62 protein-coding genes (1 of these 62 cut by a window edge) are annotated in these 55,522 nt (G+C 60.4%); 36 read left to right on the top strand and 26 right to left on the bottom strand.

Translation table 11 applies throughout. The features are described from left to right. On the top strand, positions 1 to 498 hold the end of the coding sequence (locus KQ296_RS08835; protein WP_011934026.1) for a YifB family Mg chelatase-like AAA ATPase. It extends 1,080 nt beyond the left edge of the window; the window shows 498 of its 1,578 coding nt (coding positions 1,081-1,578); its start codon lies off the left edge, out of view; it ends in the stop codon at positions 496 to 498. 215 nt (positions 499 to 713) lie between these two features. Here the strand turns inward: KQ296_RS08835 and rpsU are convergent, their stop codons facing one another. Genes rpsU through def form a run of 4 tightly spaced genes read right to left on the bottom strand, consistent with a single transcriptional unit; the run spans position 714 to position 2,367 of the window. Next, on the bottom strand, positions 714 to 884 hold the full coding sequence (rpsU, locus tag KQ296_RS08830; RefSeq protein ID WP_006043142.1) for a 30S ribosomal protein S21: 171 nt from the start codon (positions 882 to 884) through the stop codon (positions 714 to 716). Positions 885 to 928: 44 nt separating this feature from the next. Next, the gene (locus KQ296_RS08825) at positions 929 to 1,501 is read right to left on the bottom strand and encodes a DUF3747 domain-containing protein (protein WP_011934027.1); all 573 of its coding nucleotides are present in this window, start codon (positions 1,499 to 1,501) and stop codon (positions 929 to 931) included. 58 nt (positions 1,502 to 1,559) lie between these two features. Further along, positions 1,560 to 1,757 carry a hypothetical protein gene (locus KQ296_RS08820; RefSeq protein ID WP_011934028.1) on the bottom strand — a complete coding sequence of 66 codons (198 nt, stop codon included), beginning with the start codon at positions 1,755 to 1,757 and terminating at the stop codon, positions 1,560 to 1,562. Positions 1,758 to 1,761: 4 nt separating this feature from the next. Next, a complete protein-coding gene (def, locus tag KQ296_RS08815; protein WP_011934029.1) occupies positions 1,762 to 2,367 on the bottom strand; it encodes a peptide deformylase in 606 nt (201 codons plus the stop codon). 63 nt (positions 2,368 to 2,430) lie between these two features. Here def and KQ296_RS08810 point away from each other — a divergent pair, with 63 nt between their 5' ends. Then, positions 2,431 to 4,359: a prolyl oligopeptidase family serine peptidase gene (locus tag KQ296_RS08810; RefSeq protein ID WP_011934030.1), complete on the top strand. Its 1,929-nt coding sequence runs from the start codon at positions 2,431 to 2,433 to the stop codon at positions 4,357 to 4,359. Here the strand turns inward: KQ296_RS08810 and KQ296_RS08805 are convergent. Together KQ296_RS08805 and mtnA are read right to left on the bottom strand one after the other, a co-directional pair. Continuing rightward, a complete protein-coding gene (locus KQ296_RS08805; protein WP_011934031.1) occupies positions 4,353 to 5,027 on the bottom strand; it encodes a class II aldolase/adducin family protein in 675 nt (224 codons plus the stop codon). The two genes, KQ296_RS08810 and KQ296_RS08805, sit on opposite strands and share 7 nt — an antisense overlap. After that, positions 5,014 to 6,126 carry an S-methyl-5-thioribose-1-phosphate isomerase gene (gene mtnA, locus KQ296_RS08800; protein ID WP_011934032.1) on the bottom strand — a complete coding sequence of 371 codons (1,113 nt, stop codon included), beginning with the start codon at positions 6,124 to 6,126 and terminating at the stop codon, positions 5,014 to 5,016. Before mtnA ends, KQ296_RS08805 begins: the two co-directional genes overlap by 14 nt. A gap of 14 nt (positions 6,127 to 6,140) precedes the next feature. Here mtnA and KQ296_RS08795 point away from each other — a divergent pair, with 14 nt between their 5' ends. After that, the gene (locus KQ296_RS08795; RefSeq protein ID WP_083833655.1) at positions 6,141 to 7,646 is read left to right on the top strand and encodes a sodium/glutamate symporter; all 1,506 of its coding nucleotides are present in this window, start codon (positions 6,141 to 6,143) and stop codon (positions 7,644 to 7,646) included. 65 nt (positions 7,647 to 7,711) lie between these two features. Next, positions 7,712 to 8,461: a class I SAM-dependent methyltransferase gene (locus KQ296_RS08790; protein WP_011934034.1), complete on the top strand. Its 750-nt coding sequence runs from the start codon at positions 7,712 to 7,714 to the stop codon at positions 8,459 to 8,461. On the opposite strand, the gene KQ296_RS08785 is transcribed toward KQ296_RS08790, so the two are convergent. From KQ296_RS08785 to KQ296_RS08765, 5 genes are read right to left on the bottom strand one after another with little or no spacing between them, the layout of a single operon-like run. Beyond that, positions 8,425 to 9,693 (bottom strand): SufS family cysteine desulfurase, encoded by a 1,269-nt coding sequence (locus KQ296_RS08785; RefSeq protein ID WP_011934035.1) that lies wholly within the window; start codon positions 9,691 to 9,693, stop codon positions 8,425 to 8,427. The genes KQ296_RS08790 and KQ296_RS08785 overlap by 37 nt on opposite strands. Continuing rightward, positions 9,690 to 10,886 (bottom strand): SufD family Fe-S cluster assembly protein, encoded by a 1,197-nt coding sequence (locus KQ296_RS08780; protein ID WP_011934036.1) that lies wholly within the window; start codon positions 10,884 to 10,886, stop codon positions 9,690 to 9,692. The genes KQ296_RS08785 and KQ296_RS08780 overlap by 4 nt, the downstream gene beginning before the upstream one ends. A 2-nt stretch (positions 10,887 to 10,888) precedes the next feature. After that, on the bottom strand, positions 10,889 to 11,677 hold the full coding sequence (gene sufC, locus KQ296_RS08775) for a Fe-S cluster assembly ATPase SufC (protein WP_011934037.1): 789 nt from the start codon (positions 11,675 to 11,677) through the stop codon (positions 10,889 to 10,891). A 52-nt stretch (positions 11,678 to 11,729) separates the two neighbouring features. Further along, positions 11,730 to 13,169 (bottom strand): Fe-S cluster assembly protein SufB, encoded by a 1,440-nt coding sequence (gene sufB, locus KQ296_RS08770; protein ID WP_011934038.1) that lies wholly within the window; start codon positions 13,167 to 13,169, stop codon positions 11,730 to 11,732. A gap of 5 nt (positions 13,170 to 13,174) precedes the next feature. Next, positions 13,175 to 13,534 (bottom strand): ferredoxin-thioredoxin reductase catalytic domain-containing protein, encoded by a 360-nt coding sequence (locus KQ296_RS08765; protein ID WP_011934039.1) that lies wholly within the window; start codon positions 13,532 to 13,534, stop codon positions 13,175 to 13,177. Between the two features lie 211 nt (positions 13,535 to 13,745). Here KQ296_RS08765 and KQ296_RS08760 point away from each other — a divergent pair, with 211 nt between their 5' ends. The 9 genes from KQ296_RS08760 to KQ296_RS08720 all read left to right on the top strand — a co-directional run bounded on the left by KQ296_RS08760 (position 13,746) and on the right by KQ296_RS08720 (position 20,881). Beyond that, a complete protein-coding gene (locus tag KQ296_RS08760; protein ID WP_011934040.1) occupies positions 13,746 to 14,819 on the top strand; it encodes a class I fructose-bisphosphate aldolase in 1,074 nt (357 codons plus the stop codon). Positions 14,820 to 14,860: 41 nt separating this feature from the next. Then, complete coding sequence (sufR, locus tag KQ296_RS08755) at positions 14,861 to 15,526, top strand: iron-sulfur cluster biosynthesis transcriptional regulator SufR (RefSeq protein WP_011934041.1); 666 nt, start codon at positions 14,861 to 14,863, stop codon at positions 15,524 to 15,526. Beyond that, on the top strand, positions 15,523 to 15,903 hold the full coding sequence (locus tag KQ296_RS08750; RefSeq protein ID WP_011934042.1) for a hypothetical protein: 381 nt from the start codon (positions 15,523 to 15,525) through the stop codon (positions 15,901 to 15,903). The genes sufR and KQ296_RS08750 overlap by 4 nt, the downstream gene beginning before the upstream one ends. A 60-nt stretch (positions 15,904 to 15,963) precedes the next feature. Next, positions 15,964 to 16,554: a phycobiliprotein lyase gene (locus tag KQ296_RS08745; protein ID WP_011934043.1), complete on the top strand. Its 591-nt coding sequence runs from the start codon at positions 15,964 to 15,966 to the stop codon at positions 16,552 to 16,554. 92 nt (positions 16,555 to 16,646) lie between these two features. Beyond that, positions 16,647 to 17,405 (top strand): phycobilisome rod-core linker polypeptide, encoded by a 759-nt coding sequence (locus tag KQ296_RS08740; RefSeq protein WP_011934044.1) that lies wholly within the window; start codon positions 16,647 to 16,649, stop codon positions 17,403 to 17,405. A 158-nt stretch (positions 17,406 to 17,563) separates the two neighbouring features. Continuing rightward, complete coding sequence (locus KQ296_RS08735; RefSeq protein ID WP_011934045.1) at positions 17,564 to 18,634, top strand: DUF4912 domain-containing protein; 1,071 nt, start codon at positions 17,564 to 17,566, stop codon at positions 18,632 to 18,634. Between the two features lie 10 nt (positions 18,635 to 18,644). Continuing rightward, positions 18,645 to 18,830, top strand: a complete 186-nt coding sequence (locus KQ296_RS08730) for a hypothetical protein (RefSeq protein ID WP_011934046.1) — start codon at positions 18,645 to 18,647, stop codon at positions 18,828 to 18,830. 39 nt (positions 18,831 to 18,869) lie between these two features. Next, positions 18,870 to 20,273, top strand: a complete 1,404-nt coding sequence (locus KQ296_RS08725) for a phosphatidylserine/phosphatidylglycerophosphate/cardiolipin synthase family protein (protein ID WP_011934047.1) — start codon at positions 18,870 to 18,872, stop codon at positions 20,271 to 20,273. Between the two features lie 128 nt (positions 20,274 to 20,401). Continuing rightward, a complete protein-coding gene (locus KQ296_RS08720) occupies positions 20,402 to 20,881 on the top strand; it encodes a hypothetical protein (protein WP_011934048.1) in 480 nt (159 codons plus the stop codon). A 19-nt stretch (positions 20,882 to 20,900) separates the two neighbouring features. Here KQ296_RS08720 and KQ296_RS08715 read toward each other — a convergent pair whose 3' ends face one another. Beyond that, positions 20,901 to 21,116 (bottom strand): hypothetical protein, encoded by a 216-nt coding sequence (locus tag KQ296_RS08715; protein ID WP_041428683.1) that lies wholly within the window; start codon positions 21,114 to 21,116, stop codon positions 20,901 to 20,903. On the opposite strand from KQ296_RS08715, the gene KQ296_RS08710 reads away from it, so the two are divergent. Both KQ296_RS08710 and KQ296_RS08705 read left to right on the top strand, forming a co-directional pair. Further along, the gene (locus tag KQ296_RS08710; RefSeq protein ID WP_259726450.1) at positions 21,106 to 21,843 is read left to right on the top strand and encodes an alpha/beta family hydrolase; all 738 of its coding nucleotides are present in this window, start codon (positions 21,106 to 21,108) and stop codon (positions 21,841 to 21,843) included. The genes KQ296_RS08715 and KQ296_RS08710 overlap by 11 nt on opposite strands. Then, positions 21,818 to 22,243 (top strand): hypothetical protein, encoded by a 426-nt coding sequence (locus tag KQ296_RS08705; RefSeq protein WP_011934050.1) that lies wholly within the window; start codon positions 21,818 to 21,820, stop codon positions 22,241 to 22,243. The genes KQ296_RS08710 and KQ296_RS08705 overlap by 26 nt, the downstream gene beginning before the upstream one ends. Before the next feature lie 6 nt (positions 22,244 to 22,249). On the opposite strand, the gene KQ296_RS08700 is transcribed toward KQ296_RS08705, so the two are convergent. Further along, positions 22,250 to 22,489 (bottom strand): hypothetical protein, encoded by a 240-nt coding sequence (locus tag KQ296_RS08700; RefSeq protein WP_011934051.1) that lies wholly within the window; start codon positions 22,487 to 22,489, stop codon positions 22,250 to 22,252. A gap of 111 nt (positions 22,490 to 22,600) precedes the next feature. Here KQ296_RS08700 and KQ296_RS08695 point away from each other — a divergent pair, with 111 nt between their 5' ends. Next, positions 22,601 to 24,259 (top strand): alpha-D-glucose phosphate-specific phosphoglucomutase, encoded by a 1,659-nt coding sequence (locus KQ296_RS08695; RefSeq protein WP_011934052.1) that lies wholly within the window; start codon positions 22,601 to 22,603, stop codon positions 24,257 to 24,259. Between the two features lie 51 nt (positions 24,260 to 24,310). Here KQ296_RS08695 and KQ296_RS08690 read toward each other — a convergent pair whose 3' ends face one another. Genes KQ296_RS08690 through KQ296_RS08680 form a run of 3 tightly spaced genes read right to left on the bottom strand, consistent with a single transcriptional unit; the run spans position 24,311 to position 29,126 of the window. Next, entirely contained in the window at positions 24,311 to 24,604 is a 294-nt protein-coding gene (locus KQ296_RS08690) for a hypothetical protein (protein WP_011934053.1), read from the bottom strand. Then, positions 24,601 to 28,008, bottom strand: a complete 3,408-nt coding sequence (locus KQ296_RS08685; RefSeq protein WP_011934054.1) for an efflux RND transporter permease subunit — start codon at positions 28,006 to 28,008, stop codon at positions 24,601 to 24,603. The genes KQ296_RS08690 and KQ296_RS08685 overlap by 4 nt, the downstream gene beginning before the upstream one ends. A gap of 11 nt (positions 28,009 to 28,019) precedes the next feature. After that, complete coding sequence (locus tag KQ296_RS08680) at positions 28,020 to 29,126, bottom strand: efflux RND transporter periplasmic adaptor subunit (RefSeq protein ID WP_041428684.1); 1,107 nt, start codon at positions 29,124 to 29,126, stop codon at positions 28,020 to 28,022. 91 nt (positions 29,127 to 29,217) lie between these two features. On the opposite strand from KQ296_RS08680, the gene KQ296_RS08675 reads away from it, so the two are divergent. Next, positions 29,218 to 31,431 (top strand): AAA family ATPase, encoded by a 2,214-nt coding sequence (locus KQ296_RS08675; RefSeq protein ID WP_011934056.1) that lies wholly within the window; start codon positions 29,218 to 29,220, stop codon positions 31,429 to 31,431. Between the two features lie 70 nt (positions 31,432 to 31,501). Here KQ296_RS08675 and KQ296_RS08670 read toward each other — a convergent pair whose 3' ends face one another. The 3 genes from KQ296_RS08670 to KQ296_RS08660 form a co-directional block, all read right to left on the bottom strand. After that, complete coding sequence (locus tag KQ296_RS08670) at positions 31,502 to 32,131, bottom strand: alpha/beta hydrolase (protein WP_011934057.1); 630 nt, start codon at positions 32,129 to 32,131, stop codon at positions 31,502 to 31,504. Between the two features lie 164 nt (positions 32,132 to 32,295). Continuing rightward, positions 32,296 to 32,790, bottom strand: a complete 495-nt coding sequence (locus tag KQ296_RS08665; RefSeq protein WP_011934058.1) for a hypothetical protein — start codon at positions 32,788 to 32,790, stop codon at positions 32,296 to 32,298. Between the two features lie 26 nt (positions 32,791 to 32,816). Further along, entirely contained in the window at positions 32,817 to 33,431 is a 615-nt protein-coding gene (locus KQ296_RS08660) for a 4'-phosphopantetheinyl transferase superfamily protein (RefSeq protein ID WP_259726449.1), read from the bottom strand. A gap of 49 nt (positions 33,432 to 33,480) precedes the next feature. Here KQ296_RS08660 and bcp point away from each other — a divergent pair, with 49 nt between their 5' ends. After that, complete coding sequence (gene bcp, locus KQ296_RS08655; protein ID WP_011934060.1) at positions 33,481 to 33,954, top strand: thioredoxin-dependent thiol peroxidase; 474 nt, start codon at positions 33,481 to 33,483, stop codon at positions 33,952 to 33,954. Here the strand turns inward: bcp and KQ296_RS08650 are convergent. Beyond that, complete coding sequence (locus tag KQ296_RS08650; RefSeq protein WP_050815897.1) at positions 33,947 to 34,645, bottom strand: type III pantothenate kinase; 699 nt, start codon at positions 34,643 to 34,645, stop codon at positions 33,947 to 33,949. The two genes, bcp and KQ296_RS08650, sit on opposite strands and share 8 nt — an antisense overlap. Next, on the bottom strand, positions 34,632 to 35,384 hold the full coding sequence (locus KQ296_RS08645; RefSeq protein WP_041428685.1) for a phosphoadenylyl-sulfate reductase: 753 nt from the start codon (positions 35,382 to 35,384) through the stop codon (positions 34,632 to 34,634). Before KQ296_RS08645 ends, KQ296_RS08650 begins: the two co-directional genes overlap by 14 nt. Positions 35,385 to 35,474: 90 nt before the next feature. Between KQ296_RS08645 and KQ296_RS08640 the strand changes: the two genes are divergently transcribed. From KQ296_RS08640 to KQ296_RS08615, 6 genes are read left to right on the top strand one after another with little or no spacing between them, the layout of a single operon-like run. Further along, on the top strand, positions 35,475 to 36,650 hold the full coding sequence (locus tag KQ296_RS08640) for an NAD(P)/FAD-dependent oxidoreductase (protein ID WP_011934063.1): 1,176 nt from the start codon (positions 35,475 to 35,477) through the stop codon (positions 36,648 to 36,650). Further along, a complete protein-coding gene (hflX, locus tag KQ296_RS08635; protein WP_011934064.1) occupies positions 36,647 to 38,353 on the top strand; it encodes a GTPase HflX in 1,707 nt (568 codons plus the stop codon). Before KQ296_RS08640 ends, hflX begins: the two co-directional genes overlap by 4 nt. Beyond that, positions 38,346 to 40,148, top strand: coding sequence for an SLC13 family permease (locus KQ296_RS08630; protein ID WP_011934065.1), 1,803 nt, complete (start codon positions 38,346 to 38,348; stop codon positions 40,146 to 40,148). Before hflX ends, KQ296_RS08630 begins: the two co-directional genes overlap by 8 nt. A gap of 5 nt (positions 40,149 to 40,153) precedes the next feature. Next, on the top strand, positions 40,154 to 41,557 hold the full coding sequence (locus KQ296_RS08625; protein ID WP_041428955.1) for a TrkH family potassium uptake protein: 1,404 nt from the start codon (positions 40,154 to 40,156) through the stop codon (positions 41,555 to 41,557). A 24-nt stretch (positions 41,558 to 41,581) separates the two neighbouring features. Beyond that, on the top strand, positions 41,582 to 42,286 hold the full coding sequence (locus KQ296_RS08620; protein WP_011934067.1) for a TrkA family potassium uptake protein: 705 nt from the start codon (positions 41,582 to 41,584) through the stop codon (positions 42,284 to 42,286). A 13-nt stretch (positions 42,287 to 42,299) separates the two neighbouring features. Beyond that, a complete protein-coding gene (locus KQ296_RS08615; protein WP_011934068.1) occupies positions 42,300 to 43,463 on the top strand; it encodes an anhydro-N-acetylmuramic acid kinase in 1,164 nt (387 codons plus the stop codon). On the opposite strand, the gene KQ296_RS08610 is transcribed toward KQ296_RS08615, so the two are convergent. Continuing rightward, on the bottom strand, positions 43,464 to 43,784 hold the full coding sequence (locus tag KQ296_RS08610) for a ribbon-helix-helix domain-containing protein (protein WP_011934069.1): 321 nt from the start codon (positions 43,782 to 43,784) through the stop codon (positions 43,464 to 43,466). Between the two features lie 166 nt (positions 43,785 to 43,950). Between KQ296_RS08610 and KQ296_RS08605 the strand changes: the two genes are divergently transcribed. Both KQ296_RS08605 and KQ296_RS08600 read left to right on the top strand, forming a co-directional pair. After that, positions 43,951 to 44,265, top strand: a complete 315-nt coding sequence (locus tag KQ296_RS08605; RefSeq protein WP_011934070.1) for a hypothetical protein — start codon at positions 43,951 to 43,953, stop codon at positions 44,263 to 44,265. Positions 44,266 to 44,363: 98 nt separating this feature from the next. Further along, a complete protein-coding gene (locus tag KQ296_RS08600) occupies positions 44,364 to 44,591 on the top strand; it encodes a hypothetical protein (protein WP_011934071.1) in 228 nt (75 codons plus the stop codon). Here KQ296_RS08600 and KQ296_RS08595 read toward each other — a convergent pair. Beyond that, the gene (locus KQ296_RS08595) at positions 44,569 to 44,760 is read right to left on the bottom strand and encodes a hypothetical protein (RefSeq protein WP_011934072.1); all 192 of its coding nucleotides are present in this window, start codon (positions 44,758 to 44,760) and stop codon (positions 44,569 to 44,571) included. The genes KQ296_RS08600 and KQ296_RS08595 overlap by 23 nt on opposite strands. A 52-nt stretch (positions 44,761 to 44,812) precedes the next feature. Here KQ296_RS08595 and KQ296_RS08590 point away from each other — a divergent pair, with 52 nt between their 5' ends. Continuing rightward, complete coding sequence (locus KQ296_RS08590) at positions 44,813 to 46,537, top strand: ATP-binding cassette domain-containing protein (protein WP_041428956.1); 1,725 nt, start codon at positions 44,813 to 44,815, stop codon at positions 46,535 to 46,537. 115 nt (positions 46,538 to 46,652) lie between these two features. Beyond that, the gene (locus KQ296_RS08585) at positions 46,653 to 46,832 is read left to right on the top strand and encodes a hypothetical protein (RefSeq protein WP_011934074.1); all 180 of its coding nucleotides are present in this window, start codon (positions 46,653 to 46,655) and stop codon (positions 46,830 to 46,832) included. Here KQ296_RS08585 and KQ296_RS08580 read toward each other — a convergent pair whose 3' ends face one another. Beyond that, positions 46,833 to 48,020, bottom strand: coding sequence for a trypsin-like peptidase domain-containing protein (locus tag KQ296_RS08580; protein ID WP_011934075.1), 1,188 nt, complete (start codon positions 48,018 to 48,020; stop codon positions 46,833 to 46,835). A 181-nt stretch (positions 48,021 to 48,201) separates the two neighbouring features. On the opposite strand from KQ296_RS08580, the gene KQ296_RS08575 reads away from it, so the two are divergent. The 8 genes from KQ296_RS08575 (at position 48,202) to KQ296_RS08540 (ending at position 53,990) form a co-directional block, all read left to right on the top strand. Next, entirely contained in the window at positions 48,202 to 48,462 is a 261-nt protein-coding gene (locus KQ296_RS08575; RefSeq protein ID WP_011934076.1) for a DUF2973 domain-containing protein, read from the top strand. Between the two features lie 56 nt (positions 48,463 to 48,518). Then, a complete protein-coding gene (locus tag KQ296_RS08570) occupies positions 48,519 to 48,902 on the top strand; it encodes a hypothetical protein (RefSeq protein WP_041428686.1) in 384 nt (127 codons plus the stop codon). A 230-nt stretch (positions 48,903 to 49,132) separates the two neighbouring features. Then, on the top strand, positions 49,133 to 51,655 hold the full coding sequence (gene hrpB, locus KQ296_RS08565; protein ID WP_041428687.1) for an ATP-dependent helicase HrpB: 2,523 nt from the start codon (positions 49,133 to 49,135) through the stop codon (positions 51,653 to 51,655). A gap of 68 nt (positions 51,656 to 51,723) precedes the next feature. Then, entirely contained in the window at positions 51,724 to 51,870 is a 147-nt protein-coding gene (locus KQ296_RS08560) for a high light inducible protein (RefSeq protein ID WP_011934079.1), read from the top strand. A 96-nt stretch (positions 51,871 to 51,966) separates the two neighbouring features. Continuing rightward, a complete protein-coding gene (locus tag KQ296_RS08555; protein WP_186473503.1) occupies positions 51,967 to 52,152 on the top strand; it encodes a hypothetical protein in 186 nt (61 codons plus the stop codon). After that, positions 52,142 to 53,293, top strand: a complete 1,152-nt coding sequence (xseA, locus tag KQ296_RS08550; protein WP_011934081.1) for an exodeoxyribonuclease VII large subunit — start codon at positions 52,142 to 52,144, stop codon at positions 53,291 to 53,293. Before KQ296_RS08555 ends, xseA begins: the two co-directional genes overlap by 11 nt. Positions 53,294 to 53,338: 45 nt before the next feature. Beyond that, positions 53,339 to 53,620: an exodeoxyribonuclease VII small subunit gene (gene xseB, locus KQ296_RS08545; protein ID WP_011934082.1), complete on the top strand. Its 282-nt coding sequence runs from the start codon at positions 53,339 to 53,341 to the stop codon at positions 53,618 to 53,620. Beyond that, entirely contained in the window at positions 53,613 to 53,990 is a 378-nt protein-coding gene (locus tag KQ296_RS08540) for a DUF2834 domain-containing protein (protein ID WP_011934083.1), read from the top strand. The genes xseB and KQ296_RS08540 overlap by 8 nt, the downstream gene beginning before the upstream one ends. Positions 53,991 to 54,006: 16 nt before the next feature. Here the strand turns inward: KQ296_RS08540 and KQ296_RS08535 are convergent, their stop codons facing one another. Both KQ296_RS08535 and KQ296_RS08530 read right to left on the bottom strand, forming a co-directional pair. Next, positions 54,007 to 54,354, bottom strand: coding sequence for a hypothetical protein (locus tag KQ296_RS08535; protein ID WP_011934084.1), 348 nt, complete (start codon positions 54,352 to 54,354; stop codon positions 54,007 to 54,009). A 50-nt stretch (positions 54,355 to 54,404) separates the two neighbouring features. After that, complete coding sequence (locus KQ296_RS08530; protein WP_011934085.1) at positions 54,405 to 55,337, bottom strand: YihY/virulence factor BrkB family protein; 933 nt, start codon at positions 55,335 to 55,337, stop codon at positions 54,405 to 54,407. Positions 55,338 to 55,522: the final 185 nt, after the last annotated feature.

Raw genomic sequence — 55,522 nt, 5'->3', positions numbered from 1 at the left:
TGGAATGGGGATTCCCGCTGCCGCTGCAGCGAATCCCAAGTGAAGCGCTATTGGCGCCGGATGTCGGGTCCGTTGCTCGATCGGATCGATCTGCAGCTGCGTCTGGAAGCTCCGGCAGCGGACTCCCTGCGCCAAATGATCGAAGAACGCCGCGGTGCGATTGCAAGGGAGACGATGCACACCACGATCGAGATGGCACGCCGACAGATGCAGCAACGCAATCCAGAGGGATGCAGCAATCGCGACCTCTCCCCAGCAGATCTCAGACGCCATGGAGCGTTTCAGTCAGACACGCTCACCTCCTGGGAGCAGGTGATGAGCGTGCGACGCCTCAGCCTGCGCAGCGGCCTGAAGCTGTTGAAGGTGTCACGCACGATTGCCGATCTTGCCGGTGAAAGGGATGTAACCGTGGAGCACCTTGCAACAGCCCTCTGTTTTCGAAGTTTCGACGAACAGATCCAAGAGGGATCTGCACCTGTCTCTCACCGCGCAGCGTGAGGACGATCTCGATAAGGCTGCGTTCCAATGGCAGGAGGTTGCGTCAGCCTCTCTTCGCTGGGGTTCCCCATGGCATGGACAAGGGTTTCAGCGACCCAGCAACGGAATTGTTCAAGCTTCTGGCCCATGGTGTTGACCTCACGTTCTCCCTTCAGTTTCAACGGAACGTGAGGTGGTGCCAACAGGTTGAAGTACCGGTTTTCCGGACAGCGAACTCAGCGACGGCGGCGGCGCTGCTGAGCCTTGCGCTTGTACTTCTCGATGGGCGTTTCGTGGTGACGCAGACGCTTGAGATCAGCGAAGATGCCGGCCTTGGAGACCTGGCGCTTAAAGCGACGCAGGGCTGATTCGATGCCTTCGTTTTCTCCGACCGTGACCTGAGTCATGCAATCTGCAGGGATATCCAGCTGATCAACTTAGCAAGCCATGGTCAGGGTGTTTCTGCGTCCGCTGCCGGAGCCGCATCCCTGTACACGTACAGATGACCCAGGGTGCGCTTCCCGTACTGACGACGCATAAGGCGCCAGCCAGGCTCGAGAACCAACTGAATGAAGTCATTGCCTGGTCCCCCTGCCTTCGCGATCAGATAGGTGGGCTGGGAAGGATTCCGGGTTGGAACGGCCATCAGCTGCACATCGTCCGCCGACTTGATCACCGACAGCCGGTAACGGGTGCCCAGGTCATCGCCTCCGATGCGCAAGGAATAACCATTGCCATCGATGTACCGATTGCAGATCCCCGTGAAGTCAAAGGTGGCCAGCATCGGATTCACCACAGCCGGTGCGCTCCCCGACATCTCGAAACAGGGCCTGGCATTGGTGCGTTGCTCATAGATATTGAGCTGAGCACTGGATCCACTGCCGATCGGTGCCGACACCATCACAAACTTCGTTTGATCCACCTCAGCCGCGGTGAACAAGGACCCTTGAGCCCTGACCGGGGAAGTCAGGCCGGTCGCCACCGTGGCAGTGAGAACGGCAGTAACGATCCGCAAACGGGCCATTCGGAACAAGGTGATGTGTCTGGATGGTAAAAGTCCTGCGCTGGATCAGCCGCCTGGTTCAGGCCGGTTTGTTGATCCGAATCGCAACAAGAAGTGACCCGATGGTGGCCGGGAGGCTCACCCCGAGAATCAAACGTGTGACACGCACGCCAAGGTCTGGATCGCCATAGGCCAGCTCAAACACGCAACCGGTAGCAGCAATTCCCAGCACGCAAGCCAGGGCCAGGAAGAGGCCGGCAAGAGGTTTCATCGGCATAGCGTCAGGCCAGAGAGCGAACGTCATTGGGCTGAAAGCCATGGTCTTTCAGTTCCTTGGTCAACCCTCCGGCATCGGTCACACGGTCAACAAACAGCACACCGGTGAGGTGGTCCATTTCATGCTGGATGCAGCGGGCCATCAGGCCATCAGCCTTCATGGTTCTCGGCCGCCCCATTTCATCGCGGAAACTCACCTGCACCGCGCTGGGGCGCACCACATCCAGATAAACCCCCGGGATGCTGAGGCAGCCTTCCTCATAGGTCTCGAGGCTTGCACTGGCCGAGGTGATCTCGGGATTGATGAGCACGAGCGGGGGCGAGCTGGCTGTTTCCGGATCCAGATCAATCACGAGCAGCTGCTGGTGCACACCCACCTGGGGAGCCGCAAGACCGATGCCACGGGCTGTATACATGCTGCGCAACATGTCGCGGGCCAGATCGCGCACGGTTTCATCCACCTTGCCGATGCGTCTGGCATCCAGCCGCAGAACATCATCTCCAAGGGTGTGAATCTGCAGAGGTGCGGTGTCCAGAGGCTCTTTGGGCACGGCCACCGGAGACCCTGCCTTCTCAGCTGATCGTGCTAATTGGGCAAAGCTCCTGGCCAAGACCTGTCCTGCAATCTGCTGTGCTGATCTTAGGCAGTCCCCTCAACCGTCGGATCGCGCGCCATGGCCACCCGCCAGCCCCTCTCCGCCCGTCAAGCCCTCGGAAAGCAACCCTCCCTCAAAGCACCCAGGGTTCTTGGCGACTGGCTGCTGTGGCTCGAACAGCGCCCCCAGGACAAGGGCCGCACCACTGCGCTGTTGCGGCCTTGGGGACGCCCTGAGCAAACGCCCAAGGAACTCACCCCAGCCCCCTGCAACCTGCGTTGCCGGGTCCACGAATACGGCGGTGGCGCCAGCGCGGCAGCCCTGGATGACCATGGCCTCCTGCTGACCTGGATCGATGACAGCGATGGCTGTCTCTGGGCCCGGTCCTGGGGCGGACTGGCTGACGGAGACCCACAAACCGTGGTGGCGAACGGACCTGCCCGGCGTCTGACGGCCCCTGGCGAGGGTCTGCTGGGCGGTGGTGTGATCGATGCGAAGCGAAACCGCTGGATCGGCGTGATGGAGCACGCCGGGCGGGACGTCCTCGTGCAGGTGGCGATCGACCGCTTGGATCAGACGCCGGTTGTGCTGCACACAGCGGCGGATTTCGCGGGATACCCCGCCATCAGCCCTGATGGCGACCAGCTGGCTTGGGTGGAGTGGCAACAACCCGCCATGCCCTGGGAAGCCGCCGCACTGCACTGGGCTCCCATCAACGCCCATGGTGATCTCGGCAGCGTTGGCACGCTGGCAGGCAGCACACCCGACGCTGAGCGTCCAACATCCATCTTCCAGCCGCTTTGGCTTCCTGACGGCCAGCTGATCGTTGCGGAGGACGCTGGTGGCTGGTGGAATCTGATGCAACACCAGGATCCCGGAGACCCGTCCCAGCGATGGGAACGGCTCTGGCCCATGCAGGCCGAGACGGCCATGCCGCAATGGGTGTTCGGCATGAGCACCACAGCCTGGGATGGGGAACAGCTGATTGCCGCTGTGTGCGCTGAAGGCCGTTGGCAATTGAAGCGGCTCAGCGCCGATGGCTCGATCCGCATGGTGGACCAACCCTTCGACGACCTTGCGGAGCTGCATGCCGACGCAGGCCGTGCTGTAGCGATCGCCAGCAACAGCACAACCGGGCAGGGGCTGCTGGAACTGCACATCGCCAGTGGACGCTGGAGCCATACGCCGGCTTCAGCCCCGGTGTTGGAGCCGGAGAGCATCAGCATCGCCGAACCCCTCTGGTTCGCGGGAGCAGCCGGTCGGCGCACCCACGCCTGGTACTACCCACCCCGCGGCGGCGCCTCACCGAACACGCCCCTGCTGGTGAAAAGCCACAGCGGTCCCACCGCGATGGCCCGCCGCGGCCTCAGCCTCGGCATTCAGTTCTGGACCAGCCGAGGCTGGGGCGTGGTGGATGTGAATTACGGGGGCTCTACTGGCTTTGGGCGGGCTTACCGCGAGCGGCTGAACGGTGAATGGGGCGTCGTGGATGTGCAGGACTGCGCCGCAGCAGCGAAGGCTGTGATCGCGAACGGAGATGCGCACCCGCAGCGGATCGCCATCGAAGGGGGAAGTGCCGGCGGCTTCACCACCCTGGCCTGCCTCTGCTTCACCGATGTGTTCCAGGTGGGAGCCTGCCGTTACGCGGTCAGCGACCTCTTGGCGCTGGCCTCCGAGACCCACCGCTTCGAAGCCCGCTATCTCGATGCTCTGGTGGGTGCATGGCCGCAGGACCGCCAGCGCTATGAGGAGCGTTCACCCCTGCACCACGCCGATCGCATCCGTTGCCCGGTGATCTTCTTTCAGGGTCTGCAGGACAAGGTGGTGGTGCCGGAGCAAACGGAACGGATGGCTGAGGCCCTGCGCCGCAACGGCATCCCTGTGGAGGTGCGCACCTACGCCGAGGAAGGGCATGGCTTCCGCGACAGTGCCGTGCAGGTGGATGTGCTCGAAGCAACGGAAGCCTTCTTCCGCCAACACCTCGGACTCGAGCCCCACCCTCACTGATCCTGCTGGCCGTAATGCAGACCTTTGAACTGGGCATGCACAGCCTCCATCTGCTCTGCATCGAGCAGGGGAGGCTCCCCCAATTGCAGGGCCTGCAGGTACATCTTCGCCAGGGTTTCCACCTCCACGGCAATGCGCAGGGCAGCCTCAAGATCCGAGCCCAGCGTGACCAGCCCGTGCCTGGCCATCAAACAGGCCTGCCGCTCGACAAGCGCTCTCACCACATGTGCCGACAAGGCTGCGGTGCCAAACGTGGCGTAGGGAGCGCAGCGGATGTCATCCCCACCGGCCACCGCCACCATGTAGTGAAACGCGGGAATCGGCCGGTCATGGCAAGCCAGGGCAGTGGCATGCACCGGATGGCAGTGGAGCACGGCTTGCGCCTCAGGACGGGAGGCGAGCACATCCGCATGCAACCGCCACTCGGAGGATGGACGGCGCTGCCCCGACTGCAGCGGCTGGCCGCTCAGATCCAGTGCCACCAGATCCCCGGTTGTCATCTGCTCGTAGGGCAATGAGCTGGGAGTCACCAGCAGTCCGCCGTCGATGCGGACAGACAGGTTTCCCGATGTGCCTTGGTTGAGACCAGAGCCATTCAGGCGACGCGCCACCGCAACGAGTTGCTGCCGCAGAACGTCATCGTTGCCGAGACACTCAGCTCGGGCCATAGAGCCCCCGCAAACCGTCCTCACTGGCCTCTGCCACACCCCGATCGGTAATCAGAGCCGTCACCAGCCGAGCCGGGGTGACATCAAAGGCGGGATTAAACCCCTCACTGCCATCGGGAGTGAGCTGCACCGGCACCAGTGAGCCAGCGGCGGCTCCCTCCACCACCCGCCCCTGGATGTGGGTCACCTCCTCGGCCGACCGCGCTTCAATCGGGATCTCAGCCACACCGTCATCCAGGCTCCAGTCGATCGTGGATGCAGGCAGTGCCACGTAAAACGGCACGCCGTTGTCGTAAGCAGCCAGGGCCTTGAGATAGGTGCCGATCTTGTTGCAGACATCACCGCGGCGCGTGGTGCGGTCGGTGCCGACGATCACCGCATCCACCTCACCGTGCTGCATGAGGTGGCCGCCGGCGTTGTCGACGATCACCGTATGCGGCACCCCCTCCCGCCCCAGCTCATAGGCGGTGAGGGAAGCCCCTTGATTGCGGGGACGGGTTTCATCCACCCACACATGGATGTTGAGTCCAGCGCGATGGGCCTTGTAGATGGGAGCCAAAGCAGTTCCCCAGTCCACGGTGGCCAGCCAGCCAGCGTTGCAGTGGGTCAGCACTTGGAAGGGCATCCCCTGGCGTTCCTTGGGGCGAGCGGCCGCCAGCCGCTGGAAGATCTCGAGGCCATGGTCGCCGATGGCCGCACACATGGCCACGTCCTCCTCGGCGATCAAACCCGCTTCCTCCCTGGCGGCGGCAGCCCGTTGCTCCGGCGGCAGGGGCCGCACCCGGTCGCGCACGCGCTCCAAGGCCCAGCGCAGATTCACCGCCGTGGGTCTGGTGGCGTTGAGCTGGTCAAACGCTGCTGCCAGTGCCGCATCCGCGGGATCAACCTGCAAAGCCAACATCAACCCATAGGCGCCGGTCACCCCAATGAGCGGAGCGCCACGAACCACCATCGTGCGAATGGCCTCGGCCGCCTCTGCACAAGTGCTGAGGGTGAGGGTTTGAAACTGATGGGGGAGCTTGGTTTGGTCGATCACCCACACCGAGCGACCGCCTGGTTCAAGCCCGATGGTGCGCCAGGCCTGGCCATCAATGTTCATTTGATGCGCAATGGGTGACCCAGCCAATCTGCCTGGCCGGTCACTCCCATGAACCAACGGTGCCACCGGGATGGCAACCTGCCGGCACTCACGCAACCGTTATGGGGCTCAAGCTTTTTGACGTGCTGGTGGCCTTTGCCGGCCTGAGCCTGCTGCTGCTGGCGGGGATGGCCCTGCGCCAGAGGCTGCGCTGGCTGCGGGCACTGGGGATTCCCGAGGCCCTGGTCGCAGGCCTTCTGGGGTTGCTGGTTGGCCCTTTCGGACCCTGGTCGGTGTTCCCTGATGCGGTCTACAGGGTGTGGAGTCAAACCCCCGGCGTGCTGATCTCCCTGGTATTCGCCACCTTGTTCCTGGGACAACAACTGCCCAGCCCAAAGGTGATCTGGAACCGGGCCGCCGGGCAGACAGCGTTTGGCATGGTGCTGGGATTTGGCCAGTACCTGGTGGGAGCGCTGCTGGTGCTGGCGGTGCTCCAGCCCCTGTTTGGCACTGACCCGCTGATGGCCGCCTTGATTGAAGTGGGCTTCGAGGGGGGCCACGGCACCGCCGCCGGCATGGGCCCCACCTTCACAGAGCTAGGGCTGCCCTCTGGAGAAACCCTGGGTCTGGCCATGGCCACAGTGGGCGTTCTGACCGCCGTGCTGCTCGGCAGCACCCTGGTGGTAATCGGTCGCAGTCGCCACTGGCTGTCCCGAGGAGACAGCGAAGCCGGCAGCAGCGCCTCCGCCACCCCACTGATGCGAACAGGGGACGGCGACCCGATGTCGGCGGATGAACGACTCGCCCTGGAGACGGCTGCCGGAACCGTGGAGTCAGACCAAGCGGAGTCGATGACCATCGATGCGCTCACGGTGAACGTTGCGCTGGCCGGCGGCGCTGTCGGCCTGGGAATCCTGCTCAAAGCTGGACTCACCCAGCTTGGTGGATTGACTGGAGGCGAGGGCACAGCAAAGCTCTTGGCCGCGATTCCCGTCTTTCCCCTGGCGATGGTGGGGGGCTTGATCGTTCAGATTCTTCTGCAGCGCAGTCGCCAGACCCGCCTGGTGTCACCCGTGGCCCAGGCCAGCATCGGCTCCCTGGCGATGGATCTGCTGATCACCGCTGCCATGGCCAGCCTCAACCTGCCGCTTCTGGAGGAAAACTGGCTTCCCTTCGCGCTGCTCGCTGCAGCTGGTCTCACCTGGAATGTCTGTGCATTCCTCTGGTTGGCCCCTCGCATCTTCAGCGACCACTGGTTTGAGCGGGGCATTGCCGACTTCGGGCAGGGCACGGGGGTCACGGCCACGGGATTGCTGCTGCTGCGCATGGCCGACCCGTTCGGACGCAGCCGCGCCATGGAGGCGTTTTCCTTCAAACAGTTGCTGTTTGAGCCCTTTCTCGGTGGCGGGCTGGTGACGGCCCTCTCCCCCTTGCTGATCGTGAGTTGGGGGTTGCCCCGCTTCAGCGTGGTGGCTCTGCTGCTCACCCTGGCCGCGTTGCTGCTGGGTCTGCGCCTCGGGCGACAGCGCCAACGGAGCTGACGGTCGGGATCCCCTACCCCTGCCGATGGAGACCGCTGTCAGCCTGAAGGGAACGGGAGACAGGAATGAAGAGCCTGTTTGAACAACAGTGGCAGACCTACCGCACCGTGCTCGAGCACGACGCCATGGAGCACCGGGCGGTGGCTGCCGCCACAGGCAAGGAACTGCAGATATGGCTGGCACAACGCCCTGCGCACCGGCCCCTGCCAACACTCGTGGATCTTGGCTGCGGCGATCTGGCCCGCATGGCCGACCTCTTCAGGACCTTGCCCCTCGGCGCCTACACCGGCCTGGACCTGGCAGCGTCGGTGTTGCCCCTGGCCGCGCAGGCGATGGGTGAGGCGCCATTCCCTTGCCGATGGGAGCAGGGTGATCTCCTCGCCTGGGCTGAACGGCCCAACCCTCTGGCCGATGGCAACCAACCGGAGCGCGTGGATGTGATTCATTCCGCTTTCGCCATTCATCACCTCAGCGACAGCCAGAAAATTCAGTTTCTGCGAGGCGCCCGGCAACGGATCGAGACGGACGGTCTGCTGCTGTGGGTGGATGTGTTTCAGAACGAGGACGACACCCGAGAGACCTACCTCGACCGTTACATCGATCGGGTGCGCCACTGGCCCGCACTCAACACCCTGCAGATCCAGGCCATTGTTGAGCACATGCAGGCCTGCGACTGGCCTGCCCAGCGGGGCACGATTGAAACGATCGCCGCCCAAGAAGGATGGAGCTGGCGCTGGGCCTGGCGCGGCACCTCAGGGAGCGAGGCTCTCGCTGTGCTTCAGCCGTGCTCCCTGAAGAACGCAATCACGCCCTGAAGCTCGGCGGCAAAACGATCGATCTCTTCAAACGTCGTGGTGAAGCTGAGGCTGGCCCTGGCCGAACCCGTCACCTTGAAGTGACGATGCAGAGGCTGGCAGCAGTGGTGTCCGCTGCGGATGCAGATGCCGGCGAGATCGAGCATGGAGGCAATGTCGTTGGCGTGGACACCATCAACGAGAAACGTGGCAAGGGCTCCCCGTCCCGGCTGCTGCTCCGGTGTCGGACCAAGGATGCGCAGTCCCTCGATGCTGTCGAGCTGCTGGAAGAGATAGCGGGTGAGTTGCGCTTCCCAGGCAGCGATCTGCTCCAAGCCGAGCGCCTCGAGGTAGGTAATCGCCGCGCCCATGCCCACAGCTTCGCCGATGGCGGGGGTGCCGGCCTCGAACTTATGGGGCAAAGCAGCCCAGGTGCTGTGATCGAGGAATACATCCTGGATCATTTCGCCACCCCCCAGGAATGGAGGCATGGCGTCAAGCAGGTCTTTCCGTGCCCAAAGGAAGCCCATGCCCGTAGGCCCGCACAGCTTGTGGGAGGACCCCACAAGAAAATCAACACCCAGCTGATTCACATCGGTGGATTGGTGGGCCAAGCTCTGGCAGGCATCCACGAGCATCAGCGCACCAACCCCATGGGCCAAGGCCGCGATCTCCTCCACGGGATTGCGGCAACCCAGGGTGTTGCTGATGTGCACAAGGCTCACCAAACGGGTGCGCTTGTTGAGCTGCTGACGCAAATCATCGAGGTCGAGCTCTCCGCTCTCGGTGATGCCCACATGACGCAGAACGCAACCCGTGCGCTGGGCGAGCTGCTGCCAGGGCACGAGATTGCTGTGGTGCTCCATGACGCTGAGCAGCACCTCATCGCCGGCCTGAAGGTTGGCATCCCCCCAGGTGCGCGCCACCAGATTGATGGCCTCCGTGGCGTTGCGAGTAAACACCACTTCATCGGGCCCGGCAGCGCCCACGAATCGGGCCACGGCAGCGCGGGCTCCCTCGAAGGCCTCAGTGGCACGGGCGCTGAGCTGATGGGCCCCCCGATGCACATTGGCGTTGTCATTGCTGTAGTAACCGCGCAAGGCATCGAGCACCGCCTGGGGCTTCTGACTGGTGGCCGCATGGTCGAGATAGACCAAGGGACCACCCTGAGAATCCAACTGATCCAGGATCGGAAAATCGGAACGAGTCCGTTCCGCAAGCGTTACGCCAACGTCACGAGAAAGTGTGGTCATAGGGGGCGGGCGGGATCGTTGATGGCAGCGGATGCCAGCCAGGAGGGCGCCATTGAAGGAAGGCGATCCACCACATCGCAGCAGTAGCCCTTTAGCAGCAGCGCTGCAGCCTCATCGGCAGCCACGCCGCGGCTGCGCAGGTAAAAAAGCTGATCCTGCTGCAGTTGGCTGACCGTGGCTCCGTGAGCGCAACGGACATCGTCGGCCACAATCTCCAGCTCCGGCTTGGCATCCACGCGGGCCCGATTGGACAACAGCAGATTGCGACTGAGCTGGGACGCATCGGTGCGCTGTGCAGCCCTGGGCACCTGGATGGCGCCGTTGAAAATGCTGTGAGAGCGATCAGCCGCCACAGCTTTTTGCAGCTGATCCAGTGATCCCTCCGGGCCTTCAAAGCAAACACTCGTGTGGGTGGCGAATTGTTCATCCGTGCCGGTCATCGCCAAACCGGTCAGGCGAGTGGTGGCCTGTCCATCCACCTGCAGCACCCGAGGCTCCAGCCTCCCGAAGCGCCAACCACGACACACACTCACGAAGTCGTAGCTGCTGCGAGGTTCCTGCTCCACCGCCAGATGGGCGAGCAAGGAGCTGTCGTCACTCGCACTGGCCAGAACGCCATGGCGCAGGCGCGCTTCCTGTCCCAGATGCACCTCAATCACATGGCTGTGCGCCAACGGCGCAGCCGCGGATTCACGCTCAGCAGGAATCACCTGAAACAGATCCAGCTCAGCCTTTTCCTCGAGAAGCAAAAGCACCCGCGTGGCCACCAGACCACCCCCTGCAGCCAGCACAATTTCGAGCGGAGCCACCGAGCCGCGCACGCGCAGAGCCAAAACGCGCTGGCTGCGGGCATGGTTGAGCTCCACGGGCCAGGTCTCAGCGCAACCACAGCGATCCAGGGTGTGCCCAAGGGCCTGCTCGAGCTCGGCTTCGCTCAAAGGCGAGACACCCTCAGGAAGTTGAACTCCTTCGAGGGGATCGACGCCGGTTCCGATCACGAAGCGGGTCACGCCCTGGTGGATGGAAGGCCAGGCATGCTGAGCAGACCCTTCAACGGACGGCAGGGAGGCCATCGCCTCCAGCCGCTTGAGATCTGTGAGCCGCCAGGCTTCCTGGCGTCGGGTCGGCAGACCCAGCCGCTCGAGATTGGCCTGCCCCCGCTTCTGAACTGGTGTCAACACCGTGTTGACCATGATCAAACCACTCCCTCAGCAGCCAGCTGCTCGTCCACCCAGTCGTATCCGATCTGCTCAAGCTCCAACGCCAGCTCCCTGCCGCCGGTCCGCAGAATGCGACCTGCAGCCATCACGTGGACATAGTCAGGAGTGATCTCATCCAGCAACCGCTGGTAGTGGGTGATCAAGATGGATGCGGTCTCCGGGCTGGAAAGTTGATTCACGCCACTGGCAACGATGCGCAGGGCGTCGATGTCGAGCCCGGAATCGGTTTCGTCCAGGATGGAGACCACCGGCTCAAGAAGAGCCATCTGCAGGATTTCATTGCGTTTTTTCTCTCCCCCGGAGAATCCCTGATTCACGCTTCGATCAAGGAAGGCAGGGTCCATCTGAACCACCTTCAGCCTTTCGCGCACATGGTCTTCGAAGTCGAAGGTGTCGAGCTCCTCCTGCCCCTGGGTCTCGCGGCGAGCATTGGTGGACACCCTGAGGAATTCCAGGTTGCTGACGCCTGGAATTTCCACCGGATACTGAAAGCCAAGGAACACACCGAGGCGGGCCCGTTGCTCGGGTTCGAGCGTTAGGAGATCGTCACCGCGGTAACGCACCGATCCTCCGGTGACCCGATACGCAGGGTGACCGGCAAGAACTTTGGAGAGTGTGCTCTTGCCACTGCCGTTACGCCCCATGACGGCATGAATTTCACCGGCACGAACCTGCAGATTCACACCCTTCAGGATGGGTTGATCCTCCACGGACGCATGCAGGTCGGAAATGTCGAGGAGCAGCTCGGCGTCGGGGCGGATCACGATGGAAGAGAGGGCGGGATAAAAGGAAACTCGTTCAGGAGAGCTGCGGACGTCAGCCCACGGAGCCCTCGAGCTTGAGAGCGAGAAGCTTGTCCGCTTCGGCAGCGAACTCCATGGGCAGCTGATTGAACACATCGCGGCAAAAGCCGCTCACCATCATGGACACAGCTTCTTCAAAACCGATGCCGCGACTTTGAAGGTAGAAAAGCTGGTCTTCGGAAATTCGGCAGGTGCTGGCTTCGTGCTCCACAGCTGAATCAGGCTGCTGGGAGCGGATGTAGGGATAGGTGTTGGCACCTGCCTGATCACCGATCAACATCGAATCGCACTGGCTGTAATTGCGGGCGCCGGAGGCACCCGGGCCGATCTGCACCAGGCCGCGATAGCTGTTGCTGGAGTGCCCCGCGCTGATGCCTTTGCTCACGATCGTTGAGCGAGTGCGGGGACCGACGTGAACCATTTTGGTTCCGGTATCGGCCTGCTGGCGGTTGTTGGTGAGCGCCACGGAATAGAACTCGCCAACCGAGTCAGCTCCCTGAAGAACACAGCTCGGGTATTTCCAGGTGATCGCCGAACCTGTTTCCACCTGTGTCCAGCTGATGCGGCTCCGCGCCCCGCGGCACTGGCCTCGCTTGGTCACAAAGTTGTAGATCCCTCCCACACCGTTCTCATCGCCGGCGTACCAGTTCTGCACCGTGGAATATTTGATCGACGCATCATCCAGCGCCACCAGCTCAACCACAGCCGCGTGCAGCTGATTGGTGTCGAACATCGGAGCGGTGCAGCCCTCGAGGTAGCTCACCGACGCACCTTCTTCGGCAACGATCAGCGTGCGCTCAAACTGCCCTGTGTCTCCTGAGTTAATGCGGAAATACGTGGACAACTCCATTGGGCACTCAACGCCTTTGGGGATGAACACGAAGGATCCATCACTGAACACGGCGGAATTGAGAGCCGCGAAGTAGTTGTCGTTGCTGGCCACCACGGTGCCCAGGTAGCGCTCGATCAGGTCTGGGTGTTCCTTGACAGCCTCACTGAAGGAACAGAACACCACACCGTGCTCTGCAAGCTTTTCCTTGTAGGTGGTGGCAATAGAGACACTGTCAAACACCGCATCCACAGCCACATTGCTCAGACGCTTCTGCTCACTCAGAGGGATTCCGAGCTTGTCGAAGGTTTCCAGCAACTTGGGGTCGACCTCATCGAGACTCGCCTTCTTCTCCTGCTGCTTCGGAGCTGCGTAATAAACGATGTCTTGGTAATCGATCGGCGGGTACCCAAGCGCAGCCCAATCGGGTTCTTCAAGGGTGAGCCAATGGCGAAAGGCCTTCAGTCGGAACTGGAGCAGGAAGTCGGGTTCAGCCTTCTTCTCAGAAATCAGACGCACCACGTCTTCACTGAGACCTTTAGCAATCTTGTCGGTCTCGATCTCGGTGACGAAGCCGTATTTGTACGGCTGGCTTACAAGATCCCGTGTGGACGTGGAGGTCATGGCAATCAGCCGGCAGTGGCGTGAATGGTTTCGGTGCTGATCGTCTGCTCATCACCCCGGAAAGGATTGTCCTCAGTGAGGAAAAGCATGCAATGGCATTCCTTGCGCTCACGCATCGGCACACAAGGGCAGTTCCAGAACGCCTGGGACACCTCTGCTTCCTTGTCCTCGTAGTGACGGCAGGGGCAGAGAGCACCACCGAGCTCATCCTTGTGACGCGCCAGTCCCTTCAGCACAACAGCGGTCACACCGGGGTCGCTACAGAAATAGGTCCCTGTGCGCTGGGCATAGGTCTCTGCGAATTTACGGATGACCTCGAGGCTCTCAGCAGTCGGTTCTGAAGTGCCGGCAGGGGCGTCTGTCATGGCGCGAAACGGGGCTACGGGGAAGAGAACCGGGGGGAGATACGAAACCTATTGGTTTCGTTTTTTGGAGCCTAGAGCACGGATCCATCACCCGACGGATCCAGCCATTGTGAATGACACCGGATCACCACAACGGACAAGCGATGTTGCCCAGGCACTGACGGATCTGTGGGCTGTCATTACCTTCGGCGCATCAACACAGTGATCCGCCATGGCCATTGCCAACCGTCCGATCAGCGACTGGCTGGGAGATGAAGCTGAACTGCTGCTGAACGCCGCTCCCCGGGTGAGCAAAGAGCGACTCCATCTGCCCAACACCCACGTGGTGGATCGCTTCAGCCTGACCGACCGCAACCCCCAGGTGCTGCGAAGCATTCAGCAGATGTATGGAAGCGGTCGTCTCGCGAACACCGGGTACCTCTCCATCCTCCCGGTCGACCAAGGCATCGAGCACTCTGCGGCCCATTCCTTCGCCCCCAACCCCGACTACTTCGATAGCGAGGCGATCGTCGAGCTGGCTGTGGAGGCCGGCTGCAATGCCGTGTGTTCCACCCTCGGCGTTTTGGGATCCGTGGCCCGGAAGTGGGCCCACCGCATTCCGTTCATGGTGAAGGTGAACCACAACCAGCTGCTCACAGCACCGAACGTGCATGAGCAGATCCTCTTCGCCTCGGTCGACCAAGCCTGGGACATGGGGGCTGTGGCCATCGGTGCCACCATTTATTTCGGAAGCGACGACTGCAACAGAGAACTGCAACAAATTGCGGCCCTGTTCGAACATGCCCACGACCGCGGCCTGGCCACGGTGCTGTGGTGCTACCTGCGCAATCCGATCTTCAAGCAACCCGAAGCCGACTACCACCTCTCCGCCGACCTCACGGGTCAGGCGGTTCACCTCGGCGTCACCATCGGCGCCGACATCATCAAGCAGAAGCTGCCGGCCAACAACGGTGGCTATCCCGCCGTTGCCAAAGCTCTCGGCCAGTCGTTTGGCATGACGGACGATCGCATCTACAGCGAACTCTCGAGTGACAACCCGGTGGATCTTTGTCGGTATCAGGTGCTCAATTGCTACTCAGGCCGGATCGGCCTGATCAACAGCGGCGGCGCCTCAGGCAGCGATGACATGCATGAAGCGATCCGCACAGCCGTGATCAACAAACGGGCTGGGGGCAGCGGTTTGATCATGGGGCGCAAGGCGTTCCAAAAGCCCCGTCAGGAAGGGGTGGATCTGATTCACGCCGTTCAAGACGTCTATCTGAGTCCCGAGGTCAATATCGCTTGAGCCCAGATCCCATGGCATGGTGAGGAGACGATTCCGATGTCATGGGCGCTCCATCCCAGGCACCCACCCGCGAAGCGACCCTCACCCTGCTGTTGAGGCAGGGTGAGATCGATGCGGCCGGACTGGCCAGCCAACTGGGCATCTCCGTGCAGGCCATGCGGCGGCATCTGCGCACCCTCGAAGACGAGGGGCTGGTGGAATCCACCGCGGTGACTGCTGGACCGGGGCGCCCTTCGAACCTCTGGCGGCTCACGTCCCGCGGCCATCAACACTTTCCCGATGGCAGCGAAACCTTCGCGATCGGCTTGCTGGACTCATTGGCTCAAAGCCTGCCTCCGGAAATGCTGAGCGCTCTGCTCCAGCAGCAGGCGCAGGACAAGGCCGACCAGTACAGACGTCATCTCGGTGATGCTCCGCTCGAGGAACGGGTGCGTGCCCTTATTGATCTGCGCAGTCGCGAGGGGTACGTGAGCGATATGGCGCCTGCGCAGGATGGTCACGGGTGGTGCATCAGTGAATTTCACTGCTCCGTGCAGCGCATCGCCGAGGAATTCCCCGCCATCTGCGACCAGGAACTGCAGCTGATCAGGATGACGTTCCCCGACTGTCAGGTGGAACGGGTGCACTGGCGCCTGGAATCAGGCCACTCCTGCGGTTTTCAGATCAGCCCCACAGACCACCTCCACGACACGAAGACCCCGCTGTGATCGAGTCTTCTTCACCCAAAGGGCCCCTCAGCCGCGAGGACGCCGAGCGGATCGAAGCCACCCTGCTTCCCACCCTGGACCGCCACCATCTGCGCTTGCAGGCGCACTGCCTGTCCACCCTGAAGTCCATTGCAGCGCCGCGTTGTGAAGGACCACTGCCAAGCGACGCCGAGATTCAGGCCTGGTGCCGGGACCAACCTGCGCTGCGTGACGCTTCCGATTTCCAGGATGAGCTGCTCAGACAGTTCCAAGTGATTTCCGATCAGCTCAACGCCCTGGCGAACACCTGCGGATGCTCCCCGCTCGAACTCACCCTCACCGCATTGATCGAACGTGCCGAAGCCGCGAGCCGCCAACGCCTCGCCCAGGAGCGCTGAATCGGCGGGTCCCCAGCACTGCAGACCTCCTGCAATCATCAGTGAAGTTCTTCTCTCACCATGACTCTGGAGATTCCTGACGCTCTGAGCTTCTTCCGGCTCAGCTGCGGGCAGTGGCGATCCCAGCGCAGCGTTCACCATCTTCTGCACCGACGTGCCGAAGCCGGGGGATCACTGATCGTGGTGGACGACCTCCTGCCAACGGATGATCGGCTGGTGGCGATGGCCCGGCAACACGGCCAGGATCCGGCACGGATCATCGGCGGAAGCCACGTGCGCTGGAGCGCCAACATGGCCTGGGATCGCGATGGCGATGCCCACGACGGCGAAACCTGCTTTGCCTTGATTGCTGACGCCGACGCTGAGCGCAGCGGCACCTTGCTCAGAGACCAGGGCTACGCCGAGAAAGCACCAGCGACATCCACCTTCAGCATGGACGACCGCGACGGCCTGATTTTGCGCACGAGCTACGAGATGATGACGGTGTGGGAGCGATTCAGCTTCAACGGTCCGAACGTCAGAGTGCGCTCGAGCACCGTTGAGGGCTTGTCGAACAATGCGTCCTTCTGCGTCGAAACGCGGCTTTCGGACGCTGCCCCAAGGGGTGCTGCATCCGCTAGTGGACCAGTGAACTCCCTCTTTGGCTGGTGAGCGTCTCTGTTACGGACTGTGAGGCACCGGTGGGCAGTTGAGAGGGGTGTTGACTCACACTTCTACGATCACGCCAGTGGATTTAGAAACGCGTGGCACTCCCCCTTCTGCAGTACGCCCCAACCACGCAGAACAACCGAGTCGCTGCCATCCGGGTTGCGTCTGACGAGAACCAGCGCACGCGTCAGATGGATATCTCCATGGACCCGGAGAACCTGAAGACAGTGATTGAGTCGGCGTACCGCCAGATCTTTTTCCACGCGTTCAAGAGCGACCGTGAGATCTTTCTCGAATCCCAGCTCCGTAGCGGTCAGATCACTGTTCGCGATTTCATCCGAGGTCTCTGCCTCTCCGACACGTTCAAGCGCAGCTTCTATAACCTCAACTCCAACTACAAGGTGGTCCGCCATCTGGTTGAAAAGGTGCTCGGACGCAAGACCCACGGAAAATCTGAGGAAATCGCCTGGTCGATCGTGATTGCCACCAAGGGCGTGGAGGGCATGGTGGATGCCCTTCTCGACAGCGAGGAGTACCTCAACGCCTTTGGGTACGACACCGTGCCTTACCAACGCAACCGCGTCCTCCCGGGTCGCGAGCTGGGTGAAACCCCCTTCAACATCACCACCCCCCGTTACGACGAGTACTACCGGGGCATCCTGGGCTTCCCTCAGGTCGTTTACACCGGCACAGCCAAAGCACTGCCTGCAAGAGCCAAACGGGTTCGTGGTGGATCACCGTCGGACTATCTCCCCTGGGTGCGCGGCCTGTCGAATGCACGGGGAGCTTCGCCCAGTGGATCCGCAGACATCGACTACCTCGCCAAGGTTCCCTACCGCAGCGTCGGACGCTGAGCCCTCAAGCAATCGAATCGTTTCAACGGGGCCAGCGCCCCGTTTTTTTTGCGCCGAAACCAGCTGCAGTCAGAAGATGCTGACCCTGGGCATTCCGCTTGTTTGAAAAAAGGGATTTGCCTGCAGACTGATCCCAAAGAAACTCAGGAGCACGCCCGGTGACGCAGGCCATCACAAATCTTGCCCGACTGACTCTTCGTCAGCTGCGTCAGATGGCGAGTGACCTGGGCGTGACTCTCTATAGCCGCAAGAGCAAGCAAGACCTCGTTTCAGCCATTGCCGAACGACAGGAACGTCGTGGTGGCGATCTCAAGGCGATTGAAGCTGAACTCAACCCCCCAGCTCGGCCTCAGGCCAACACCAGGGTGGTTTTCCTCCCCCGCGACCCCCAGTGGGCTTACGTGTTCTGGGAACTCTCGGATGACGACCGCCGGCGCGCCCAAAGTGAGGGAGCCTCTCACCTCAGCCTGCGCCTGGCAGATGTTACCGGCCTGCAAGATGGCTCCTCCCATCCCCACACCCTTCAGGAAGTTCCTGTCGATAGCCACAGCACCGAGTGGTATCTGCCAGTGCCGCTGTGCGATCGCGACTACCGAGTTGAGCTCGGATTCCGTGCCGGCAGTCAGTGGATGTCCCTAGCCTTCTCATCGGTTGCTCGGGTGCCTGCTCTCCATCCAAGCGATCAGATTCTTGATCAGTTTGTTCCCTTCAGCCTCGATGCCAGTGCGCCGGCTCCCCAGCCGGTCACCACTCCGATCGAACCCAGTGACAGTGGCCTGCACGAGCGTCTCTATCAAAGCGCCACCACCCACTTCCGCAGCCGCCGAGTGGGTTCTGAGGTTCTGCATGAGCTGGACTCACAATCCGGCGATCAGCGGGGGCTGAGCGATTCCGGCGCAGGACTTTGGGCCAGTGGACGCAACGAATCAGGTCTCGGCGGTGTGGCGCCGCGCCAGCGCAGTTTCTGGCTGGTTGCTGATGCTGAGCTGATTGTTTACGGAGCCACTGATCCCTCGGCGCGTCTCACCATCGGCGGCGAAGAGGTTCCCCTCTCCAGCGACGGCACCTTCCGCATCCAGGTCCCATTCCGCGACGGCGAGCAGGCCTACCCCATCGAAGCAACCGCCGCCGATGGAGAGCAGAAGCGCAACATCACGCTGAACTTCGAGCGTGTGACCCCTGAAGACAACAGCAACCCCGCCAGCGAAGCCAAAGCTGAGTGGTTCTGATTGGGTGGGGATGACCAACAACCGTCCACTGCGCTGGTTCGTGGCCATCACGCCCCTGGCGGGGGCCATGATTTTCCCAGTGGCTGTTCCACTCACGATGGCCAAGGTTGGCATTGGTGCCGGTGTCGGCGTGGCCTTGGTGTTGAGCAGTCTCTGGTTCGTCACCATGCTGCGCACTTCTGAGATGCCTCACTGACATCAATCGGGGAATCCTGTTGCCATCCGCTCCAGGGTGATGAACTACGGCCCGATCGCCTTACTGGCCTTCACGCTGCTGGGCTGCAGCCAGCCCGGCATGGTGATCGGCCGCTCGCCCAGCGAACTCCCATTGCCAACGGCGATTGAGGTTCGCTTCAACCATCGCGACAACAGTCGCTACCGCTCTCCACTCGGTGGCCAGTGGCGCAACGGCGACGATTTTGAAGGACACCTGATCGAGCAAATCGATGCTGCCAGGACGGAACTGCTGGTTGCTGTTCAGGAGCTCACGCTTGCGCAGGTCGCCGCCGCACTGGTGAGAGCCCACCAGCGCGGCGTGATCGTGCAAGTGGTGCTTGAAAACAGCTACAGCGCACCCTGGGCCGATCTGCATGAATCGGATCTGCCGCCCCACGCTCGTCAGAGACTGCGACGCTTGGAGGCCCTTGCCGACGTTGACAGCGATGGCGTGGTGACAGCAAGGGAGCGCCGTGCAGGCGATGCCGTGGGGTTGCTGCATGAGGGCGGCGTGCCTGTCATCGACGACACCGAGGACGGCAGCCGCGGCAGTGGACTGATGCACCACAAATTCATGGTGATCGACAAGCGCCAGGTGATCACCGGGAGTGCCAACTTCACAAGCTCTGGCGTCCACGGCGACGGTGGAGCACCACGGACCCGCGGGAATGTGAATCATCTGCTCAGCATCCAAAGCACCGAACTGGCTGCTGTGTTCCAAGAAGAATTTCAGATCCTGTGGGGGGATGGTCCGGGAGGCCTCCAGAACAGTCGCTTTGGCAGAGGAAAGCCAAGCCGGCCTGTCCAAAGCGTGACGGTGGAGGGAACACGGATGGATGTGCTGTTCGCTCCTCACAGCAAGCGGTCCAAAGGCCATGGCCTCCAACTCATTGCACAACACCTGAGCACGGCAGAGCGCAGCATTGATCTGGCCCTGTTCGTGTTCTCGGCCCAGTCGCTGACGGATGTGTTGGCCCAACGTGTTCAATCCGGAGTAGCGATCCGGCTGCTGGCGGACCCGGGCTTCGCCAGTCGATCTTTTTCAGAGGTGCTCGATTTACTCGGGGTGGCACTGCCCGACCGTTTCTGCAAGCTGGAACAGGGCAACCGCCCCTTGGCCAAGGCCCTGAAGGGCGTCGGCACCCCCCGCCTCGCCCGCGGCGACAAGTTGCACCATAAGTTCGCCGTGATCGACAACCGCAAAGTAATCACGGGATCCTTCAATTGGTCACCGTCGGCTGCTCATCAGAACGACGAAACCCTGCTGGTGATTCACTCACCCACACTGGCAGCGCACTTCACCCGTGAGATCGATCGCATGTGGCGCGGCGCTGAACTGGGCATCACAAAGCGCATGCGCCGCAAACTGGAACGGCAGCGTGCCAAGTGCGGCAGTGGTGAAGAAAGAAGCTCAAACAGCTGAAGAGATAGCAGCCAACAACAACGTGTTTCGGGCCAAGCTGCCATCACACGCAAAATTGAATTTTTAGTTGACTACACGTGTGTTGCCGAGGAGCCTAAGCAGACTAAAGGCCTTCCCCAAGCCTGACGATGACCTCATTCACCCATGGGACCATCAGCAAAAGATCATTATTTGCCCTACTCGGTGTCCTGAGGTTGTTCTTAGCCGTGGCAGCCATCACGGTCATCACCGTCGAAATCATTGAGGTCTACATGCAAAAAGAGGTCATGCACCTCGCCCTATTTGCGATGTTTTTCCTGATCTGCAATTTTCAGATCAACCTCAGCAGACACACATCTGTCTTTAAGAAAGAAGAGCGAATCAGTCGATTATTCATCCTGGCTCTCTTCAGTCTTGCCGCTGCCTTCTTTGAACTTGTCGACCTTGGCTTTGACCAGCTCACCAAAAACCTCAAAAGCAATCCCCTACTCACAACTGGCTACCAAAGCATCTGCGTCCTAGAGACTGCGGTTGCGATTTTAGCCATTCTCTTAATCACCTATTCCATTGATCGAATGCTGGTCACCCTGCGCTCAACGGCACATGACCACAGAACAGTCAATCTATGATTAACAAATAAATGAGCCACTAACCGAAGACCAAGAAAGCGCTTTGGAGCAACCCAAAGAAATCAACACCGATCATTGTTGATTTTATTGCGACCCTCTCAAGGAAGGAACCTAAAGAGCAGCACAATTCAGCGAAGTGATCGATCGGATAGAGCCCGGACCAGAACTGACCATCAACGAGCGCATAGGCCGCAGAATGGATCGACAGCGTGCCGAGTGCGGCAGTGGCAAACAATGCAGAGGATCAAACGTTCGCCGGCAAGGTCATGCGGGCCCTGCGCCTTTTGATTCGGCGCAACTTCAGCGCCCGCGGCCTTTATCTGCGCTTTCTGGCAGGACGGATCACCTTTGTTGATGGCAGAGAGAACAACGCAAGAGCGATCGTCCTGCAGATTCCAGGTCAGACCGACCCCTGTTACAGCCCGTTCAACACAGGAATCGCCCGCAAGCTGTGCGCTGAGGGTTACACAGTGGTTCGCTGCGATTTCAGCGGTCAAAAGCTCAACCAAATGAAACGCGAACTCACAGATCACCAGGTGGATGCTTTCTGCGAACAGCTCATTCAGCGCTGTCAGCGCTTGCGGCGGCGTCATCACCAACCACTGATCCTTGTCGGCAAATCACTGGGAGGAGCCATCGTGACCAAAGCGCTCGACAGAACAGGCGCAGCTGGCTGTGTGGTGCTCGGCTACCCATTCCACAAAGAGGGAAGCCACTGGGACCGGCTTCGCCACCTCCAACACATCCGCAAGCCCGTGTTCATCATTCAGGGTGAGGACGACCGCTACGGCGGCAAGAACCTGGTCGCAGGACTGACACTGTCCGATTCAATCGACATGGTGTGGATCGCTCAAGCCGAGCATGGCTTCAAACACCACATACCGGCTCTCAAAGACGAATTGGCAGGCGCTTGTCAGACGATCCTCAACGGATCCAATGGTCTGGAATCAGAGGCAGAATGACGACCTCTTCCCTCACCTCGCCTTGCGCTTCCTGACTCTTCTGCTCAGCCTCGCGGTGTTGAGGGTGCCTGCCGCCCAAGCGAAGGTTGAGTATGTACCTCTGCCCACCAAAGACGAGCTGCGCTCGCTTCAACTGCAGGCCTACGCCTGCTCCAGGGAGAACGATGCGGATCTCTGCGAAGCAACCCGGAAGACAGCAGACCCCTTGATGGACCACCCCCGACTCCCCGCGGCCTGCAAAGACGCCGTGTGGGAGCTCATTCAGGCCTCCACCCCCGCCACACCGAACACCTTCCAGCGGCGCGACAGCATCGACAGGCCAGCACGTCGGCTCACGGTGGTCTGCGCCAAACCGGTCAAACCCAAAAAGCAAGCCACCCCGGCTCCAGGCAAGGCCTGAGGTCTCTTAAGACCAATCGAAACTGAAACGCTGACCGGGCAGAAGTCGAGAGACTTCTGAACGCGCTTCATCCAGCAACTGCGCGCTGATCAGTGGGTGGCTCTTCAGATCTCGGATCAATTCGTTCATGTCATCACTCGTCAGCCCGTGGCTGGACACCATGGATTCCAGGCGCTTGCGGAATTCATCAAGCACTGCTTTTTGCTCCTCCGAGAGAGGTCCGGCATTCGGATGATCGATCTGCATACAACGCAACGTTCTCCCTTCCTTCAAAGGTAGCTGCAACAACTGGTTGTGCCGAACACCCCTAACGGCTTCAGACGTGTTTAGGTTCCCGTTGAATTGCTGTCTGATGGGATGACCGCATCCGCCTCGGCCGAACCGACGCACACCCTTGTGCGTCTGGACGCTCCCTTCACTGACCAGAAACCCGGCACGTCCGGACTGCGTAAGAGCAGCCGCCAGTTCGAACAGCCGCACTATCTGGAAAGCTTTGTTGAGGCAGTGTTCCGCACACTCCCTGGGGTTCAAGGCGGCACCCTGGTCCTGGGGGGCGACGGTCGCTACGGCAATGCCCGGGCCATCGACATCATTCTGCGCATGGGCGCAGCGCACGGTCTCAGCAAGGTGATTGTCACCACGGCTGGCATCCTCTCCACACCAGCAGCATCCAATCTGATCCGCAAGCGTCAGGCGATCGGTGGAATCATCCTCTCGGCCAGTCACAACCCAGGGGGAGCCGAAGGGGATTTCGGCGTGAAGGTGAACGGTGCCAACGGGGGGCCTACGCCTGCCTCTTTCACGGACGCCGTCTTCGAATGCACCAAGACACTCGAGCAGTACGCCATCGTCGAGGCGCGAACCCCCAGCCTCGATGCCCCTGGCAAGCATTCCATTGGCGCCATGGACGTGGAGGTCATCGATGGCGTGGATGATTTCGTGGAGTTGATGCAGGAGCTGTTCGATTTCGATCGGATCCGCGATCTGATCCGCAGTGACTTCCCCCTGGCCTTCGACGCCATGCATGCCGTGACCGGCCCCTATGCGCGACGTTTGCTGGAAGGTTTGCTCGGAGCACCAGCTGGAAGCGTGCGCCATGGCACGCCCCTCGAAAACTTTGGTGGTGGACACCCCGATCCCAACCTCACCTATGCCCACGAACTGGCTGAACTGCTCCTCGATGGGGACGAGTACCGCTTCGGCGCTGCTTGCGACGGTGATGGCGATCGCAACATGATCCTGGGCCAGCGCTGCTTTGTGAATCCAAGCGACAGCCTTGCGGTGCTCACCGCCAACGCCACGGTGGCTCCGGCCTATGCCAATGGCCTGGCCGGGGTGGCCCGTTCGATGCCCACCAGCGCTGCGGTGGATGTGGTGGCCAAAGAGCTGGGGATTGACTGCTTCGAAACCCCAACTGGCTGGAAATTCTTTGGCAACCTGCTGGATGCCGGCAAAATCACACTGTGCGGTGAAGAGAGCTTCGGCACCGGCAGCAACCATGTGCGCGAAAAGGACGGCCTCTGGGCCGTGCTGTTCTGGCTGCAGATCTTGGCCGAGCGCCGCTGCAGCGTCGCTGACATCATGACCGAGCACTGGAAGCGCTTCGGACGCCACTACTACTCGCGTCACGACTATGAGGCTGTTGCCAGCGAAGCCGCCCACGGGCTTTACGACCGTCTCGAGAGCATGCTTCCAGACCTTGTTGGGCAAGCGTTTGCCGGGCGCACCATCAGCGCGGCCGACAACTTCAGCTACACCGACCCCGTGGACGGGTCCGTGACCACGGGGCAGGGCCTGCGCATCCTGTTGGATGACGGCAGCCGAGTGGTGCTGCGTCTCTCGGGCACCGGCACCAAAGGCGCCACGATCCGGATCTATCTCGAGAGCTACGTCCCCAGCAGCGGCGATCTCAACCAGGATCCCCAAACTGCCTTGGCAGGCATGATCACGGCCATCAATGACCTCGCTGAACTAGAGCAGCGCACGGGCATGGACAAGCCCACGGTGATCACGTGATCCAACCTGCACCTCGCAGTAGCCAGAAAGCCTCCCCAAAGGGGGGCTTTTTTATTGGCGACGTCTGCGTTGCTTGTGGTGATACTCAGGCTCGGGCGAAGCCTCCTGAAGTTGGCGCATGCTCTCGATGGAGGAACCGAACAGAGCCGCCGATGCCACCACCACGCCGTAGAGATAGGTGAGGCGATTGTTGGATAGATCCGCAGGGGTATGACGGATGAAGGTTTCGAGAAAAAACGCCAACACAAGCCCGATCCCGGCACCGATGAATGCCGACCAGAGAACTTTGAATCCGTTGAATCCAGGTGGTTTTCCCGAATTCTGACCAGAAGGAGCCTGGGTCATGAGCTGGCCCCTGCCTCAGACTGACCATCTGCCTCACCCAAAAGGCTCTTCATCACCACGTAAAAGACGGGAACAACGAACAGAGACAGCACCGTGGCAATGAGCAGTCCGCCGAACACCACAGCGCCGAGCGATGTCTGACTGCGCGCACCAGCACCACTGGCAAACACCAGGGGGATGAAACCGAACAGCGATGAAATCGCCGTCATCAGAATCGGCCTGAGTCTGGATCCTGCGGCGAAACGGGCAGCATCCAGAGCATTGGCACCGGCCTGCATGCGCTGGTTGGCCATATCCACAATGAGGATGCCATTGCCGGCTGCAAGCCCGATCAGCATCACCAGGCCTACCTGCGCGTACACATTGAGCACCTCACCCCGCAGCGCCAGAAACACCAGGGCCCCGAGCATGGCCGTCGGAACCGTCATCAGGATGATCAGGGGATCTGAGTAGCTTTCATATTGCGCTGAGAGCACCAAATACACCGCCAGGATGCCCAGGGCAAAGATCACCACCGCCAAAGCACCTGCTTTCACCTCTTCACGGGAAATACCGGTCCAGTCGAAACCGAGCCCCTGGGGATTCAGGGTTTCAAAGGTGCCTTTCATGGCCGTGATCGCCTGGCCTGAGCTCTTGCCAGCAGCTGGTGTGCCCTCAATTTTGATCGCCCGATACAGGTTGAAGTGAGGAACAACTGTGGGACCCAGGGTTTCGCGAACCGTGAAGAACTCAGAGAGGGGAATCTGCTCGCCGCTCTGATCTTTCACATAGATCGCTGAAAGTTTTTCAGGTGTCGCCCGACTCTCCGCATCAGCCTGCACATAAACGCGGCGGACCTTGCCTTCCTGGAAGGTGTCGTTGACGTACAAGCCACCGAAATTCACGCTGAAGGTCTGCATCGCAGAGCCAAAATCAACATCAACGGCTGCCATGCGCTCACGATCGACCTTGATCTCGATCTGAGGAGACTCAGGAGCAAACAGGGTGTACACCCTGTTGAGATCAGGGTCGGCATTGCCTGCCTGCACGAGGCGTCCGGCCGTCGCATAGAGATCAGCAAGGTTGTAGGCGCCACCGCTTTGATCCAACAATTGGAACTCAAAGCCGCCTCCGGTTCCGTAGCCAGGAATGGCTGGAGGCTCGACAACGATGACCCGCGCACCATCAATCGAAGCAGCCAATTTCTGGTTGAGTCGCTCCACGATGGCACCCACGTTCTGGTCTCGTTCTTTGCGATCAGACCAGTTCTTTGTGCCAAAGAAAAACAGACCTTTGTTCGGGCTGTTTCCATCAAGGCTGGCGCCGCTGAACACGGATGCGGCTGTGATGTCTTTCTCCGTTCTCAACACGGCGGCCACCTTCTGGTTGATGGCTTCAGTCACCTGAGTGGACACACCTTCAGGAGCCTGGACAACGCCAATGGCATACCCCTGGTCCTCAATGGGTACGAAGCCGCCCGGGATCGCTCGGAACGCAACAGCTGTGAGCAGGATGCCGACACCGAGAATTCCCATCACAAGCCGGCGTGATCCCAGAGCCCAGTTCAGAGCGGAGGAATAGCGGGCTTCCATCACCGCATAGAAACGATTGAAATTGGCGAAGATCACCGGGGTGAACCAACCCAGCGTGAGGCCAAGGGCGGGATAGAGAATCACCGGAACAATCCGGCTCACCCCCACGAGCACCAACCCGGCGATGGCGCCACCAACCGTGAAGGGCAGAACCGCAGGTCGCTGCAGAAAACGAGAGAGGAGAAGTCCGACCAGAGCACCAACGAGGGTCGGAACCATCACCAACGCCGCACCATCACCCACCACCAGAAGCCCGTAAAAGAATCCGATCACGGTTCCGGCGATGGCGTAAACCTTGCGGCCAGGATCCTTCGACTCCCGCGCCAGCAACAGGGCCGAGAGCATCGGCGAGAAGGTGAGGGCGTTAAAGGTGGAAATGGCGATCGAGAAAATCACCGTGGCCGCGAATTGCTTGTAAATCGTTCCTGTCGCGCCTGGGAAGAAGAGAACCGGCAGGAACACGGCAAACTTCACCAGAGAGGTGGCGATGATGGCTGAAAACAACTCATCCATCGTGGATTTAGCCGCTTCAAGGGCACTGAGTCCTTCAGACTTTTTCGTGGACGTGTCTTCAATCACCGTGATCGCGTCGTCAACGACGAGACCTGTTGCGAGCACAAGGCCGAAGAGGGTGAGCTGATTAAGCGAAAAACCAAAGGCCAAAACCAGCCCGAAGGTTCCAATCAATGCAACCGGAATTGCAATTCCGGGGACCAAGGTCGCTTTCCAATTCTGAAGAAACAGAAAGAGAATCAGCACCACCAGGATCACAGCATCGCGGAGGGAGTTCACGACTCCTTTGATCGATGCCGTGATGAAGTCAGTGTTGTCGTAGATCTTCTCCATCTTCATGCCGATCGGCATGGTCTTCTCGAATTCAGCAAGCACCTTCTTGACGCCGTCTGATACCTCGAGGGCGTTACTGCCTGTGAGCTGATAAACAGCCAGACCCACCGATGGGACCCCCTGAAGATCCGTGGCACTCACCGCATAAGACTCACCGCCCAGCTGAACGCTGCCCACGTCACGCAACCGCACCAAACCACCTTCATCGGCAGTTCGAACAATCATGTTTTCAAATTCTTCAACGCTGCGCAGGCGACCCTGAAGTTGAACAGTGAATGTGAATTCCTGCCCTTTCGGCGACGGTTCGCCACCCACCTGTCCGGCTGGAACCAGACGATTCTGACTGCTGAGCTGATTAACCACATCGGTGGAGGTCAGCCCGTAGGTGGATAACTTGCTGGGATCGAGCCAGAGACGGAAGGCCAGTTTGCGGTTCCCGAAATAGGTGAGGTCGCCCACACCGGTCACACGCTTGATCGAATCAGTGAGCTTGAGATCGAGAAGACCGCTGATGGTTTCCGCGCTGTAGAGAATCTCCTCTGGATTAGCGCTTCCGAAGTTGTAAACGAGCAGGATGGAGTTGGATGCCTTGTTCACGGTGACCCCGGCCTTCCGCACCTCCTCGGGAAGCTGCGGTTCTGCCAGCGACACCCTGTTCTGCACGTTCACCTGATTGATGTCGCCATCGGTGCCACTGGCGAAGGCAACATCGATCGCGCTCACACCATCGGAAGAACTGTTGGATTTAATGAAATCCATGTTCTCCACACCGTTGATCTGCTGCTCCAGAACGGTGGTGACCCCTTCTTCAACCGACACCGCGTCGGCACCGGTGTACGTCGCTCTCACCTTCACCGTGGGAGGAGCAATATCAGGAAGGTTCTCAATGGGCAGGATTGGAATGGCAATCAGGCCAACAATCACAATGAGAATGCTGCAGACCGTTGTCAGAACCGGTCGCGTAATGAAGTTATTGGATGCAGACATGATTTAGACCCTCAGCCCTTCACCTTGACCGGCACACCGTGTCGCAAGCTCAGCAGGTTGCTGGTGATAACCTTCTGACCAAGTTTCAGACCCTTTGTGACGGGGTAACGGTTGTTCTGCAGAGACCCGAGGGTGACCGGAGTTTGCAACGCAAACAGTGTTGTGGAGGGAATTTTGCCGAGCTCGATTCCTTTTTTGATCCGGGCAAGATCAGCTTTTCCAGGCTGGGCCTCGAGTTCCTTGAAGGTGCCAAGGCGAAACACGAAACTCTGACCGGATGATTGAGTCACAGCGGCAAACGGCACGGAGGGCTGCTTGCGTTCCTCGAGCTGCAAACGCGTTCGCAGGCGCTGCCCATTACGCAATTTTCCGTCAGGGTTAGGGAACACGGCGAGGGCCAGCAAGGCCTGGGTGTCTGAGGTGATGTTGGGATCCACCGAAAGCACGGTGCTCTCGGCGATCACCTCATCGCTGCCTGGACGACTGAGCAGCACGGGCAAACCAACCTTCACGCGGGTGGCAGAGGTGGAGGGAATTTCCACACGCGCCTCCAGCGTGTTGTTGCGGATCAACTTGGTGAATGGATCTCCAGAACGCACCACGTCGCCCACTTTCACGGAAACATCAGCCACGGTGCCGCCAATCGGCGATTGCAAGTTGCTGTAGGCAAGCGTCGCCTCCTGTGCCTGCACCTGCGCGCGGGAGGCGATGTAAATGGCTCGGCGCTGATCACGCTCAGAAGCAGGGGCTGCTCCCAGTGGAACAAGAAACTCGTAGCGCTTCAGCTCAAGCAGATCCTTCTGTTCCTGAGCCTTCGCCGAAGCCAGTCGCGCCTGCTCCTGGGCCTGATCCAGAACCATCAGCAGTTGCCCGGGCGCGACTTTGTCGCCTTGGGCGATCTTCAGCTCCAGAACCCTTCCCGTGGCCTGTGCTGCAAGCTGAACCAGATCGTTGGCCTCAAGCGTGCTCACCGTGTCGATGTCGTCGGTGAAGGACGCCTCCTTCACTGCAGCCTGCTGCACTTCGGGCAGGGGTCTCTGCGCCTCACCCTTTCCACCACAGGCACTGAGTGCAGTGGTAGTCAGTGCCAAGGCCAGGCAGGAAGTTAGCGCTCGCACGGTTCAGATCCGGTCGGCCGCATTATGACCGCGAAAAAGGAAATAGCTGGGCCGTTTCGGGCAAGAATTGGGCCATGCACATCTAACGCTCTTGAGCGGAACGCAGGATTCCGATTTATTCAGTTTTCAACGGGAGACCTTGCGGCGTCGACAGGCTCCTCTCGCTGATCGGTTGCGCCCGCGCAACCTCGACGAATTTGTCGGCCAGGGAGCGATCCTTGCGGAGGGTCGATTGCTGCGCCGTGCCATCGCCGCAGATCGTGTTGGGAATTTGATCCTTCATGGCCCACCAGGTGTCGGGAAGACGACCCTGGCCCGAATCATCGCCAATCACACCAGGGCTCATTTCAGCTCCCTGAATGCGGTTCTCGCAGGGGTCAAAGACTTGCGTGCCGAAGTGAGCGAGGCCGGACAGCGACTGGAGCGCCATGGTCTGCGCACCATCCTCTTCATCGATGAAGTGCATCGCTTCAACAGTGCACAACAGGATGCCCTACTCCCCTGGGTTGAGAACGGAACGCTCACCCTGATCGGTGCCACCACCGAAAACCCCTATTTCGAAGTCAACAAGGCTCTTGTCAGCCGCTCCCGTCTGTTCCGACTTCAGGCGCTCACGCCAGGCGACCTCAGCAAGCTCCTCAACAGCGCCTTGAAGGATCCCGAGCGTGGCTACGGCGATCGCAAGATCAAAATCGAGCCTGAGGCCGCGGCCCATCTCGTGGATGTGGCATCCGGTGATGCGCGCAGTCTCCTCAATGCCCTGGAACTGGCGGTGGACAGCACCCCAGCGGATGAGAACGGCTTAGTCCGCATCGATCTGGGCATTGCCGAGGAATCCATCCAGCAGAGGGCCGTTCTGTACGACAAGCAGGGGGACGCGCACTTCGACACGATCAGCGCATTCATCAAGTCGATCCGGGGCTCCGATCCCGACGCGGCTCTGTTCTGGCTGGCTCGCATGGTTGAGGCCGGTGAAAATCCCCGGTTCATCTTCAGGCGCATGCTGATCTCTGCTGGTGAGGATGTCGGTCTGGCCGATCCTCAGGCCGTGGTGGTGGTAGAAGCCTGTGCCGCGGCCTTTGAACGCATTGGTCTGCCCGAAGGCCTCTACCCCCTGGCCCAGGCAGCTCTTTACCTGGCCGGCACCGACAAGAGCAACAGCACCGGTGGCTTCTTCGAGGCGCTTCGACAGGTTCGCAGCGCCCAGCGCCAAGACGTCCCCACCCACTTAAGGGATGCCAATCGTGATGGGGACGCCTTCGGCGATGGTCAGGGCTACCGCTATCCCCATGCCTTCCGGGAGCATTGGGTCGCCCAGCAGTACCTTCCCGATGCCCTTCAAGGGGAAGCGTTTTGGGCCCCAAGCCATCAGGGTTGGGAAGGTCAGCGGCGGGAGCGGATTCTCGAGCGCCGGGCCGCTCAGCTTGCCGCCGCTGTGGAAGCGGAGGATGCCCATCCGCTTCTAGTGAGCAGTGGCCCCGATCAACCTCAGCTCGAGCGTTGGCTTCAACGGCAACTGGCCATCGACGGTGAGCGACTGCAGACCCTCCGCCAGCGCCTCTGGGCTGATCTGAACTGGAGCCGTACCGACCGCGTTCTGATGCTCGGTGGTCGCTCTTTGCTCTGGAGTTTGGATCCCCTGGCCGCTGTTGCGGAAGGAGGGGTGATGATTTTGTGCGGTTCAGAAACCGATGAAGCGCGGCTGGACGCGCAGCTCACCCTGTTGGATCCCCTACAGAGGCCGGCCTTGCTAGGCGACCCGAACGACCTCAAGGCTCTGAGTGCAAACCTCAACTTTGAAGTCATCGGCGGACGCCTCAATCAGGACGATCTCAAGTCGTCATCCTTGATGGATCTCTGGCCCACCATCACCAAGCGAACAGGCAAAGGAGCCCGGCTACGCCTTCTGTTGAGTGAATCTGAACTGGGCCCTGCGTCGGCTCTGCTGGAGCACAGCCAGGGTGCCTTCGCCCCCGAAACCGCTCAGGCGTTGCATGGCTTGCAACAACTGGAAGCCCAATGGCTCAGCCAAAAGTCGGAGCGTGAAGCCCTCATGCAACAACTGGAAGCCTGCGGCTGGAGCCTCGAAAGCACCAACTGGAAAGAATCCTCCAACCTGCGCCTGGATCAGGCCTTGATGAGCCGCTGGCTGGGTGCAGGACGGCCCTACCGACTGGCCGTTGAACGCCAGACCTGTGGCACGCCCACTGCTCTTGCCAGCTTGACCCAGGAACTGACGCATCGCCTTGGTCAACAGCTGCCGATGCGACTGCAGCACTGGCGGATTGATGGCCGCCGGGGCTGAAAGACATAAAAAAAAACCCCGGCATTGCCGGGGTTCGAACGATGCAATGAAATCCGAAGATTTCAACCGATCACCAGAGGCCGCGGACGGGAGCAGCGGCGCGGGGAGCGGGAGCAGCGGGGAGGATCTGGTTGGCCTGCACGCAAGCGGGCAGGAACACGTACCAGGACAGCAGTGAGGTGGCCTGAGCACCGTCGAGGCCGTCCTTGCAGACGTTCTGAGCGCCGTCGGAGGAGCCGTTGTCGTTCAGACGGAAGGCAACGGGCAGCTGCTTCATGATGCCGGCGGAAGAGATCTTGCCGTCAGCAGCGTCGAGGATGATGGCGGAGCGAAGAGCCACAACAGCGGTCTTCTTCTTCTGCCAGTAGGGGAAGTAGGAGCGGGTCTGATCCTTCAGGAACTTGACACCATCCTTGGAGTAGAGGAAGCGGGACACGCCCACCAGATCCACTTCATAGGTTTTGGTCATGCCCTCTTGGATCTCATCGGCAGTCCAACCGGAGTTGTTGATGCCAGCCTCAAGAGCGCGATCGGTGATTTCACCGTTCTTGAAGAACTTTTTGAAAGCCTTGGACTTGGTGGTCCAGACAGCACCACCGGACACCCAGCGCACAGGGCGCTTGGTGCCAGCTTCAGCGGCGACAGCCAGAGTGGAGATGGAAGCGGCGGCGAGAGCGCCAGCAGCGAATCGGGTGAGCACGGACGGCGAGAAAAGACGTCGATTTAAACCTAGCCGGAAGAAATACGAATGCCAACAACTATCCCCTGATCAGCACAGGAAGCCGAGAAAAAACCGCACGAACAGGATCACGCATCTCGGGTCTCGCGAATCTCGCGAGGCGCACGAATCTCTCCAAGTCGCTCTTAAGGAGCTGACTGCTTCATCGGTGTCCAGCCAAGGGGACATTGACCTGCGTTTGCTTCAACTTCATCTCCAGAAGTCCCCCGGCAATGCAAACGCTCCAGCTGCTCGCCGTTGAAGCTCACTTGCGCCAGATAAGCCTCCGCACCCCGGCGAGGGGTCAGCCAGAGCCTGGTCACACCCTCAACATTTTCAACACGAACCCCAAGTGAGGAATCAGCCGTCAGGCCAAGGTCCGCGAGCGTGGGAGCGAAATGTCCCCAGTAGTGGCGTGTGAGCTGTCCTTTGGTGAATGCCGCAAGCAGATCTTCAACGCCCCTGCGTTGAAGCAACGTGGCATCCCTTTCGTCCAGGCGGCTGTAGTCAGGGTCTGCCCCAGTCCAGGCACTCTCCAAGCCCTGGCTGGACGGAGCGTCCAGCATCGCCGCAAGTCCAAGACCAGCAAGAGCCGCTGCACTGACCAGGGACGGAAGGCTGGGCAAGCCGGCAGCAGGCACTGGAGTGGGGGCAAAAACAGTTGCGTTCAGGCTAGGCAGAGGGTGATGGATTGCAGAACTTGTTGATCTGCTGCCACGACGGCGAACGCCCAAGCGTCGTAGTCATGCAGTGCAGCGGCCAGCGTTTGCTGACTGCGTTGATGCACCACGCTGCTCATCCCAGGACGGACCTCCCAGAAGCGCAGATCACGGGAGATCGCCCCCTGCTGCCACTTGATTGAGGCTTCCTTGATCAACCAGTGCCTCAACACTGCCAGTCGCAGGTCCTCTGCGCGCAGGTGTTGCAGCCGCTCCTGTTCCTCGCGGCAGTAGGACCGCCGCAGGATCGACGCGGCCGGAAGCATCCGGTCGCGACGCTCGAGGTCCAAACCAATGGGGTGCTTGGAACAGCCCAGCAGCAGGGCATCAGGGCAATGACTCAGGCTCAGGAACCCCCAGCCATTGGGAAGGACGGGGGGTTCTCCCGGTGGCGCCTGCAGTGGCACCGCCTCGGGAGACAACTGGAAGCGATCGCCCAGACAAGCTCGCATCCACACCCGCGAACGGATGAAAACATCAGAACGGGTTTTGGATAGGCGCGTTGACCACTGCAGCTCCTGCTGGGATAAACAGCTGGCATCGCACGGCAGCGACGCTGACATCCGCCGAAACCAGAGGGCCGTTACGCTTCCGCCACTCCATCCCTGATCCATGACCCTGCAGATCGGTGATCCAGCCCCGGACTTCACACTTCCGAACGAAAAGGAAGAGCTTGTGACCTTGTCGTCACTCAAAGGCCAGCGAGTGGTGATCTACTTCTACCCGAAGGACGCGACACCTGGCTGCACCAAAGAAGCCTGCAATTTCCGAGACCGCTGGGACCAGTTCGAAGCCCATGGCATTCGGGTTCTTGGGATCAGCAAAGACAACGCCGCCTCGCACAGCCGCTTCATCAGCAAACAGGAGCTTCCTTTCACCCTGCTCACTGACGTCGAGCCCTGTGCCGTCGCCAGCGCCTATGAGAGTTACGGCCTCAAAAAGTTCATGGGCCGCGAATACATGGGCATGATGCGCCACACCTTTGTTGTGGATGCTCAGGGAAATCTTGAGCTGATCTATCGAAAGGTGAAAGCCGAAATCATGGCCGACCAGATCCTCAATGACCTGGGCCTCACAGCTAGCTGACGAGATCCACAAAGGTCTCCATCACAAGGTTCGGGGTGTGCTGGACCTCAACACCCCGAGCCTTCAGCTCCGGGAACAGAAGCGGAGCATCTCCTCCGCAAAGCCAAACTGGTCCAGGGCAACGCAGCTGAGCGCCGTGGATCAAACCCAACAGGCTTTGGAGAACGCCCTGGGTCATGGCACTTGCCGTCTCAGCGGGGAACGTTGGGCAGGGATCAAGACACGGCCCGTCAGGTCCTAGCGCTGGTAGGGCTGCGGTTCCCTCACCCATGGCCTGGAGCTGAAGACGCAACCCGGCGCAAAGCCATCCTCCACCAAAACATCCCGCGGCGGTGACCCGCGTCAGGCTGAGCACCGTTCCAGCATCCACAACGCACACACCTTCACCGCCGCCGGATCGCAGCCAGGCCCCCCAACCAGCAAGAGCACGATCGATGCCCAGCCATGGAGGCGCATCCTTCAAGGGCACCTGATCGAGAAGCAGTTGCTGGTCAGCGTGTTGCGACAACGCAGCGGGAATCTTGCCAACGGCGGCCCAACGATCAGGGGTTGAAGTCTTCGGCAATGGTTCAACGAGCGGGTCGGTGTGACGAAACAACCAGCGGGATGCATGCGCACGGTCAGCCCAATGCCAGCGTGAATTACCGATCAGGAGGCATTGCTGGGGAGTCACAGCATCAAATGCCGTCACCCATCACCCCAGGCACATGAATCCCACACTCCTGTCGTTGTCCACCAAAACGTGTGCTGCGTCCCTCGCCATCCACACCGTCTGGAGCACTGGAATGCCAATCGCCAACTGTGGAATATCCCTGATCAAACAGAGGATGCTGCGGTAGGTCGTGATCCTGCATGTAATAGAAGATGTCTCTATTGGTCCAATGCAGAAGCGGCCTGAGGGAGAGTCGGCCGCGGATCGGATCCAGCACCGTCATCGTGCTTCTGTGACTGGTCTGTCGGCTGCGCACCCCACTCGCCCAACAGCGCACAGCAAGGCGATCGAGCGCACTCTCGAGAGGCTCAACTTTGCGCAGTTGAAGGTATTGATCAAGGTCGCTGTCGCTGCCCGTTTCCCAAAGTCGCCCATGCAGGGCTTCCATCCGTGCTGGGGACACAGACGATTGGACGACATCGGGTTGAAGACCAAGACGGTCGCAGAGCGTTTTGGCGTAGCGATAGGTCTCTTGGGGCAAATAACCGGTATCCACCCAAATCACCGGCACCGATTCAAAATCCGGCAGACCAGAAAGCATGTGAAGGAGCACGGACGATTGGATCCCAAAGCTCGTGGTCATCGCGAATCCCGACCCGAACTGATCCCGCGCCCACTGCAGCCGCTGCGCAGGCTCTAAGGACTCAAGGTCCTCCCTCAGACGCGTCAGCTGGGCGGGATCACCGCCGCAATCCAAGTCCGCGGCAGCGCCTGTCATCGCAATGATGCCGTTCCTCATCGGTGCATTCTCATACGCCGGGGTGACCAGGGGCCTGCCTAGGGTCGGATCAAGAACAGATAGCCCCCCTTGACGCAAACACCCAATCCGCAGGAGCAACCGATCCTTGTGGTTGGTGGAGGCTTCGCAGGGTTATCCGCCCTGCAAGCATTCAGCAGGGTGCATCCCCGTCCCCCCCTCGTTTTGATCGAACCGCGATCGAAGTTCTTGTTTGTTCCCCTTCTCTATGAGCTGCTCAGCGGGGAGCTTCAGGGATGGGAAGTCGCGCCCGACTACGGACAGCTCCTGCAAGCACGGGGGGTCAGCCACGTGCAGGACTCGGTGCGCTCGATCAACTTGGAGGATCACGTCGTCACAACGAACGGCGGTCAGCGAATGCCTTACAGCCAACTGGTGCTGGCCACTGGAGCGGTGCCCGAAGACTTTGGAATCCCTGGCGTCCGCGAGCACGCCCTGCGCTTCCACGCCTTGGAGGACATCCCTCCACTTCAGGCTCGCTTGAGGGAACTGCGCCACCGTCCCTCCGGAACCAGCACGCTTGTGATTGTTGGAGCCGGTGCCACAGGCGTGGAACTCGCTTGCAAACTCGTCGATCTGCTGGATGGAGCAGCCCGGGTGCATCTCGTCGAACAGGGAGAACAGATCTTGTCTCGTTCGCGGGCCTTCAACCGAGAGCAAGCAGAGCGCGCCTTGAAACAACGCGGTGTCACGGTGCATCTGAAGACGCGCGTTCTCAATGTGAGCGCAAACGCCGTGCAGTGGAGTGGGGTGGAAGGCGAGGTGGAGCAAGCCCACGACGGCCTGATCTGGACGGCAGGCAGCCGGCCCAACATCCCTGAGCTGACGCCTTCCATCGCGCCTCATCACAAACGCCTGCCCGTGGATGAAACGCTGCGACTGATCGGGCAACCGGACGTTCTTGTGCTGGGGGATATCGCCAGCCAGCCCACGATTGATGAAGGTCAAACGCCCTGGCCTTTGTCAGCCCAGGTCGCCATCCAGCAAGGGCAAGCCGCGGCTCGCAGCCTTCAATCCCATCGCCAAGGCAACCGCTCCGATCCCTTTGTGTTCAAGGATCTTGGCGAGATGCTCAGTTTGGGAATCGGTGATGCCACCCTCACCGGCATGGGCGTCACGTTGGCGGGTCCTCTGGCCTTTCAAATGAGGCGCCTGGCTTACCTCACACGCATGCCCGGACTGTCCCTCGGGCTGCGCTCTGCAGGGGCCTGGTTGTTCAGTTCTTGAAGCAGGCTCACCTCGCAGGACGCACACGCGGGCTGAGGCCATCCCAGCTGCGTCAGCTGGAAAGGCTCAGCCACCGGCGTCATCCGCAGAACGCTGGCAGCGATCTGCTCACCCTTGAACGCCTGGCCGAACTCACCTCCGAGCTCAAGCAGTCCTTGCATCTTTTGATCGATGCCCGCGGTGTTTGCAGGCTGCTTTGGGTCGGCCCCCTGGGAGAGTCCAGCCGGCTAGACGACCAGCTTCCCGGCGGATTGCGACGCCGCCAGCGCTGGCGGCTGGTGAGTTCGTTGCCGGGCACGCAAGGAGTGGATCTGAAACCAGAGGGGCGCGAGGCCGTCATCGCCTTGGATGTTGCTCCCAGCACCTGGCTACGGCTCCAGGCTGCAGCCACGCGTTCAGGAACGCGACCCGCTGCGCTCTGGCGCGCCGACGCCGCGGCCGCGATCGGATGGCGATGCGATGCCATCGATGCGCTATCAGCATTGTGTGCAGACGAGACAACACCCTCCGCTGCCGAGCCGGCCGGTGTCAAAGACCCCGGCGACCATCCCGGGTCCCAGGAGGAACGCGTCTTGCTGCTGACACTCATCGGCGCCGACCCCGCCATCAATGAGCGCGAGCTCGCTGAACTCGAGGGGCTGACGCGCAGCGCCGGTGCCTGCCCCGTTGCGGTGTGTCGTCAACGCCTCGGCCAGATCAACCCTCAGACACTCTGGGGAACGGGAAAACTCCAGGAAGCTGCCGTTGATGTGCGCCGCCATGGGGCCTCTCTGGTGATTACAGACAGGGAGCTGACCCCTGTGCAAGCAAGAAACCTCGAGCGCCTTCTCGACTGTCCAGTGATGGATCGCAGCGAACTCATCCTGGATATTTTTGCCCAGCGCGCCACGAGTGCTGCCGGCCGACTTCAAGTGGAGCTAGCCCAGTTGCGCTACAGGCTTCCACGCTTGACCGGACGCGGGCTCAGCCTGTCGCGCCAAGGAGGGGGCATTGGCACCCGGGGACCGGGGGAAACACAGCTGGAGAAAGACCGCCGCGCCATCAGCCGCCGCATCGAGCATCTGAGCCGGGAATTGCGGCAGCTGGGGGCTCATCGCGCGCGGCTGCGGCAACAACGCAGCACGCTTCCGAGAGTTGCCCTGGTGGGCTACACCAATGCCGGAAAGTCATCCCTTCTCAATGCACTCTGCGACCGTGGGCAGGGGCGTGCCGTGGAAGCGAAAAACAGACTGTTTGCAACGCTCGATCCCACCACCAGGCGGTTATGCCTTCCCCAGTCAGGGGCTGCACCGAAAGAGCTGCTGATCACCGACACAGTCGGCTTCATTCGGGAACTACCCGAACCGTTGATGCAGGCCTTCATGGCCACGCTTGAAGAAACTCGGGAAGCCGATCAGCTTCTTCTGGTGGTGGATCTCGCAGATCCAGACTGGCAAGGCCAACTGACTGCAGTGCATTCCATTCTCAACGGGCTTCACTGCCAGCAACCGCGGCAGGTGATCGCCAATCAGATCGATCGCTGTGATGCTTCAGCACTGGAGGTGATCAGAACGGTTGAACCGGAAGCCCTTTATCTCTCAGCCACTCAAGGGACAGGATTGAAAGGTCTGCGATCATGGCTCGAGCAAACGTTCTGGGAGACCTCACCAGAACAGAACTGCCCATCCTCCTCCGATCAGACCAGCGCACGCGCCCATGGCTGAGCTCAGTGCCGCTCTTCAAAACGGAGACGCTCTTATCACCCTTGGGGTGCTGTTACTGGCTGTTGTTCTGTTCATCAGCGGCGTCATCGCCCCCGAACTTGTTGGTTTGCTCAGCCTTTCACTGCTGATGATCGGGGGTGTGCTGACGCCCCTTCAAGCGCTTGCAGGCTTTGGGAGCCCAGCCCTAATCACACTGATGGGCCTGTTCGCGGTTTCCGCTGCCCTCTTCCGCAGTGGGGCCCTCGATCGCCTTCGCGAGCAAATCGCCTCCGACCGGATCCGCTCCCCCCGCCGACTGATCGCGCTCCTCGGTCTCGTGGTGGCGCCGGTGTCCGGGGTCGTGCCCAACACACCCGTTGTGGCCACGCTTCTCCCCGTGTTGGAAGCTTGGTGCCGGCGGCGACGGGTGGCGCCATCAAGGGTGCTGCTCCCTCTGTCCTTCGCCACACTGCTGGGGGGAACCCTGACCCTGCTTGGCAGCTCGGTGAATCTGCTGGCAAGCGACATCAGCGAACAGCTCGGCTACGGGCCGCTTCAGCTGTTCAGCTTCACAAGCATCGGAATTCCTGTGTGGCTCACAGGCGTCGCTTACATGCTCCTGGCCCCCCGGGGACTCCTGCCTGATCGCGGACTGGAAGCCAATGCCCTGACACCCGACCAGAACCTGGAGGGTTATTTCACCGAAGTCACCATCCCTGGCAGGTCAAGCCTTGTGGGTCAAACCCTTCGCCACAGCCGGCTGCAGCGGCGATTTGATGTGGATGTTCTCGAGCTGCAACGCGAGGGAGAGCGGCTGATGCCGCCCCTTGCCGATCGCCAACTGGAAGCGGGTGATCGGCTGTTGCTGAGGATCACGCGCCATGACCTCCTGCGGCTCCAGCAGGATGAAACGGTTCGCTTGGCTGCCGATTCCCTGCCCCATTCTTCTGAGGAAGGGGGACAGACGATGGTTGAAGTCCTGCTCCCCTCAGGCTCGACCCTGGCCGGTGCCAGTCTTCGGGAACTGCGTTTTCGCCAGCGCTACAACGCAACGGTTCTGGCTCTGCGCCGCGGCCAGCAGACCGTTCAAGAGCGGCTTGGGCAGGCCGTTCTCAGGGAAGGCGATGTGCTCCTGATTCAAGCGCCCGTGGATGCCATCCGAGGCCTGCAGTCCAACCATGACCTTCTCGTGCTCGACGAACTGGAAAACGACCTGCCGACCGTTCGCCGCAAACCACTGGCCATCGCGATCACCGCCGGCATGCTGTTGCTGCCAACACTGACGCCCATCCCACTCGTGGCCTCAGTGCTTCTCGCTGTGGTGCTGATGGTGATTGGCGGTTGTCTGCGCTCAGGGGAGATGCTGCGATCGATCCGTCTGGATGTGATCCTGCTTCTGGGAGCCCTCCCGAGCTTCAGTGTGGCCATGCAGCGCACCGGGCTTGCCGATGGGTTGGCCGCCTCCCTGCGATTGCTCCTGCTGAACTGGCCTGATTACGCCGCTTTACTGGTGATTTTCCTCAGCACCACACTGCTCACGGAAGTTCTCAGCAATGCCGCATCCGTGGCACTGCTGATTCCAGTGGCGACCCAACTGGCCGATCCCCTCAACCTGCCGCCGCAGGCTCTTCTGCTCACCGTGCTCTTTGGAGCAAGCCAGTCCTTCCTCTCCCCGATGGGATACCAGACCAATTTGATGGTGTTCGGACCGGGGCGTTACCGCTTCTTTGACGTCGCCCGCTACGGACTGGGACTCACCGTATTGATGACCCTGCTGGTGCCTTGGCTGATCCTCAACCAGATGGTGGGCGCATGAAGCCAATGCCTCTGCCCAAGGCCATTCATCGAACCCAGGCCTGGTACCGACGCCTAACCGTGCCTCAGTTCACTGTGGTGACAGGCCTTCTGGTGATCACCACTGGGACGTTTCTTCTGGCAAGCCCCATGTGCTCCGACAGCACTGTGGGGCTCTGGGAAGCGCTGTTCACAGCCACCTCGGCCGTTACGGTGACTGGACTGACGGTGATCGACGTCGGTCGCGACCTCACCCCTTTCGGCCAAGGGGTCTTGGCCTTCATGATTCTCGTGGGAGGGCTGGGCCTCATGGCCATCACCACCTTTCTGCAGGGATTCGTGGTGCGGGGTGCCTCCCTTCGTCGGCGCCTCGATCGAGGCCAAACCCTCGATCAGTTTGGCGTCGGCGGTATCGGCAGCACCTTCAGAAGCATTGCTCTCACCGCAACCGTGCTGATCCTGATGGGAGCCCTTGTGCTGTACACCTTCGGATTCAGCGATCTACCCGCGGGGGGATCCAGGGCCTGGGCCTCTCTCTTTCACAGCATTTCCGCTTACAACAACGCCGGATTCGGTCTCTGGAGCGACAGCCTCGAGGGATACCGGACCAATCGCGTGGTCAATGCGGTGATCATGCTTCTGATTGTGCTGGGAGGCCTGGGATGGCGGGTCACCAACGATCTTTGGAGCAACAGGCAACGGCTCAAACGTCGCAACCTCAGCCTTCACACCAGGCTTGTGCTTCGAACATCAGCACTGTTGATTCTGATCGGGATGCTTGGACTGATGCTGACTGAATCCCTCTCGAAAGGCCACGTGCTCACCACCATGGGCTGGCAGGAGAGAGTGATGAGCACCCTGTTCGGCTCGGTGAGTGCACGCACAGCAGGCTTCACCACCGTGCCTCTGTCGATTCAGAGCATTTCGGATTCAGGCCTGCTCCTCCTCATGACGCTGATGTTCATCGGTGCCAGCCCTGGAGGGACTGGTGGAGGGATCAAAACCACCACAGTGGCCGCACTGATGGCCACCACCCGCTCAACCCTCCGGGGCCACGACGATGTCGTGATTCGTCACCGCCAGATTCCCGACAAGGTGGTGCTGAGGGCTGTGAGCATCACCGTGGCCTCCCTGCTGTTCGTGCTGATGATGGCCTTGTTGCTGGCTCTGATCAGTGATCCCACCGCCGACGACCCACTGTCGTTTCTGGAGCTGATGTTCACGTGCATCTCCGCCTTCGCCACGGTGGGCCTCGATCTTGGTGTGACCGAACAACTCGGGCACCTTGGTCAGCTGATCTTGGTTGTGGGTATGTTCGTAGGCCGGCTTGGCATCCTTCTGTTGCTCAGCGCCATCTGGGAGAGCTTCGAGCGCGACCAGATCCAACGCCAGAATCGAGTGGGTTATCCCCGTGAAGATCTGTATGTCTGACCGAGGTTCCTTGGAGAGGCCGTCATGAGGGACTGGTGGAATTGGTCACAGTCCACCGAAAGCGATCCACAGAGCTTCGGGATTGTCGGCGTCGGGCGTTTCGGGAGCGCAGTCTGTCGTCAGCTGATGCAGAACGGCGCTGAAGTGCTTGCCGTGGATCGTTCCTCCAAGGCGATCGAGGAACTGCGCCAGCTCGAACCTTCCATCGAAGCGCGGGTGGTGGATTGCACCGATGAGGAGTCACTGCGTGAGGCAGGCATCCTCGACATGGACACCGTCGTTGTGGCCATCAGTGAACCGATCGAAGCCAGCATCACAGCCACGCTCATTGCGAAGGACAGTCCAGGGACTCGCGTGCGTCAGGTGATCGCAAGAGCCACCAGCGATCTGCACGAAAAGATGCTGAAGCGTGTTGGTGCTGATCGTGTGGTGTTCCCTTCACGCATGCAAGGTGAACGCTTGGGGATCGAGCTGGTTCGCCCCAATCTGATGGAACGGCTCGAGCTCGATGAGCATCACTCGATTGAGGAGATCAAAGTTCCTGAGCGCTTTGTGGGCCGATCCCTGCGGGATCTGAATCTGCGCAAAAACCACAGGGTGAACGTGCTCGCGGCAGGCCCTGCTGGGGAACTGCTGGTGAATCCACCCGCCTCGCATGTTCTTCTCGACGGTCATGTGCTGGTCGTCATGGGCCTCACGGAAGACCTTCAGAATCTTCCAAGAACCTGAGCAGCTCTCGATCATGCGCGTGCTCGGATTGATGAGCGGTACCAGCGCCGATGGAGTTGACGCAGCGCTCGCGCAGTTCCATGGCAGACCAGAAGCACCGCACTGGGATCTGCTGAACACCGCGTCGGTGCCCTATCCCTCAGCACTGAAAGAGCGACTGATTCGCATGGCTCAGGGTGAACCCACCCGCGCCTGCGATGTCCTGGAGATGTCCGAGGCAGTCACAGAGATCCAGGCGGCAGCAGCCCATCTCTGCGACCCCGAGCAGTCGGCATCCCTGCTGGGCTGCCATGGCCAGACGATGTGGCACCGCCCGCCTGTACCTTCAGGCGAGTCGTCGAGGGAGTCCGGCCGCCGAGGCGCCAGTTGGCAGATGCTCCAGGCCCCACTCCTGGCGCACCTCAGCGGCAGACCTGTGATCCACGACTTCCGAGCCGCCGATCTTGCCCTTGGAGGACAGGGCGCACCCTTGGTTCCCATGGCCGATGCGGCGCTCATGGGTCGCATCGATGGCTGGCGAGGGCTTCTGAATCTGGGTGGAATCGCCAACATCACACTGATTCCTCCAAACGCCGGGCCCGATCGCCAGCACCCTGTCCTGGGATGGGATTGCGGGCCGGCCAACACCCTGATGGACCTGGCGATGACCCGCCTCAGCGGCGGGCAGGACACGTTCGACCTGGATGGAGCGCTGGCGGGCCGCGGCACCGTCTGCGAGGAGACGCTCGAGCGATGGCTTCAGGAGCCTTATTTCCTCAGTTCCCCGCCGAAATCCACCGGGCGTGAGGTGTTTGGACAAGACGATCTCAACCGACGACTGCAACAGCTGGCCCCCCATTCAGCCGCAAACCAGCTGGCCACCCTCACCGCCTTCAGCGCCGCCGTGGTGGCACAGGATCTGCGCCGGCTGACAGCAACGGGCCAGCCTCAACCCGTGGAGCTGCTGGTTGCAGGCGGGGGGTGCAGGAATCAAACCCTGATGCGGCAGCTCAGGCGGCGGTGCCTCGGGGTGCGGGTCCGCCCGAGCAGCGACTTGAATCTCCCCACCCAGTTCCGCGAAGCACTCGTCTTTGCGCTTCTGGCCTGGTGGCACCAACGCGGCCACCCAGGCAACGCTCCGGCGATTACTGGCGCAGCAAAAGCCACAGTGCTGGGCCTGCGCGTCAACCCGGCCTGATCAGTTGCCAGAGCGATCGGGACGGTGCAACCGCATCCGGCGCGGTGCACCACGCAACCGCCGGGGCTGCTGGGATTCGAGAGCTGAGCGCAGACGATCGGTCGGGGATTGGGGGGGAGCAGACGCCGGGGAGCGAAAAGCCGATTCCCCCTGCTCCAAACGCTGAACCCCCTGCTGAATCAACACCTTGGCCATGTTGCTCACAGTGCGTGATTCCTGCTCGGCGAGTGCCGTGAGGCGCAGGCAGAGATCTTCCGGGAGCACCACCTGGATCCGTGGCGACTTCGGCTTCCCGCTGGATGAGGTTTGGCGGGTTGCCACGACCGCAGAGGCAGAGCTACTTAAAAGTGTACAGAGATGCGCAAGGATAGTATCCAGCACTATGCTGATGGCATCGATCCGACCTCTGACGCCCGCCTCCACTCCAAGGTTCAACGCAACGGTTCCTTCATCCGCACTTGCTTCTCGACGTTCAGCCAGGACTGCCATGCCCCGTTCCTCCAGCCAGGCCACCAGCACTCGCAAGCCAACGCCTCGCACCAGGCGCACCGGCGGTGCACGCCGGACCCGTCGTGCCACTGAAAACAGTGACGTCTTGGTGTCTGCCGTGATCAGCACCTACCTGCTGACCCACCTGCACCATGTTCTTCAACGCGCTGAATACGGCGCCGTTCAGGAAGGGCGTCCATCCCAGGCCGCCAACTACGCCCAGTTGCGCAAGGTTCTCTGCATGGATGCGCGAAGCATGGAAGACGCCTCAGCCGCAGGCCTCAAGGAGGCGGATCTCGATCAAGCCGCCTAGACAACACGCCGCCTTCAGAGCTCGCCGCTTCAACAGAGCTTGCGGTTTTGGGCTGATCCGCCCGTTGTGAATACTCTGCGGTGAGTCAGGGATGGGCCATGGGCAACGCTGCCGCGCTCTACGAACGCATCGAAAGTGACCGTGATCTCACCCGCTCGCTTTTTCGGCAAGCCCTGCAGAACCCTGCTGGGGCCATCGATGCCATCTGCGCGATCGGGGAGCAACTTCAGCTCCCTGTGACGGTCGACGAGGTGAAAGCTCACATCAGCAATCTTGACGACGATCTCAGCAAGCAATGGCTGATCAAAGCGAGAGGGGGGCTTTGACTGGCACTGAAACCTGAGGCTTGGGCGAAGGGTTCACACGACGTTCCCGTGGTCCGCCTCCGCCAGCCCAGCTGAAGAACAGCCAGTAACTCACCAAAGCCAATCCTGCAGCGACCACAAGCGCTGCCACCTGCTCAAGCCTCCGCATCACCGCCGTCTCATCGATCACCAGTCTGCCCTCACCACGGCACGGGATGATGAGGGCATCTGCCTTCGCCCCTGTGCTGCGACTTGAGCGCGTCAGCAAGATCTATCCCACCGGGGAAGTGCTCCGCGATGTGACCTGGGAGGTCAAAGACGGTGACCGCATCGGCCTTGTGGGGGTGAACGGAGCGGGGAAATCCACGCAGATGAAATTGATCGCCGGCCTGGAAGAACCCAGCAGCGGCCAGATCGTGCGTCAGGGAGAGCCGCGCATCGCCTTTCTTCAGCAGGAATTCGACGTGGACCCCGAGAGAACGGTCCGCGAAGAGCTGTTCCAAGCCTTTGGCGAAGCAGCACAGGTGCTGAGTGAGCAGAAACAGGTTGAGCTGGCCATGGCATCCGAGCAGGCAGCGTCCGATCCAGATCATCTCGACCAACTCATCCACCGCCTCGGGGCTCTCCAAACCCGTTTTGAGTCCCTGCATGGTTACGAACTGGATGCTCGGATCGACAAGCTTCTGCCCACCATCGGCTTCTCAGCTGAAGCGGCGGAACAGCTGGTGAAGGACTATTCCGGGGGCTGGCAAATGCGCATCGCTCTCGGCAAGATCCTTCTTCAGGATCCGGATCTGCTGCTTCTCGACGAACCGACCAATCACTTGGACGTGGAAACGATCCAATGGCTTGAGGACTACCTCAAGACGCAGACCGCAGCCTTGGTGGTGATCAGTCACGACCGAGCCTTTCTTGATCAGGTGTGCAATCAAATCGTGTCCACCGAGCGGGGAATCTCCCGCGCCTACCTGGGGAACTACACAGCTCACCTCGAGCAGAAGCAGCAGGAGCAGGAGGCCACCCAGGCAGCGTTTGATCGCCAGCAGAAGGACATCGCCGCCCAGCAGGCCTACATCGACCGATTCCGTGCCAGTGCAACCCGCAGCACCCAGGCGAAGAGCCGGGAAAAGCAGCTCGAGAAAGTCGAGCGCGTTGAGGCACCGATCGAATCGGTTTCAGGGCCAAGCTTCCGCTTTCCCCCAGCACCACGGTCCGGGGCCCAGGTAGCTCTGATCGACAACCTCACCCACAGCTACGGAGACAAGATCCTGTTCCTGGGCGCCGAACTGGAAGTGGAGCGAGGCGACAGGATCGCCTTCGTTGGCCCGAATGGTGCGGGCAAATCCACTCTTCTGCGCCTGGTGATGGGGCTGGAAACCCCAGACGAAGGGTCCGCCACTCTTGGCGAACACAACATCGTGGCGAGCTATTTCGAACAGAACCAGGCGGAGGCCCTGGATCTCAGCAAAACGGTGATCGACACCCTGTTCGAAGCAGTACCGGACTGGACCCAGACCCAGGTGCGCTCTCTTCTGGGGAGCTTTTGCTTCAGCAACGAGAGCGTCTTCAAAGAAGTGGGACAACTCAGCGGCGGCGAGAAGGCGCGCCTGGCCCTGGCCCTCATGCTCTTGAGCCCCTGCAATCTGCTGGTTCTTGATGAGCCGACCAACCACCTCGACATTCCTGCCAAGCAAATGCTCGAGGATGCGCTCTGTGCCTACGAAGGGGCTGCCCTACTCGTGTCGCACGACCGCTACTTCATTTCCCGGGTGGCAAACCGAATCGTGGAACTCCGCGACGGAGAGCTTGTGCTGTACCGCGGGGATTACAACTACTACCTGGAGAAGAAAACGGAGGAGCGCCAAGCTGCCGAGGAGGCGCTGCAGAAAGCGGAGCAGGAGGCCAAGCGCCAGGCCAAACGCGAGAAACAGAAAGAACGCGAAAGCCGGCGCAAGAAAGCTGCATAACGCAACAATTCAACACGGCAAGATGAAACTTCACGAACAGCTAGGAAGGAAGACTCATTTGCCTTTACCCACTCAAAACGTGTGCATAAGCTGACATCACTGATCCCGGCAGCTGATGACACACCCAGGAACCCTGCCCGCTGGCCGCAACCAGAGCCAGGCCAATGCAGCGGACCATGAACAGACCTGGGATGCAGTAGAGACCTATTTCGAATGCATCACCACGTGCAATCTTGACGACGGCGAATGCATCACGCGCTGCGTCGAGCAGCTGCGCGATGCGGATGAGGATTGATCAGCGCATCTTCAGGGCGCGCATGTCCACCGGCGTCACCGTGATGGGAAGCGAGCGGCCCTGACGCTCGACCCGGAGCTCCAGGGGTCGCCCCACGCCACTGCGATCAATCGCCGTCACCACCTCCGCAGGGCTCTTCACAGCCACACCTGCTACGGCCACGATCACATCGTTCACCTGCAACCCTCCCCGAGCGGCAGGACCACCTGAAACCACTGAGCGCACGACGGCCCCAGGAGGTGTCACGCCTCCCGGAGCGGACGCAGGAATCGAGGAAAGGCCAATTCCCACCATCGGATGACTGGCACGTCCCTGCTCGACGAGTTGCATGGCAATGGTCTTGGCCCGGTTGATCGGGATCGCGAATCCCAATCCAGCACCCGGCCCTGATCGCACCAACGTGTTAATTCCCACGACTTCTCCACTGGCATTGAGCAGCGGGCCACCTGAGTTACCTGGATTGATCGCTGCATCCGTCTGGATCAAATCCAGGCGTTTCCCCTGGATTCCCAGCTGGGACACATTGCGATTCAAATTGCTCACAATGCCGAGGGTGACCGTGTTCTCAAGTCCGAAAGGATTGCCCACAGCGATCGCCCAATCGCCAACACGAAGCTGATCGGAATTGCCGAGGGGCGCCGTTGGCCAGCTGTTACCACCCTTGAGTTTCACCACAGCCAGATCCGTCACGGAATCCTGTCCCACCACCTGCCCAGACACACGACGACCATCTGGAAGACCCACCGTGACTTGGTCGGTGTTTTCCACGACGTGAGCATTGGTGAGGACGAGGCCCTGAGCATCAAAAATCACACCACTGCCCTGGCCGCGCTCCACCCGAGAGCGAGGAGAAGGTTGACCCTGCAACCCGAAAAAGCGTTGAAAGAAGGGGTCCATCAGAAGCCCCTGGGGCAGGCCATTGCCTGCTGATGCCCGCACCGTGCGTTGCGTCTCGAGTGTGACGACAGCAGGACCGCTTCGCGCCACTGCACCGGCAACAAAAGACTGCGAAGACAGCTGCGAAGACAGCACGGATGCTGGCGCTGGAACAGCCTTCACAGGCCTGATCTCCCACGGGGCCACCAAAGGGCCGAACAGGGACGCGGTCAGCATCAGAGACATCAGACCACGGCTGTCGCTGAGGCGTCGTGCCGAAATCCGAAGAGCGGAGGGAACAGCCACAGCCATGGCAAGAAGGGCGTTGAATCTTGCACCCGACCGTAGGGAGCAATCCTGATATGAGGCAGAGGGACAACCGCCCGTTTCATGACCGGATGCGACCGGTGCCGTGGAAATGATGCCGGTATCTACCCCCTGAAGCGATGATGGAGACGGAGGAATGCGCCCGAATGCCATTCAGATTTCCGCCATGCTGAGTACCGTTTTTCCACTGATTTACGGCCTGATCTTCATGGCCCTGCTCTGGCAGGCGTTCAAGGTGATGGGCCGGGGCTTCAGTGCAGCAGGCAAACCCCTCAATGCGTCAGATAGTCGCAGGGATCGAACCGGAAAGGTGACCATCCACCCCGAGCTTCTGGATGGCGAAGGCCGCCTCACCGAAGAGGACCTGCTGACAGTTCGCTTCAGCGACGACGACGAAGACAAACCTGCCGATCGCTCCAGTGAATAAGTTGGAGGAATGAGCTGCAAGACGGCTCGTTTCGGACTCGTAGGGGGAACTTCCTGGTGGACCAAAGAACGCGGATCGTTGCTGCAGTGATCAAATCCGTGAAGTTGCCGCCCCGTTTCCGGCTTCGTCTTCTCAAAGAAGATCCCGTTCGCCTGGAGCTGAGCCTGACTCCGGCCTACGGCAAAGACCCCGTGCAGGTTGGCCTGGTCGAGTCGCTCGACCTCGTGGCCCGCAGGGATCGTGAAGGACGCATTCCCAGAGACCTCCAGGGGACATGGGACTGGACGGTGCGGCACGGCAAGGTGAGCACCGGTGGCTGGAACCCTTACCTCAAGGAAGCCCTGCAGACCATGTTCGAAACCGGGCTTCCAGCCATCGTGTACGAGGAGCTCACCGGCGAGGAGTACCACCCGGTTGATGGCGCCAGACACGTGCGCTGATCTGGCACGGATCTGTGAAGCCCTGCAAACCGGAACTAGCCCTCAAGGACGCGCCGGCCTAGAACAGAATCACTTCGGCCTTTAAGGTTTTCTTCATGGCCACACTCCGCTTCCGATTCGCGCCTCTTGTGCGGCTGCTCGCTGCCATGGGGGCCCTCAGCAGTCTTCTTCTGCTCGGAGTGCTCGAACTCCTCAGCTAACGGGAGCTGCCCCTGACGGGTTCCTTTCCCATCGATCCCCTGCTGCCGGAGCTGCAGTCCCTGCTCTGTCCAGGGGCCACCGTGATCCTGCAGGCTCCTCCAGGAGCTGGAAAAACCACCCGGGTTCCGCTGGCGCTGATCGGCGAGCTTGCTGGTGGTGCGTCCATCGAAGGCAAGATCCTCCTGATCGAACCCAGGCGACTGGCAGCTCGAGCAGCAGCAGCGCGTCTTGCGGACTCTCTCGGCGAACCCATCGGCGAACGGGTGGGTTACTCAGTACGCAACGAACAGAGGCGATCCTCAAGAACCTGCATTGAAGCCATCACCGATGGCCTATTCCTGCGCAGGCTGCAGGCCCATCCCGATCTCACCGGGGTGTCCTGCGTGATCTTCGATGAGTTTCATGAACGCCGTCGCGACAGCGACGTCGCCCTTGCACTGCTGAGGGAAGCCAGAGAGCTGCTCAGGCCCGATCTCCGACTGCTTTTGATGTCGGCCACACTCCAGCTGGGCGACCTCAGCCGACAGTTGGACGGCGCGAGGACACTGTGCAGCGAGGGACGGGCCTTCCCCGTCGAGACCCTTCACTGTGCACCGCGCAACCAGGAGTCCCTTGATCAGCATGTGCTCCGCGCGCTTGAGGCGGAACTGCCCTATCTGGACAGCGAAGGGCTGCCCAACGCCCATCCTCCAGTTGTCCTGGTCTTTCTCCCAGGTCTCAAGGAAATTGAACGCTGCCTGCGGCGAATCAAAAGCTCAAACCAGCTGAAGGCCTGGGAGAGCGTGCCCCTTCACGGACAGCTGTCGCTGAAGCAACAGGCCTACGCCCTTCAACCCTGCAATCGCGAATGGGACGGCCGCGTGGTGCTCGCCACATCCATTGCTGAGAGCTCACTCACCCTGAACGGCGTGCGACTCGTGATCGACGCCGGCCTGAGCCGTCACACGCGGTTTGACCCGGGCACGGGCATGGAGGGGCTGGAGACAGTGCCCGCCAGTCAAGCCAGCGCTGATCAACGACGGGGCCGTGCCGGACGACAGGCGCCTGGGCGCTGCGTTCGCCTTTGGTCTCCAGCCGAACAACAGCGTCGTCCTCTGCAAGATCTGCCAGAACTCCAACGAGCTGACCCGCAACCAACCCTGCTCGATCTCGCCCGCTGGGGAGCAGGGCTAGGACAGGAGCTTGCCTGGCTGGAGCCACCTCCTCAAGCTCTCTTTCTTGAAGGGCGTCAGCAGCTGCAGCAGCTCGGCCTCATTGATCGCGAAGGGCAAATCACCCAGGAAGGGCGCCATGTGGCGACCTTCGGCGTTCATCCAAGGTTGGGACTGATGATGGCGCAAGCCCGTCGCTGGGGAGTCGAGCCGCTTGGCTGCGATCTCGCGGCGCTGCTGAGCGAAAGAAACTCTCCGGCCCTGCGTGCCGAAGGGAGCGACCTCCTTCGCGGCCTTCAGACGCTGCGGCAATCGAAAGGGCGCCATGCAACCACAGGTGCTGGGGCCATCCTTCAACAAAGCAGGCAATGGCAACGAGAGCTGGACAGGCTCAAGGACATTCCCCGCGGCACTCCCCCGCATGAGACCTGGGACTTGATGGCTGGAGTGCTGGTGGCGAAAGCCTTTCCCGAATGGCTGGCTCGCGCACGCGACCAACGCCCTGGGCAGTTCCTGCTGAGGCAAGGACGAGGAGCAACCCTCCCAGACCACGATCCCTTGCACCATGCCGAAGCGCTCGCTGTGGCCCAACTCGATCTCAGTGGTCGTGACGCCCGCATCCGCCTTGCCGTGCCCATGCCCAGAAGCTGGCTTGAAAACCTTGCTGAATCCGAGGGTCAGTGGCGGGAAGACGTCGATTGGGACGACCGGCAACAGAAAATCCGCGCTGAACGGATCCTGTCGCTCGGCGCTCTCGAGCTGAAACGTCAGCCGTGGCCCAAACCCTCAGCCGAGGCCATCAGCGCAGTCTTACTCGAACGACTCCGGCGCGAAGGCTTAGCGCTGTTGCCCTGGAGTAAGCGCAATGAACAACTACGCCGACGGCTGCAGCTGGCCCATCTGCGCATTGGCACACCATGGCCATGCCGTGAAACGTCCTTTCTCCAAGACCATCCTGAGCACTGGCTGATGGATGCCAGCCTGGAGTGCCGCAGCTGGGGGGAGCTGGATGAAGCGATCCTGACGCAGTCGCTTTGGGGAGATGTTGCCTGGAGCGATCGGCGCGAACTTGATGCATTGCTACCCACGACCATTCGCATCCCCAGCGGGCGCGACGCAGCACTCACCTATGAAGAGGAGGGGGTCGTTCTCGCCGTGAAGCTTCAAGAGATGTTTGGCTGCACAACCAGTCCTCACCTCCTGAACGGAGCCCTTCCGATCACGCTGGAACTGCTCTCTCCGGCAGGCCGCCCCCTGCAACGCACAAGGGATTTACAAGGTTTCTGGAACGGCAGCTATCACGACGTTCGCAAGGAAATGCGCGGCCGATACCCCAAGCATCCATGGCCCGAGCGCCCAGCCGAGGCGGTGGCAACGCGCAAAACCAAAAAGGCCTCCTGATGTCGCCGTTGCGACAGTCAATAAAAGTCAACCCTTTGTTACATTGGACCAGTTACAGGCCTTCCACCATGTCTGATTCCGCACAACCCCGCTTCGGCTTCGTCAACTTCGCTGAAACCTGGAACGGCCGTCTGGCCATGCTCGGTTTCGTGATCGGTCTTGGCACCGAGCTGCTCACCGGCCAGGGCATCCTGACCCAAATCGGCCTCGGCTGATTCAGCCTCAAGCTCCAATTGCTTTTGAAAGCCCACTGATCTCCAGTGGGCTTTTTCATTGTGAGAACGGCTCTACGAGAGAGTGAAGGTCGTGTTGTGAGTCGATTGCTTCCGTTTTTTGCCAAGAACCGCCGCGATGGTGCGCGGTTGCTCAGCAGTGCGCTGGTGATTCTTGCGGTTGCCCTGACGCAACTGACCCAACCCTGGGGGCAGGTCGTCAGTGTGATCGCCAGTGCCCTCTGCCTCTATTGGTGGTTCGCGTACCGCCGCCTTGAACGCTGACTCCATTCCGAGCTACTCCGTCCAGGAGTTGAACGCTTCCGTCGGGGCCCTGCTCGAACGAGGCTTTGCCCCCAGATTTCTGGTGCACGGCAGTGCTTTGCGTCCACAGATCAAAAAGGGGCATCTCTGGCTCACGCTCAGCGATGGAGACGCCAGCATCACCGTTGTGTGCTGGGCTTCAAGACTGAAGCAGCTGAACTTTGTCCCCACTGAGGGCGAGGGCGTCACGGTGGTGGGAAAGCTGAATTTCTGGTCCGCTCGGGCCAGCCTTGCCGTTCAGGCGATCGACCTGCGTCCCAGCAGAAGCACGATCGAGCGCCGCTATGAGGCGGTCAAAGAGCTCCTCAGCCAAGAGGGATTAATTGATCCTTCGCGCAAAAGGTTCCTTCCTCCAGTACCCAAACGGATTGCCCTGCTCACGAGCGTTCCGAGCTCAGCTCTCGCCGACATGTTGCGCACAGCCCAGGAACGCTGGCCCTTGACCGAGCTGCTCGTGATCCCCATCCCCGTGCAGGGTGATGTGGCACCAAAGATCTGCTCTGTGCTGGAGCGCTTGGCAGAGCGTGTGGAGTCCTTGCAGGTGAATGCAGTCGTTTTGGCGCGTGGGGGTGGAAGCCGAGAGGACCTGATGGTTTTCGACGATGAATCGCTCTGTCGAAGGTTGGCGCACTTCCCAGTACCGGTGGTGACAGGCCTAGGCCATGAAGACGATCGAACCGTTGCTGATCTCGTCGCCGATTTCCGAGCCGCCACACCAACGGCTGCAATTGTGAGCCTCCTACCCACCCGAACCTCAGCACTGCAGTTCCTCAGTCAATGCCGACAACAACTCCAACAGTCGCAACGTTGGAGGCTGCGCCGAGAGAAGGAGCGATTGCTCCAAAGACGAGACACCCTGCGTCGCTCCAATCCAGCTGCGGGTGTCGCACGACGACGTGATCGCCTGGAACAACGGCGGCAGCTGCTGCAGGCCCTGTCTCCCCAACGATGGTTAGCCCGTGGTTTCGCCACTGTGAGCAACAGCGACGGACGCCTGCTTCAATCCGTCGCTGATGCCCGTCCATCGCAGCCACTGATCATCCACCTCAGCGACGGAGAGATCGATGTGAACACAGTGGCCATCAGGAGTAGCAGATCCTGACATCCATCCATCAGACGCCAACAAGCCCACACGGTCACGAGTGCAATGCCCCGCCAATCGAAGTCCAAAAAAGACAATGCCCAGGCCCAGTGGAAAGAGGATGCCGCCACGCTGAGCTACGAGGAGTCTCTCCAGGCCTTGGATTTGCTTCTGACCAAACTTCAGGATGATTCGATCCCATTGTCTGAATTGCAAGGAGGACATCAGCGGGCCGAGATCTATCTGAACCGCTGCGAAGATCTCCTTCAAGAGGTTGAACAGAGCGTTGCCGTACTCAACCCCGATACGCTGGAACCCGAAACAACGGATCATCCACCTGGTGTCTAAAGCATTGCCCTGGATCTATCTCGTTCTTGCGGCGCTCGGCGCCTTTTTGCCATGGCAAGCCAATCTTGAATTCATGCAAGCAAGTGCCACAGGTGGGTTTGACCTCGCTGGTTTCATTGCAGATGCCAACATCACAGCGGCTTCGCGCTCTCTCAGCCGTGACCTTCTGATCGCCGCAAGCGCTTTCTCCATTTGGATCGTCTTCGAAGGACGTCGGCTTCAAGTCAAAGGCTGGCGATTAACACTTCTTGCATGTGTCACCGTTTCTTTTGCCTGCGGAGGTCCCTTGTTCCTCTATCTACGCGAGCGACGTTTGAACGAATTGAATACAGACGCATCTGAAATGTCTCCTGAAAACCCCTCGGCATAATTCGCCTGAATCGAGTTCAACGGTCGACATCCTCTGCCGTGATATCAATCGTGGCCGAACTGGCTGGTGTTGCATCGGCATCAAATGAACTGGCCCCTGATGGCTGGGGCTCACTTTCCAAAACAGAGCCGCAGGCAGCGCAAACCGTCGCTGAACCGATGTTGGTCGTCCCACAACGTCCGCATACCTTGAACTGACTTTGCATTCGCTTCCAGCCCAACCAGCCAAGCCCCCCCAACACAAGCGACAGGCTCAGCAGAACAAGAGCTGCTCCGCCGAAAATACCAACCAGAGCACGTCCAGCCGTCGTTGGCAGCAACAACAGCAGTGCGATCAACCAAACGAGAGGTGGAACACGACCCATTCACGACCTCAGATGAAACGAACAGAATCCATAATGACCTGAATCCCTGATCAATGGATCCGAGAAGCAAGCGGATCTCCACACTGCTTCTGCCTCAACAACGCAAGCTCAACGCTCCAACACTGACCAAAATAAATCACAACGCCCACCATATACACCCACAATGTGAGCACCAAAACGCCCCCAATCACGCCATAGGCTTGAAAGCGGGCTCCCAAAGAGAGGATGCTTCGACTCACCGCAAGATTCAAAACTGTGAGCAAAAATCCAATCAACAATGACCCGGGAATCAGAGGAGGGAAAGGCACTTTGCGGCTTGGCAAGAGAGCCTGCAACAACAGTGCCATAGCAGAAAATCCTGCAAAAGAAAACAACACACGCCCAACCTGGATCAGCGGGAACACATCCATAAAATCTGCAAGCCAAGGAAGAGTTTGCTGCAAATCTTGCACGACGCCAGCAGGAATCATTCGCAAATTGGCACTGATCTGATCCGCAACAATCAAAAGCCCAATAAGAATAACGATAAAGAACGCTTCAATCCGCACCCGTACAAACTGAAAGGCCTGCGCTCCAAATGGAATGCTCTCCGGCAACGGTCGAAGGGCATCTTTCCAAAGGCGATCCGCACCTCGCTGCAACGTTAAATAAACATTCCCTGCAGTAACAAGCAGAACTGCAGCACCAAGAAGTCCTGCACCAAAGCCCTGCTGCACCAGCTGAATCAACGTCTGTCGCACAATTGCAACAGCAGGAGGCGGCAAAACGCCACTGGCATAACTAATGATTTCTTGATCGAGATTATCCTGCCTTCCCAACAAAAATGAAGCAAGGGACAAGGAAATCAGAAGGATCGGGAAAATCGACTGCAGTGTGTAATACGCAAAAGCAGCACTGAGATCCACACAGTCTGTTCCCGCCCAACGTTGATAAGCCAACCAGAGAGAACGCACGATTCGGCGCAGAAGTAGCCGTTTGGCCATCAGATCAAGATTGCACCGTACCTCCAAACTAGCGCGCACAAAAGAAGCCACAAAAAAAGCCACCCCTACCGGGATGGCTTTCTTTGGATCACGTCCGTGATCAGAATGTTTTACCTGGCATCGAGCTATTTTCTCAGGGGGCTACCCCCCAAATATCGTCGCCGCTGCTGCGTTTCACAACCGAG

Source organism: Synechococcus sp. CS-197 (assembly GCF_025128215.1).
Taxonomy (GTDB): domain Bacteria; phylum Cyanobacteriota; class Cyanobacteriia; order PCC-6307; family Cyanobiaceae; genus Synechococcus_C.
Note: the sequence above shows the minus strand (reverse complement) of the source record. Positions and strands in the feature narration are given on the sequence as shown.

What these genes read in the sequence shown, in the direction of transcription:
- KQ296_RS08535 (WP_011934084.1), bottom strand. Translation starts at nt 54,354, where the DNA reads ATGGGTCGTGTTCCACCTCTCGTTTGGTTGATCGCACTGCTGTTGTTG.
- KQ296_RS08615 (WP_011934068.1), top strand. Translation starts at nt 42,300, where the DNA reads ATGCGCGTGCTCGGATTGATGAGCGGTACCAGCGCCGATGGAGTTGAC.
- KQ296_RS08685 (WP_011934054.1), bottom strand. Translation starts at nt 28,008, where the DNA reads ATGTCTGCATCCAATAACTTCATTACGCGACCGGTTCTGACAACGGTC.
- mtnA (WP_011934032.1), bottom strand. Translation starts at nt 6,126, where the DNA reads ATGAACATTGATGGCCAGGCCTGGCGCACCATCGGGCTTGAACCAGGC.
- KQ296_RS08700 (WP_011934051.1), bottom strand. Translation starts at nt 22,489, where the DNA reads ATGCAGATCGATCATCCGAATGCCGGACCTCTCTCGGAGGAGCAAAAA.
- KQ296_RS08705 (WP_011934050.1), top strand. Translation starts at nt 21,818, where the DNA reads ATGGTCTGGAATCAGAGGCAGAATGACGACCTCTTCCCTCACCTCGCC.
- KQ296_RS08825 (WP_011934027.1), bottom strand. Translation starts at nt 1,501, where the DNA reads ATGGCCCGTTTGCGGATCGTTACTGCCGTTCTCACTGCCACGGTGGCG.
- KQ296_RS08790 (WP_011934034.1), top strand. Translation starts at nt 7,712, where the DNA reads ATGAAGAGCCTGTTTGAACAACAGTGGCAGACCTACCGCACCGTGCTC.
- KQ296_RS08810 (WP_011934030.1), top strand. Translation starts at nt 2,431, where the DNA reads ATGGCCACCCGCCAGCCCCTCTCCGCCCGTCAAGCCCTCGGAAAGCAA.
- KQ296_RS08730 (WP_011934046.1), top strand. Translation starts at nt 18,645, where the DNA reads ATGACCAACAACCGTCCACTGCGCTGGTTCGTGGCCATCACGCCCCTG.
- KQ296_RS08625 (WP_041428955.1), top strand. Translation starts at nt 40,154, where the DNA reads ATGCCTCTGCCCAAGGCCATTCATCGAACCCAGGCCTGGTACCGACGC.
- KQ296_RS08690 (WP_011934053.1), bottom strand. Translation starts at nt 24,604, where the DNA reads ATGACCCAGGCTCCTTCTGGTCAGAATTCGGGAAAACCACCTGGATTC.
- KQ296_RS08560 (WP_011934079.1), top strand. Translation starts at nt 51,724, where the DNA reads ATGTCTGATTCCGCACAACCCCGCTTCGGCTTCGTCAACTTCGCTGAA.
- KQ296_RS08695 (WP_011934052.1), top strand. Translation starts at nt 22,601, where the DNA reads ATGACCGCATCCGCCTCGGCCGAACCGACGCACACCCTTGTGCGTCTG.
- sufR (WP_011934041.1), top strand. Translation starts at nt 14,861, where the DNA reads ATGGGCGCTCCATCCCAGGCACCCACCCGCGAAGCGACCCTCACCCTG.
- KQ296_RS08600 (WP_011934071.1), top strand. Translation starts at nt 44,364, where the DNA reads ATGGGCAACGCTGCCGCGCTCTACGAACGCATCGAAAGTGACCGTGAT.
- KQ296_RS08720 (WP_011934048.1), top strand. Translation starts at nt 20,402, where the DNA reads ATGACCTCATTCACCCATGGGACCATCAGCAAAAGATCATTATTTGCC.
- KQ296_RS08785 (WP_011934035.1), bottom strand. Translation starts at nt 9,693, where the DNA reads ATGACCACACTTTCTCGTGACGTTGGCGTAACGCTTGCGGAACGGACT.
- KQ296_RS08530 (WP_011934085.1), bottom strand. Translation starts at nt 55,337, where the DNA reads ATGGCCAAACGGCTACTTCTGCGCCGAATCGTGCGTTCTCTCTGGTTG.
- KQ296_RS08820 (WP_011934028.1), bottom strand. Translation starts at nt 1,757, where the DNA reads ATGCCGATGAAACCTCTTGCCGGCCTCTTCCTGGCCCTGGCTTGCGTG.
- KQ296_RS08575 (WP_011934076.1), top strand. Translation starts at nt 48,202, where the DNA reads ATGCTGAGTACCGTTTTTCCACTGATTTACGGCCTGATCTTCATGGCC.
- KQ296_RS08765 (WP_011934039.1), bottom strand. Translation starts at nt 13,534, where the DNA reads ATGACAGACGCCCCTGCCGGCACTTCAGAACCGACTGCTGAGAGCCTC.
- KQ296_RS08805 (WP_011934031.1), bottom strand. Translation starts at nt 5,027, where the DNA reads ATGGCCCGAGCTGAGTGTCTCGGCAACGATGACGTTCTGCGGCAGCAA.
- KQ296_RS08725 (WP_011934047.1), top strand. Translation starts at nt 18,870, where the DNA reads ATGAACTACGGCCCGATCGCCTTACTGGCCTTCACGCTGCTGGGCTGC.
- rpsU (WP_006043142.1), bottom strand. Translation starts at nt 884, where the DNA reads ATGACTCAGGTCACGGTCGGAGAAAACGAAGGCATCGAATCAGCCCTG.
- KQ296_RS08630 (WP_011934065.1), top strand. Translation starts at nt 38,346, where the DNA reads ATGGCTGAGCTCAGTGCCGCTCTTCAAAACGGAGACGCTCTTATCACC.
- KQ296_RS08745 (WP_011934043.1), top strand. Translation starts at nt 15,964, where the DNA reads ATGACTCTGGAGATTCCTGACGCTCTGAGCTTCTTCCGGCTCAGCTGC.
- KQ296_RS08645 (WP_041428685.1), bottom strand. Translation starts at nt 35,384, where the DNA reads ATGACAGGCGCTGCCGCGGACTTGGATTGCGGCGGTGATCCCGCCCAG.
- KQ296_RS08780 (WP_011934036.1), bottom strand. Translation starts at nt 10,886, where the DNA reads ATGGTCAACACGGTGTTGACACCAGTTCAGAAGCGGGGGCAGGCCAAT.
- KQ296_RS08620 (WP_011934067.1), top strand. Translation starts at nt 41,582, where the DNA reads ATGAGGGACTGGTGGAATTGGTCACAGTCCACCGAAAGCGATCCACAG.
- KQ296_RS08660 (WP_259726449.1), bottom strand. Translation starts at nt 33,431, where the DNA reads ATGTCAGCGTCGCTGCCGTGCGATGCCAGCTGTTTATCCCAGCAGGAG.
- KQ296_RS08580 (WP_011934075.1), bottom strand. Translation starts at nt 48,020, where the DNA reads ATGGCTGTGGCTGTTCCCTCCGCTCTTCGGATTTCGGCACGACGCCTC.
- KQ296_RS08585 (WP_011934074.1), top strand. Translation starts at nt 46,653, where the DNA reads ATGACACACCCAGGAACCCTGCCCGCTGGCCGCAACCAGAGCCAGGCC.
- xseB (WP_011934082.1), top strand. Translation starts at nt 53,339, where the DNA reads ATGCCCCGCCAATCGAAGTCCAAAAAAGACAATGCCCAGGCCCAGTGG.
- sufB (WP_011934038.1), bottom strand. Translation starts at nt 13,169, where the DNA reads ATGACCTCCACGTCCACACGGGATCTTGTAAGCCAGCCGTACAAATAC.
- bcp (WP_011934060.1), top strand. Translation starts at nt 33,481, where the DNA reads ATGACCCTGCAGATCGGTGATCCAGCCCCGGACTTCACACTTCCGAAC.
- KQ296_RS08605 (WP_011934070.1), top strand. Translation starts at nt 43,951, where the DNA reads ATGCCCCGTTCCTCCAGCCAGGCCACCAGCACTCGCAAGCCAACGCCT.
- KQ296_RS08760 (WP_011934040.1), top strand. Translation starts at nt 13,746, where the DNA reads ATGGCCATTGCCAACCGTCCGATCAGCGACTGGCTGGGAGATGAAGCT.